The sequence below is a fragment of the Ruegeria denitrificans genome (genome assembly GCF_001458295.1).
In the GTDB taxonomy this organism is placed as follows: domain Bacteria; phylum Pseudomonadota; class Alphaproteobacteria; order Rhodobacterales; family Rhodobacteraceae; genus Ruegeria; species Ruegeria denitrificans.
In genome coordinates this window covers 166,647-221,483 of sequence record NZ_CYUD01000006.1, presented here as the reverse complement: position 1 = coordinate 221,483, position 54,837 = coordinate 166,647, and the positions used below count along the sequence as shown (strand labels likewise).

Annotated in this window: 58 protein-coding genes and 2 tRNA genes (2 of these 60 running past the window's edge); 25 read left to right on the top strand and 35 right to left on the bottom strand. The window is 57.7% G+C overall.

Going from position 1 to position 54,837, the window contains the following annotated elements:
* The 4 genes from RUE5091_RS11225 to RUE5091_RS22635 all read right to left on the bottom strand — a co-directional run.
* A protein-coding gene (locus RUE5091_RS11225) for a hypothetical protein (protein ID WP_058282004.1) crosses the window boundary here: on the bottom strand, nucleotides 1-683 show its 5' portion. The gene continues 376 nt to the left of window position 1, outside the view; only the first 683 of its 1,059 coding nucleotides appear in the window; the start codon lies at nucleotides 681-683; its stop codon lies beyond the left edge, outside the window.
* On the bottom strand, nucleotides 676-837 hold the full coding sequence (locus RUE5091_RS23260; RefSeq protein WP_165590767.1) for a hypothetical protein: 162 nt from the start codon (nucleotides 835-837) through the stop codon (nucleotides 676-678). Before RUE5091_RS23260 ends, RUE5091_RS11225 begins: the two co-directional genes overlap by 8 nt.
* 19 nt (nucleotides 838-856) lie before the next feature.
* Nucleotides 857-950: transfer RNA gene (locus RUE5091_RS23255), tRNA-OTHER, on the bottom strand.
* A gap of 415 nt (nucleotides 951-1,365) precedes the next feature.
* Complete coding sequence (locus RUE5091_RS22635) at nucleotides 1,366-1,623, bottom strand: helix-turn-helix domain-containing protein (RefSeq protein ID WP_082643623.1); 258 nt, start codon at nucleotides 1,621-1,623, stop codon at nucleotides 1,366-1,368.
* 118 nt (nucleotides 1,624-1,741) lie between these two features.
* On the opposite strand from RUE5091_RS22635, the gene RUE5091_RS11220 reads away from it, so the two are divergent.
* Nucleotides 1,742-2,041 (top strand): hypothetical protein, encoded by a 300-nt coding sequence (locus RUE5091_RS11220; protein ID WP_131726301.1) that lies wholly within the window; start codon nucleotides 1,742-1,744, stop codon nucleotides 2,039-2,041.
* A gap of 129 nt (nucleotides 2,042-2,170) precedes the next feature.
* Here RUE5091_RS11220 and RUE5091_RS11215 read toward each other — a convergent pair.
* The 3 genes from RUE5091_RS11215 to RUE5091_RS11205 form a co-directional block, all read right to left on the bottom strand.
* A tRNA-Arg gene (locus tag RUE5091_RS11215) sits at nucleotides 2,171-2,247 on the bottom strand.
* Between the two features lie 176 nt (nucleotides 2,248-2,423).
* On the bottom strand, nucleotides 2,424-2,900 hold the full coding sequence (locus tag RUE5091_RS11210; protein ID WP_058282002.1) for a GNAT family N-acetyltransferase: 477 nt from the start codon (nucleotides 2,898-2,900) through the stop codon (nucleotides 2,424-2,426).
* A 14-nt stretch (nucleotides 2,901-2,914) separates the two neighbouring features.
* The gene (locus tag RUE5091_RS11205; RefSeq protein ID WP_058282001.1) at nucleotides 2,915-3,226 is read right to left on the bottom strand and encodes an ETC complex I subunit; all 312 of its coding nucleotides are present in this window, start codon (nucleotides 3,224-3,226) and stop codon (nucleotides 2,915-2,917) included.
* 153 nt (nucleotides 3,227-3,379) lie between these two features.
* Here RUE5091_RS11205 and uvrB point away from each other — a divergent pair, with 153 nt between their 5' ends.
* Nucleotides 3,380-5,566 (top strand): excinuclease ABC subunit UvrB, encoded by a 2,187-nt coding sequence (gene uvrB, locus RUE5091_RS11200; protein ID WP_058282000.1) that lies wholly within the window; start codon nucleotides 3,380-3,382, stop codon nucleotides 5,564-5,566.
* Nucleotides 5,567-5,568: 2 nt separating this feature from the next.
* Here the strand turns inward: uvrB and RUE5091_RS11195 are convergent, their stop codons facing one another.
* Nucleotides 5,569-6,237, bottom strand: coding sequence for a DUF2971 domain-containing protein (locus RUE5091_RS11195; protein WP_058281999.1), 669 nt, complete (start codon nucleotides 6,235-6,237; stop codon nucleotides 5,569-5,571).
* A 172-nt stretch (nucleotides 6,238-6,409) separates the two neighbouring features.
* Here RUE5091_RS11195 and RUE5091_RS11190 point away from each other — a divergent pair, with 172 nt between their 5' ends.
* Entirely contained in the window at nucleotides 6,410-7,117 is a 708-nt protein-coding gene (locus tag RUE5091_RS11190) for an ORF6N domain-containing protein (protein ID WP_058281998.1), read from the top strand.
* On the opposite strand, the gene RUE5091_RS11185 is transcribed toward RUE5091_RS11190, so the two are convergent.
* The 3 genes from RUE5091_RS11185 to RUE5091_RS11175 all read right to left on the bottom strand — a co-directional run bounded on the left by RUE5091_RS11185 (nucleotide 7,114) and on the right by RUE5091_RS11175 (nucleotide 8,424).
* Nucleotides 7,114-7,467 (bottom strand): MmcQ/YjbR family DNA-binding protein, encoded by a 354-nt coding sequence (locus RUE5091_RS11185; protein ID WP_058281997.1) that lies wholly within the window; start codon nucleotides 7,465-7,467, stop codon nucleotides 7,114-7,116. The genes RUE5091_RS11190 and RUE5091_RS11185 overlap by 4 nt on opposite strands.
* 64 nt (nucleotides 7,468-7,531) lie before the next feature.
* A complete protein-coding gene (locus tag RUE5091_RS11180; RefSeq protein WP_058281996.1) occupies nucleotides 7,532-7,822 on the bottom strand; it encodes a hypothetical protein in 291 nt (96 codons plus the stop codon).
* 98 nt (nucleotides 7,823-7,920) lie between these two features.
* Nucleotides 7,921-8,424, bottom strand: coding sequence for an excalibur calcium-binding domain-containing protein (locus RUE5091_RS11175; RefSeq protein ID WP_243470764.1), 504 nt, complete (start codon nucleotides 8,422-8,424; stop codon nucleotides 7,921-7,923).
* Nucleotides 8,425-8,467: 43 nt separating this feature from the next.
* On the opposite strand from RUE5091_RS11175, the gene RUE5091_RS11170 reads away from it, so the two are divergent.
* Entirely contained in the window at nucleotides 8,468-8,971 is a 504-nt protein-coding gene (locus tag RUE5091_RS11170; RefSeq protein ID WP_058281995.1) for a HugZ family pyridoxamine 5'-phosphate oxidase, read from the top strand.
* Here the strand turns inward: RUE5091_RS11170 and RUE5091_RS11165 are convergent.
* Both RUE5091_RS11165 and RUE5091_RS11160 read right to left on the bottom strand, forming a co-directional pair.
* Nucleotides 8,956-9,363, bottom strand: a complete 408-nt coding sequence (locus RUE5091_RS11165) for a universal stress protein (RefSeq protein WP_058281994.1) — start codon at nucleotides 9,361-9,363, stop codon at nucleotides 8,956-8,958. The genes RUE5091_RS11170 and RUE5091_RS11165 overlap by 16 nt on opposite strands.
* A gap of 65 nt (nucleotides 9,364-9,428) precedes the next feature.
* A complete protein-coding gene (locus RUE5091_RS11160; protein ID WP_058281993.1) occupies nucleotides 9,429-9,755 on the bottom strand; it encodes an antibiotic biosynthesis monooxygenase family protein in 327 nt (108 codons plus the stop codon).
* Between the two features lie 209 nt (nucleotides 9,756-9,964).
* Between RUE5091_RS11160 and RUE5091_RS11155 the strand changes: the two genes are divergently transcribed.
* On the top strand, nucleotides 9,965-10,627 hold the full coding sequence (locus RUE5091_RS11155; protein WP_058282077.1) for a hypothetical protein: 663 nt from the start codon (nucleotides 9,965-9,967) through the stop codon (nucleotides 10,625-10,627).
* A gap of 45 nt (nucleotides 10,628-10,672) precedes the next feature.
* Here the strand turns inward: RUE5091_RS11155 and RUE5091_RS11150 are convergent, their stop codons facing one another.
* The 5 genes from RUE5091_RS11150 to phhA all read right to left on the bottom strand — a co-directional run bounded on the left by RUE5091_RS11150 (nucleotide 10,673) and on the right by phhA (nucleotide 16,414).
* Entirely contained in the window at nucleotides 10,673-12,961 is a 2,289-nt protein-coding gene (locus tag RUE5091_RS11150; protein WP_058281992.1) for a glycosyl hydrolase family 28-related protein, read from the bottom strand.
* A 142-nt stretch (nucleotides 12,962-13,103) separates the two neighbouring features.
* A complete protein-coding gene (locus tag RUE5091_RS11145; RefSeq protein ID WP_058281991.1) occupies nucleotides 13,104-13,505 on the bottom strand; it encodes a DUF4864 domain-containing protein in 402 nt (133 codons plus the stop codon).
* A 48-nt stretch (nucleotides 13,506-13,553) separates the two neighbouring features.
* Nucleotides 13,554-15,128: a lysine--tRNA ligase gene (locus RUE5091_RS11140; RefSeq protein WP_058281990.1), complete on the bottom strand. Its 1,575-nt coding sequence runs from the start codon at nucleotides 15,126-15,128 to the stop codon at nucleotides 13,554-13,556.
* A gap of 124 nt (nucleotides 15,129-15,252) precedes the next feature.
* A complete protein-coding gene (locus tag RUE5091_RS11135; protein ID WP_058281989.1) occupies nucleotides 15,253-15,606 on the bottom strand; it encodes a 4a-hydroxytetrahydrobiopterin dehydratase in 354 nt (117 codons plus the stop codon).
* Between the two features lie 7 nt (nucleotides 15,607-15,613).
* Complete coding sequence (phhA, locus tag RUE5091_RS11130; RefSeq protein ID WP_058281988.1) at nucleotides 15,614-16,414, bottom strand: phenylalanine 4-monooxygenase; 801 nt, start codon at nucleotides 16,412-16,414, stop codon at nucleotides 15,614-15,616.
* Between the two features lie 109 nt (nucleotides 16,415-16,523).
* On the opposite strand from phhA, the gene RUE5091_RS11125 reads away from it, so the two are divergent.
* Nucleotides 16,524-16,991: an Lrp/AsnC family transcriptional regulator gene (locus RUE5091_RS11125; RefSeq protein ID WP_243470763.1), complete on the top strand. Its 468-nt coding sequence runs from the start codon at nucleotides 16,524-16,526 to the stop codon at nucleotides 16,989-16,991.
* A gap of 83 nt (nucleotides 16,992-17,074) precedes the next feature.
* Nucleotides 17,075-17,497 carry a tellurite resistance TerB family protein gene (locus RUE5091_RS11120; RefSeq protein WP_058281987.1) on the top strand — a complete coding sequence of 141 codons (423 nt, stop codon included), beginning with the start codon at nucleotides 17,075-17,077 and terminating at the stop codon, nucleotides 17,495-17,497.
* 2 nt (nucleotides 17,498-17,499) lie between these two features.
* Here the strand turns inward: RUE5091_RS11120 and dacB are convergent, their stop codons facing one another.
* From dacB to RUE5091_RS11100, 4 genes are all read right to left on the bottom strand, one after another.
* Entirely contained in the window at nucleotides 17,500-18,978 is a 1,479-nt protein-coding gene (gene dacB, locus RUE5091_RS11115; protein ID WP_058281986.1) for a D-alanyl-D-alanine carboxypeptidase/D-alanyl-D-alanine endopeptidase, read from the bottom strand.
* A 66-nt stretch (nucleotides 18,979-19,044) separates the two neighbouring features.
* Nucleotides 19,045-19,665 carry a nicotinate-nucleotide adenylyltransferase gene (locus RUE5091_RS11110; RefSeq protein WP_058281985.1) on the bottom strand — a complete coding sequence of 207 codons (621 nt, stop codon included), beginning with the start codon at nucleotides 19,663-19,665 and terminating at the stop codon, nucleotides 19,045-19,047.
* A gap of 32 nt (nucleotides 19,666-19,697) precedes the next feature.
* Nucleotides 19,698-20,168, bottom strand: a complete 471-nt coding sequence (locus tag RUE5091_RS11105) for an MOSC domain-containing protein (protein ID WP_058281984.1) — start codon at nucleotides 20,166-20,168, stop codon at nucleotides 19,698-19,700.
* 39 nt (nucleotides 20,169-20,207) lie between these two features.
* Entirely contained in the window at nucleotides 20,208-20,513 is a 306-nt protein-coding gene (locus RUE5091_RS11100; protein ID WP_058281983.1) for a putative quinol monooxygenase, read from the bottom strand.
* An 85-nt stretch (nucleotides 20,514-20,598) separates the two neighbouring features.
* Between RUE5091_RS11100 and RUE5091_RS11095 the strand changes: the two genes are divergently transcribed.
* The 5 genes from RUE5091_RS11095 to RUE5091_RS11075 all read left to right on the top strand — a co-directional run bounded on the left by RUE5091_RS11095 (nucleotide 20,599) and on the right by RUE5091_RS11075 (nucleotide 24,817).
* Nucleotides 20,599-21,165: a TetR/AcrR family transcriptional regulator gene (locus RUE5091_RS11095; RefSeq protein ID WP_165590766.1), complete on the top strand. Its 567-nt coding sequence runs from the start codon at nucleotides 20,599-20,601 to the stop codon at nucleotides 21,163-21,165.
* 77 nt (nucleotides 21,166-21,242) lie between these two features.
* Nucleotides 21,243-22,910 carry an energy-dependent translational throttle protein EttA gene (ettA, locus tag RUE5091_RS11090; protein WP_058281981.1) on the top strand — a complete coding sequence of 556 codons (1,668 nt, stop codon included), beginning with the start codon at nucleotides 21,243-21,245 and terminating at the stop codon, nucleotides 22,908-22,910.
* The gene (locus RUE5091_RS11085; RefSeq protein WP_058281980.1) at nucleotides 22,907-23,653 is read left to right on the top strand and encodes a hypothetical protein; all 747 of its coding nucleotides are present in this window, start codon (nucleotides 22,907-22,909) and stop codon (nucleotides 23,651-23,653) included. The genes ettA and RUE5091_RS11085 overlap by 4 nt, the downstream gene beginning before the upstream one ends.
* 205 nt (nucleotides 23,654-23,858) lie before the next feature.
* Complete coding sequence (locus RUE5091_RS11080) at nucleotides 23,859-24,065, top strand: cold-shock protein (protein WP_058281979.1); 207 nt, start codon at nucleotides 23,859-23,861, stop codon at nucleotides 24,063-24,065.
* Between the two features lie 191 nt (nucleotides 24,066-24,256).
* A complete protein-coding gene (locus RUE5091_RS11075; RefSeq protein ID WP_058281978.1) occupies nucleotides 24,257-24,817 on the top strand; it encodes a L,D-transpeptidase in 561 nt (186 codons plus the stop codon).
* On the opposite strand, the gene RUE5091_RS11070 is transcribed toward RUE5091_RS11075, so the two are convergent.
* The gene (locus RUE5091_RS11070; RefSeq protein WP_207383730.1) at nucleotides 24,818-25,477 is read right to left on the bottom strand and encodes an arylesterase; all 660 of its coding nucleotides are present in this window, start codon (nucleotides 25,475-25,477) and stop codon (nucleotides 24,818-24,820) included.
* 26 nt (nucleotides 25,478-25,503) lie between these two features.
* On the opposite strand from RUE5091_RS11070, the gene RUE5091_RS11065 reads away from it, so the two are divergent.
* Nucleotides 25,504-26,199: an ABC transporter ATP-binding protein gene (locus RUE5091_RS11065; RefSeq protein ID WP_058281977.1), complete on the top strand. Its 696-nt coding sequence runs from the start codon at nucleotides 25,504-25,506 to the stop codon at nucleotides 26,197-26,199.
* Nucleotides 26,196-28,724: an ABC transporter permease gene (locus tag RUE5091_RS11060; RefSeq protein ID WP_058281976.1), complete on the top strand. Its 2,529-nt coding sequence runs from the start codon at nucleotides 26,196-26,198 to the stop codon at nucleotides 28,722-28,724. The genes RUE5091_RS11065 and RUE5091_RS11060 overlap by 4 nt, the downstream gene beginning before the upstream one ends.
* On the opposite strand, the gene RUE5091_RS11055 is transcribed toward RUE5091_RS11060, so the two are convergent.
* Nucleotides 28,721-29,167: an RrF2 family transcriptional regulator gene (locus tag RUE5091_RS11055; RefSeq protein ID WP_058281975.1), complete on the bottom strand. Its 447-nt coding sequence runs from the start codon at nucleotides 29,165-29,167 to the stop codon at nucleotides 28,721-28,723. The genes RUE5091_RS11060 and RUE5091_RS11055 overlap by 4 nt on opposite strands.
* A gap of 94 nt (nucleotides 29,168-29,261) precedes the next feature.
* Between RUE5091_RS11055 and RUE5091_RS11050 the strand changes: the two genes are divergently transcribed.
* The gene (locus RUE5091_RS11050; RefSeq protein ID WP_058281974.1) at nucleotides 29,262-29,831 is read left to right on the top strand and encodes a gamma-glutamylcyclotransferase family protein; all 570 of its coding nucleotides are present in this window, start codon (nucleotides 29,262-29,264) and stop codon (nucleotides 29,829-29,831) included.
* A gap of 52 nt (nucleotides 29,832-29,883) precedes the next feature.
* Here RUE5091_RS11050 and gltX read toward each other — a convergent pair whose 3' ends face one another.
* Together gltX and RUE5091_RS11040 are read right to left on the bottom strand one after the other, a co-directional pair.
* Complete coding sequence (gltX, locus tag RUE5091_RS11045) at nucleotides 29,884-31,209, bottom strand: glutamate--tRNA ligase (protein WP_058281973.1); 1,326 nt, start codon at nucleotides 31,207-31,209, stop codon at nucleotides 29,884-29,886.
* A gap of 60 nt (nucleotides 31,210-31,269) precedes the next feature.
* Complete coding sequence (locus RUE5091_RS11040; protein WP_058281972.1) at nucleotides 31,270-31,704, bottom strand: DUF1801 domain-containing protein; 435 nt, start codon at nucleotides 31,702-31,704, stop codon at nucleotides 31,270-31,272.
* Nucleotides 31,705-31,820: 116 nt separating this feature from the next.
* Here RUE5091_RS11040 and RUE5091_RS11035 point away from each other — a divergent pair, with 116 nt between their 5' ends.
* Entirely contained in the window at nucleotides 31,821-32,753 is a 933-nt protein-coding gene (locus RUE5091_RS11035) for an MBL fold metallo-hydrolase (protein WP_058281971.1), read from the top strand.
* A 3-nt stretch (nucleotides 32,754-32,756) separates the two neighbouring features.
* On the opposite strand, the gene RUE5091_RS11030 is transcribed toward RUE5091_RS11035, so the two are convergent.
* From RUE5091_RS11030 to RUE5091_RS11020, 3 genes are all read right to left on the bottom strand, one after another.
* Nucleotides 32,757-34,085 (bottom strand): NAD(P)/FAD-dependent oxidoreductase, encoded by a 1,329-nt coding sequence (locus RUE5091_RS11030; protein WP_058281970.1) that lies wholly within the window; start codon nucleotides 34,083-34,085, stop codon nucleotides 32,757-32,759.
* Between the two features lie 160 nt (nucleotides 34,086-34,245).
* On the bottom strand, nucleotides 34,246-34,479 hold the full coding sequence (locus RUE5091_RS11025) for a hypothetical protein (RefSeq protein ID WP_131726300.1): 234 nt from the start codon (nucleotides 34,477-34,479) through the stop codon (nucleotides 34,246-34,248).
* A gap of 311 nt (nucleotides 34,480-34,790) precedes the next feature.
* On the bottom strand, nucleotides 34,791-36,449 hold the full coding sequence (locus RUE5091_RS11020; RefSeq protein WP_058281968.1) for an NAD+ synthase: 1,659 nt from the start codon (nucleotides 36,447-36,449) through the stop codon (nucleotides 34,791-34,793).
* A 146-nt stretch (nucleotides 36,450-36,595) separates the two neighbouring features.
* Here RUE5091_RS11020 and RUE5091_RS11015 point away from each other — a divergent pair, with 146 nt between their 5' ends.
* Both RUE5091_RS11015 and RUE5091_RS11010 read left to right on the top strand, forming a co-directional pair.
* The gene (locus RUE5091_RS11015) at nucleotides 36,596-38,041 is read left to right on the top strand and encodes an MORN repeat-containing protein (protein WP_058282074.1); all 1,446 of its coding nucleotides are present in this window, start codon (nucleotides 36,596-36,598) and stop codon (nucleotides 38,039-38,041) included.
* Nucleotides 38,042-38,356: 315 nt separating this feature from the next.
* Nucleotides 38,357-39,925 (top strand): 2-isopropylmalate synthase, encoded by a 1,569-nt coding sequence (locus tag RUE5091_RS11010; RefSeq protein ID WP_058281967.1) that lies wholly within the window; start codon nucleotides 38,357-38,359, stop codon nucleotides 39,923-39,925.
* Between the two features lie 44 nt (nucleotides 39,926-39,969).
* Here RUE5091_RS11010 and RUE5091_RS11005 read toward each other — a convergent pair whose 3' ends face one another.
* Nucleotides 39,970-41,709 (bottom strand): adenylate/guanylate cyclase domain-containing protein, encoded by a 1,740-nt coding sequence (locus tag RUE5091_RS11005; RefSeq protein WP_058281966.1) that lies wholly within the window; start codon nucleotides 41,707-41,709, stop codon nucleotides 39,970-39,972.
* Nucleotides 41,710-41,821: 112 nt separating this feature from the next.
* A complete protein-coding gene (gene rlmJ / locus RUE5091_RS11000; protein ID WP_058281965.1) occupies nucleotides 41,822-42,616 on the bottom strand; it encodes a 23S rRNA (adenine(2030)-N(6))-methyltransferase RlmJ in 795 nt (264 codons plus the stop codon).
* A 155-nt stretch (nucleotides 42,617-42,771) separates the two neighbouring features.
* On the opposite strand from rlmJ, the gene RUE5091_RS10995 reads away from it, so the two are divergent.
* The 6 genes from RUE5091_RS10995 to RUE5091_RS10970 are packed head-to-tail and all read left to right on the top strand — an operon-like array spanning nucleotide 42,772 to nucleotide 49,336.
* A complete protein-coding gene (locus RUE5091_RS10995) occupies nucleotides 42,772-43,818 on the top strand; it encodes a rod shape-determining protein (RefSeq protein WP_008756832.1) in 1,047 nt (348 codons plus the stop codon).
* Between the two features lie 56 nt (nucleotides 43,819-43,874).
* The gene (gene mreC / locus RUE5091_RS10990) at nucleotides 43,875-44,777 is read left to right on the top strand and encodes a rod shape-determining protein MreC (protein ID WP_058281964.1); all 903 of its coding nucleotides are present in this window, start codon (nucleotides 43,875-43,877) and stop codon (nucleotides 44,775-44,777) included.
* A complete protein-coding gene (locus tag RUE5091_RS10985) occupies nucleotides 44,770-45,306 on the top strand; it encodes a rod shape-determining protein MreD (RefSeq protein WP_082643621.1) in 537 nt (178 codons plus the stop codon). Before mreC ends, RUE5091_RS10985 begins: the two co-directional genes overlap by 8 nt.
* Nucleotides 45,303-47,252, top strand: coding sequence for a penicillin-binding protein 2 (mrdA, locus tag RUE5091_RS10980; RefSeq protein ID WP_058281962.1), 1,950 nt, complete (start codon nucleotides 45,303-45,305; stop codon nucleotides 47,250-47,252). Before RUE5091_RS10985 ends, mrdA begins: the two co-directional genes overlap by 4 nt.
* Nucleotides 47,249-48,388, top strand: coding sequence for a rod shape-determining protein RodA (rodA, locus tag RUE5091_RS10975; protein WP_058281961.1), 1,140 nt, complete (start codon nucleotides 47,249-47,251; stop codon nucleotides 48,386-48,388). Before mrdA ends, rodA begins: the two co-directional genes overlap by 4 nt.
* 15 nt (nucleotides 48,389-48,403) lie before the next feature.
* Nucleotides 48,404-49,336 carry a 2-hydroxyacid dehydrogenase gene (locus tag RUE5091_RS10970; RefSeq protein WP_058281960.1) on the top strand — a complete coding sequence of 311 codons (933 nt, stop codon included), beginning with the start codon at nucleotides 48,404-48,406 and terminating at the stop codon, nucleotides 49,334-49,336.
* Here RUE5091_RS10970 and RUE5091_RS10965 read toward each other — a convergent pair.
* Nucleotides 49,333-51,348, bottom strand: coding sequence for a M3 family metallopeptidase (locus RUE5091_RS10965; protein ID WP_058281959.1), 2,016 nt, complete (start codon nucleotides 51,346-51,348; stop codon nucleotides 49,333-49,335). The two genes, RUE5091_RS10970 and RUE5091_RS10965, sit on opposite strands and share 4 nt — an antisense overlap.
* Before the next feature lie 133 nt (nucleotides 51,349-51,481).
* Between RUE5091_RS10965 and RUE5091_RS10960 the strand changes: the two genes are divergently transcribed.
* The gene (locus tag RUE5091_RS10960) at nucleotides 51,482-52,693 is read left to right on the top strand and encodes a trans-sulfuration enzyme family protein (RefSeq protein WP_058281958.1); all 1,212 of its coding nucleotides are present in this window, start codon (nucleotides 51,482-51,484) and stop codon (nucleotides 52,691-52,693) included.
* 81 nt (nucleotides 52,694-52,774) lie between these two features.
* On the opposite strand, the gene RUE5091_RS10955 is transcribed toward RUE5091_RS10960, so the two are convergent.
* The 3 genes in view from RUE5091_RS10955 to coaBC are tightly spaced (at most 15 nt apart) and all read right to left on the bottom strand, a layout consistent with a single transcriptional unit that may run on beyond the window.
* Nucleotides 52,775-53,824 (bottom strand): HesA/MoeB/ThiF family protein, encoded by a 1,050-nt coding sequence (locus RUE5091_RS10955; RefSeq protein ID WP_058281957.1) that lies wholly within the window; start codon nucleotides 53,822-53,824, stop codon nucleotides 52,775-52,777.
* Nucleotides 53,824-54,279: a dUTP diphosphatase gene (gene dut, locus RUE5091_RS10950; protein ID WP_058281956.1), complete on the bottom strand. Its 456-nt coding sequence runs from the start codon at nucleotides 54,277-54,279 to the stop codon at nucleotides 53,824-53,826. Before dut ends, RUE5091_RS10955 begins: the two co-directional genes overlap by 1 nt.
* Before the next feature lie 15 nt (nucleotides 54,280-54,294).
* On the bottom strand, nucleotides 54,295-54,837 hold the 3' portion of the coding sequence (coaBC, locus tag RUE5091_RS10945) for a bifunctional phosphopantothenoylcysteine decarboxylase/phosphopantothenate--cysteine ligase CoaBC (RefSeq protein ID WP_058281955.1). Its footprint extends 654 nt past the window's final position; 543 of the gene's 1,197 nt are visible here — the last part of the coding sequence; the start codon falls outside the window, past its right edge; it ends in the stop codon at nucleotides 54,295-54,297.

Genomic DNA, 54,837 nt, shown 5'->3' with positions numbered 1-54,837 from the left:
GATTGCGGCCAGGATGCTGGTGCGCAATCGTAACGACGACGCAGCTCTGCATTGTAGCACCAGCTGCACAGAGTCGTCACGAAGCCCTGAACATGCTGACGTTGGGCAGAATTAGAACAACCTTCACAAGTTTGCTCAATCTCATCGACACGCCATTGAATCTCTTCACTCGTAGCCTGGTTGCAGCCCGGGCCCTCATAGACGCGCAAGCCTCCCCATTTCTGTTTGATCTGAACGATGGACGGGCGTTCATCGCCAAACAGCTCGGGCTGCTCGTCGATCAACCTCTTCACTTTCTCAAGTGCAAGCGTAAGCTGCTCCGCCCACCCGGCACGATGCTCACCAAGCTGCTTGAAGACGCTTCCATGAATATCGTTCCAGTCGACAACACTGCTCATCACTGACCTCCGGGCCCGCGCCTCTTTGAGATCGTGTGAAACCTCCGCCATAGCAGTCATCACACGGTCGACCACTTCGCGGTCATCACACTCGACATGCAGACCCTCGGTCGACCATGTGACGTCAGAGACGTGCGGAGCTGGGTAGTTGTGCGCCATCACCAAACGCATCTCTTCGGCGTGCCAGGCGTCAAATGAGCGGAGATCATCTGGAGCTCCATGGTCCTCGATCACACCTCGAACCTTTTCCCGGAATTCCTTCCAGCTCTTTTCGACATCATCCATCAGTCACATTCTCCAGAACTTGGTCTTGTTGAGATGGAAGACCCCTCTCGAGATCTGGCAAGCCGGACCAGCCTTCGGGTGTGCGTCCGAGGTTCCTCTCGACCGATTGCTTGATATCGTTGAAATCAATTGCGTTCGTGACTTCGTCCGCCATGTCGGACACCTCCTGAGGATGGTAGGAGGCGTCGGAATCGAACCGACTCGTGCACTCTAATCTGGAGCAATTACAAGGATATAAGCCTCGCCCGCATACCAATGCTGCCTCCCACGGGTTTCGCGTGGGTTATCGACCTCAGGCCGATATTCGATGGCAGTGGATGCGTGTGTATGTCATGAGCCGAAACTGAACCAGTTCGTATCGCCATGTCAAGACGGAGTGTGCTGCACTTCGAGTTTCACCGCGTAGTTCCGGTCAAACAAAATAAGCCCTTACCGCAGAGGTTCGAATTTGCGACCAACTCACACGCTGGCGCAATCAGTTTGCTAGACCAGCTTCTCTTGATCAGCTGAATGCAATTCGGACCCTCGCCTTGGGATCCCCTAATTGTGATCCAGCCATCGCAGGGGTGGTATTGCTCTATCCTTTTTGATCGGAGGCTTTGTGTATTTTCAACCCAAAAAAACGCGTAACTAAACAACAAACACATAGTCGGGATTCGATCTAAGTTAGGCCAACAACGTCTCAATCGACATTAGATTTTTCAGCCTCATCTTCCACTTTTTTTAAAAAACTACTGACGCTTAGACCCAGCGCATCACTCAGGAGTTTCAACGTCTCTAAAGTCGGCTGATGTCGGTTGGTTTCTAAAAATGATACGTAGCGCACACTCTTGCCGGCCATTCGCGCCAATTCTTGCTGAGTAAGTCTCCTTGATCGCCGTTCGCGACGCAATACAGCAGCAAAGGCTTTTAAAAATATGTTGATACGCGATTGCTCCATAGTTGGGAGAGTTCGCGCAAGTCACACCTTTCGTCCACGAAGTATACTATGAATTTTTCTTTTTTTATCTTACAAGGAGATCATTGGAGCGATGCGGCAGAAAAGGCAGGAACAATCGATGGCGGGCGACAAGCAACTCTCGAGTGAGCAACTGAACCAGATTCTTGATGCTTTGGAGGCGCGTTTGAGAGATCGACCGGACGGCATAGAGCGAATTGCACCCTTGGTGCGAGGGTTTTTGGATCGCCAAAAACCTGAAGCCAAGAATGGTAGATCCCGCTCGCCATATACAGGCCAGCTTCACTTTAAGGTTTTGGAAGAAGATCAAATTTGGTTTCAACAAACGGCGCGTGCATACAGAGTTCAACAAGGACAGTTCTTTACTCACATGCGCAAATTATTCGAGACGTATCGATGAGGGTCTAGCTGTGTGTTGCTGTTGCAGTCCACAATACTCAAACTCCAATCTAGTTCGCCTCGTCTTTCCGAGAAGTTACCGTACTACGCAAGGGGAATCCAACAAGGGCGGCACTTTTGTTGAATGAAGTGGCGCCCACGGGAGGACTCGAACCCCCAACAGCCCGATTAGAAGTCGGATATTCTATCCAGTTGAATTACGTGGGCGCAGTTTAACCGTTATTGAACAATGCCGTCAGATAAGTCAACTTGGTATTCACTTGGTTTGCATACCAAAACTTTATCATTTAAAATCAAATAACTGGGGAATTTGGTGGAAAACAGGGGGTTTTTGTCGCTCTATCCAGTTGAGCTAAGGGACCGCTGCGCCCTTCTTGCGGTTTTTACGGGCGGGGTTCAAGACCCAAGCGCATGAAGGCGCTGTTCGGGTCGGCCTCGTAACCAAAAATTGGCCCGCAATAGGAATAGCCCAAAGCTTCATAGAGTTTACGCGCTGCGTCATATTCCGTCAGAAGCGCAGCCCCGGTTTCTAGAACCAAAGCCGAAACACCTTCGGATCGGGCCAAATTCGCCAGATGATCCATCATCGTGCGTGCCAAACCGCGGCCGCGGGCTTGCGGTAGGATATGCACCGATTTCACCTCGGCCGTACCATCGGGCAATGCCTTGAGAGCACCACATCCCAACGGTGCATCGTCCTCGTAAATCGCCCAGAATCGAATGCCAGGCTCGCGAAGCGCGTCAACGTCGAGCGTGTGGTTCGAAGTCTGTGGAGTCGCGTCCCAGCTATGGGCCAGATGTGCCTGAATGATCGGGCGCAAATCCTCTGCCCCTGGGTCAGCCTCTCGGATGTCGATCATTCAATGTATTCCGATCAATGCGTCCAGGGCCCGCGCCGATCTGTGGCAAAATTCTCACCATAGCCACGGGCGCGCAGATTGGCTTTGCGCTTGTGTGGTTCGCTCACCTGCGCATCAATCCCGTTATCCTTGGCGTAATCCAACGCCTCTTCCTTAGTGTCGAATTTCAGGCGCACCTGAGTCTGCGTGTCGTTGGACGAGGTCCAGCCCATTAGCGGATCGACCTCGCGCGCCGACGCGGGGGCGTATTCCAGAACCCACTTGCGGGTCTTGGCCATCCCCGAGGTCATCGCGTTTCGTGAAGGCTGGTAAATCCGTGCGCGCATGTCGCCTCTCCGTACTCACTTGGCTGGGAATGTTTATGCGTCAGGCGGGCGGCGTGGACAAGTCCGCAATTGTCGCAATTTTGGTATTTGGAAATGCCCCCTTGAACAAGAACAAAAACAGATCAAAATCAGGCGCGAAAGGAATCTCCCCCTATGGCCTATGCTCATTCCGACAAGACCCAGCTGACTGCCGAAGACGTCCGCGCGCGCCTGAAGCTGGAGGGCGGCAAGGAATTCGTCATGCATACTGAATTTGCGCCGGCAGGCGACCAGCCGACAGCAATCAAGGAACTGACCGGCGGTATCTTCGATGGTGAACGCGATCAGGTGCTTTTAGGTGCGACCGGGACGGGCAAGACCTTCACCATGGCCAAGGTGATCGAGGAAACCCAACGCCCTGCCATCATCCTTGCGCCCAACAAGACGCTCGCGGCGCAGTTGTATGGTGAGTTCAAAGGGTTCTTTCCTGAAAACTCGGTCGAGTACTTCGTGTCCTACTATGACTACTACCAGCCCGAGGCCTATGTCGCGCGGTCCGACACCTACATCGAAAAAGAAAGCCAGATCAACGAACAGATCGACCGCATGCGCCACTCGGCCACGCGGTCGCTGTTGGAGCGCGATGACGTGATCATCGTGGCCTCGGTGTCCTGCATCTACGGTATCGGTTCCGTCGAGACCTATGGGGCGATGACGCAGGACCTGAAGGTCGGCAGCGAATACGACCAGCGGCAGGTGATGGCCGATCTGGTGGCCCAGCAATACCGCCGCAACGATCAGGCGTTTCAGCGCGGGTCTTTCCGGGTGCGTGGCGATTCCCTGGAAATCTGGCCCGCCCACCTTGAGGACCGCGCCTGGAAATTCTCGTTTTTCGGCGAAGAGCTGGAAACCATCACCGAATTCGATCCGCTGACCGGTGAGCGCGCCGCAAATATGGAACAGGTGCGGGTCTATGCGAACTCGCACTACGTGACGCCGAAACCGACCATGCAGCAGGCGATCATCGGCATCAAAAAGGAACTCCGCACCCGGCTGGATCAACTGGTCGGCGAAGGCAAACTGCTGGAAGCGCAACGTTTGGAACAGCGCACCAACTTCGATCTGGAAATGCTTGAGGCCACCGGTGTCTGCAACGGGATCGAGAACTACTCGCGCTATTTGACCGGTCGCGCACCGGGTGAGCCGCCTCCAACCCTGTTCGAATTCATCCCCGACAACGCGATTGTTTTCGCCGACGAATCCCACGTCAGCGTGCCGCAGATCGGCGGCATGTACCGGGGCGACTACCGCCGCAAATTCACACTCGCCGAACACGGATTCCGCCTGCCGTCCTGCATGGACAACCGTCCGTTGAAGTTCGAGGAATGGGACGCCATGCGCCCGCAATCCGTTTTCGTCTCGGCCACCCCGGCGAAGTGGGAGATCGAGCAGACCGGCGGCGTCTTCACCGAACAGGTGATCCGCCCCACAGGCCTGCTGGACCCCGAGGTCGAAATCCGCCCGGTCTCCATGCAAGTCGACGATCTGCTGGATGAGGTGCGCAAGGTCGCCGCCGATGGCTATCGCACGCTGGTCACGACGCTCACCAAACGCATGGCCGAAGACCTGACCGAATACCTGCACGAACAGGGCATCAAGGTCCGCTATATGCACTCGGATATCGATACGCTTGAACGCATCGAAATCCTGCGCGACCTTCGCTTGGGAGCATTCGACGTGCTGATCGGCATCAACCTGCTGCGTGAAGGGCTCGACATCCCCGAATGCGGGCTGGTCGCCATTCTGGACGCGGACAAAGAGGGTTTCTTGCGGTCCGAGACTTCTCTGGTTCAAACCATCGGTCGCGCCGCGCGAAACGCCGATGGTCGGGTGATCATGTATGCCGACAAGGTCACCGGCAGCATGGAACGCGCGCTGAACGAGACCAACCGCCGCCGCGCCAAACAGCTCGCCTATAACGAGGAACACGGCATCACGCCTGAGACGGTGAAAAAGAACGTCGAGGACGTTCTGGCCGGTCTCTACGAGGGCGACGTCGACATGAACCGCGTCACCGCCACCATCGACAAACCGATGCACGGCGCCAATCTTGAGGCTCATCTGGACGGTTTGCGCGACCAGATGCGCAAAGCCGCCGAGAATCTGGAATTTGAAGAGGCCGCCAATATCCGCGATGAGATCAAACGTCTGGAAGCGGTCGATCTGGCCGTCGCCGACGACCCCATGGCGCGCCAATGGGCGGTCGAGAAAGCCTCGGAAGACGCAGTGAAATCGCGCGGACGTTCAACGGCAGGCAGGCCGGGGCAGAGGGGTGGGAATGTGAAGCGGCGGAAGAGGTGATTTCAACGTCTATCCGCTAGTGCCTTCCAATCTTTAAAGTCAGTCAGTGTCGACCTGTAGACCTCTAGGTCTCTGCAACCATCTATGCTCTTGAGCAGCTTCCTCATAGAGGAAACAAGTGGCTTGGAAAGCCACGGGCTGAGAGTAATACGTTTGACTGCGTCAAGATCAATATCGTAGCTGGGAAACTCAGTTTTAGCCCGTTTATCTGTAAACACTACTCGAGTTTCTTGTTCCGGTTTGTAGCGTGAGTGTTTTACAAACTTTAAGTCATCGTCTTCCAGTGGCACGCGTGAACGCGCTTCACGTATCGAAAGATATTCGACGTCTTGGTACTCAACGCGTGGGTCCCATTCGAAGCTCTCCTTCAATTTGTCTTCAAAAAAACTGATACACACACCATCAGGACCGCCAGCGAAAACACGCCAATGGTGGTAAGTCTGACCTGCCCTTGAAAGGCAAAGTGCATAAACGCTTTTTGCCGAAACTGCCTTTTTGTAACGATCTAAATAGTGGACATCATTTTTGTCGTCCCAAGTATTTGGGTCAAGCAGAGTTAACTTTCGTTCCGATAATAAATTTACAGCCGAAGCCAAAGATGTGTAACGATTAATTATGTTTGTGGCCAATTTTGTCTTTCCCGCTTTGATTGAGTCGAACTCAGGTATCATTCACTAAATTGTGCTACAATGCCCAACTCTCAGTAAATTCTCTTACCAGCAAGTGCATAATGAATCTTGTGGTGAACGCCGATGTGGCACCAATACCCTACACTTCAAACTTGCAGCCCTGCGCTCCTTCCCCCACGTTTGAAATCACAAATTGTGATTCCAAACGGTTGCCATGACGAACCCAAACACCTTGCCCAGCACGCATGAAGTCCAAAGCGCCATTCACCGGGTGCGCGGCACCCGCGTGGTGCTGGCCGAGGATCTGGCTCAGTTCTACGGAAAATCCGTCAGCGCCTTCAATCAGGCCGTCTCGCGCAACAAGGACCTGTTCGACGGCTACCGCTTTCAGCTGACCGATGCCGAGGTCGCCGATTTGCAATCACAGAATGTGATCACAAAACCCAAAGGCCGCGGCGGGCGGCGGGTCAATCCGTGGGTCTATACGGATTACGGCGTGGCCATCGCCTCGGCCCTGTTCAAGGATCCGCGCGCGATCAAGATCACACGGATGATTACTGAGGCCTTCGTCGACGGCGCAAATGCACTGGCCGAGACCCCGCGTAGCCTGCCGGAAATCCTGCCGCCCGAAGACGCCCCTGCCCCGCTGCTGCCCAATGGGGACCAACTGCGCAATCTGGCCGAAAACATCCTCGATTCCGGGCAGCAAAGCCTGGTCGATTACATCGCCAACCCCACCACCAAGCGGCAACAGGCCGTGGCGGTGATCATGAAAACGCTGGCTGAGACCGCAGGTGAAGAGGTGCGCACTCAGCACGAACGCCTGCGCCTGAACATTGCGCAGCGTCTGGCGACCGGCGACTACGCCGATGATGACGACCGCAAAAGGCTGCTGGAATTGCTGCACGCGATGAAGGGTTAAACCCCCAATTCGGCCCGCGCCTTCTTGGTCAGCTTGGCCACAACCAGATCATAAGACGTCACAATATGTTCGCGCAGGGAAGTATCGCTCATCCCGCGTTCTTCGTAGACCTGCAACCACTTCATCCCCCGCGAGGCCAGATAAGGCGCTGGGCGGATACCGGGCTCATCATCAAGAACCTCAAAGGCCAGATCGGTGGCCTTGAAGGTGAACGCATCTTTGCCATCGTTCCAGCCGCAGATCGCAAAGACCTTGCCACCCACCTTCCACACATCCGCATTACCCCATTGCACCACATGGGTGGTGGCTTTGAGATTGGCGCAAAATGCGTTGAATTCGTCTCGGGTCATGGCCCGATCTTGGCGTTCAATCCTGACAAGGGCAACCTGTTACGGTTGCCCAAACCTCAAGACCTTATCCCGCGTGCCAATGTGCAACCACGTCATACCCCACGGGCGTTGGTGGGCCCTCCAGATATTCTGCAAACTGCCCCCAAATCTCTGCCACTTTGGGCGCGTTTGCATTCGAGGTTTCTTCGTTTTCAACCACAGAGACCACAAAGCCACTGCCATCCTCGTTCATCACATTGGTAAAGCAATGCATGCCCGGCATGCCCATAATCTCGGCTTTCAGGTCATTCAGCTTTGCCGTCGCTTCGTCGCGCGTGCCAGTCTTCATTTTATATTGGGTAATGCGTGCAAACATGATTTTCCTCGCTATCTGGGCGATGCCCCCCCATGGACGGCCAAAACGGCACGTCGGGCGCAGTGTATCACAAAGACAAGGATTCTCTTAGAAACGGGTCAGGGCCGCACGAATTTGGCGTTTCCGACGCTTCGTGATCTAGGAGTTTCGGCCGTTTGTGACACCGCGCTTTGTCCGGCCGCAGGCCTTCGGATATCGCAGGCCACGCCATCCCCATCGGGGTCGTTACGCGGATGGTATCCTGGCCGACCCTCAATGAAAGGTCCCGATACAATGGTTTCAACTGCGCCGCACCCTGCGAGGGCAATCAAGTGCACCAAAGCCTCTTCGTGTTTGAATTCAGACGTTCGCAAATAGACCCCGACGGCGATAGCCATTGTCGTCAACGGCAGCATGAGGACCATGAGGATGATCCGCACCGGCGACAGCGCGCGCTTGCGCAGCGCGTCGGCCCGTTTCTGACGTCGCGAAACCTTCGGGGCCGAGGGTTCAATTTCAAGCGTGGGTTTTTCTGGCAACATGGCCCCTGTTACCCTGAGTTTGTGGCTAATCCGAGACCGGAATTGGTCCCAAATCAAGCCCTCGCGCAGGGATGAAGACAAGACTATCTTCTGTATATGCGAAGCAGACGGAATCTAGCACAACATGAGCCAGCACACCCCTTTTCGTCCAGTCGACAAAACGGCTCGAACTCTGGCGCGTGACTTGATCGAAGGCGCCTCCAGTGGCGCGCTGGCGACCTTGCGGCCAGATCTTGAGTTGCCTTCGGTTTCACGGGTCGCCCTGGCCACCGACGGGAGTGGCATGCCTGTGACACTGATTTCGGCATTGGCGGATCATACGGCGGCCTTGGGTGCAAATCCGAACTGCGCGCTGTTGATCGGAGAACCCGGCGACACCGGCGACCCGCTATCCCATCCCCGGTTGACATTACATGTCACGGCCATGTTCGTATCACGTGACAGCGCCGAACATACCACTTTGCGTTCGCGGTATCTTGCCTTGCGACCCAAAGCAAAACTCTATGTGGATTTCACCGATTTCAGATTTGTCCGCTTCGCCGTTTCAGAGGCCGTACTGAATGGTGGGTTCGGCAAGGCGTGGCGCCTTGCCCCGGCCGATCTGTGGCCCGATCAACGCACCACGTGAACCGCACAGGCGGCATGACGGACGACATGGTTTGCGGTGGAGCCCAGCAAAAGATCCTGCATACCCGGACGATGCGATGCCATGATGATCAGGTCAGGTTTATTGCTTTCCGTCCAATCCAGAATCGTGCGCCCGGAATGTCCTTCGACCACCACACCCTTGGCGTTGGGCAATTTGGCCGCCAAGTCATCCAGCTCGCTCTGAATCGCCTTGCGGGCCTCGGTCAGATATCCCGGCGGCATATATGAGATCGCAAAATCCGGAATATGTTCCACCACATGCAACAATGTCACCTGAGCGTCCGGCGTTGCCAGCATTTCAGCCAGCTTCATCGGACCGGATATGTCCCGTTCAGCATCGAATGAGATAGGAACTAGAATATTGTGATACACAATGCGCGCCTCCTTTTTCCTTCAGCTATATTCTCCATTTTTACCCATTAAGGTTTTGATCTGTGTCAGGAACCGCCAAAAGTTTCGGCCACGTCATACATCACCGGCTCAAAGCTCTTGCACATCTCATTTATTTTGCGATTGCGATCGCGCATTTCCGGGGTTCTCAGCATCGCCAGAAAATCCTCGCGACGGTCCCATTGCGAATAGTTGGCAATCCGTGTCTGCGCATCGTTCACATGCAACCCGGCTGAAATGAACCCCGGCTGTTTCGAGATAAACTCAGCATAGGCATCAGTCAGCGCGTCAAGCAGATCGTGGCAGGTACCCGGTGTCATTTCAAAAGTGGTGATAACTGTCTGGACGCTCGCGTTCTTGGAAATCTTCGGCATCAGGATTCTCCCTTTTCTTTTACCAGCTTAACACAGGTTTCCGAAACGTCCCGTGTTTCCTTTTGTGGCGCTTTGGCTCCTTATATGTTTCCTTTTGGGGCGCATTTCACCCGCCATGTTTCCATTAAAGACACGATGGATCGCACTGGTTTCCGCGAAGTAAACAAATCACTAACCAACCGTTAACCATGCTGGCGGAAACTGCGCGCATGTTCCGGGTTCTTGTTTTTCTGTCACTACTGCTTTCCGCAGCCCCAGCCTGGCCAGGTGCCTGGCTGCGCGAGCAGGGGACGGCCTTTACCGCAGCGTCGATCACCGCGTTCAAAGACCCCGACGGCAGCTATGACTACAATACAGCGCTCTACGCGGAATATGGATATAGGCCAAACCTGACAATCGGCTTGGATTTTGATGAAAGTCGCGATTACTACGGCCACGCACTTTTGTTCGCGCGGATTCCTGTGGCTGATTTCGACAAATGGGGTCGTTTTGCCGTCGAGTTTGGGGCCGGCGCCCACCATCGGCAACTGCAGGCCTGGGCGATGTATAAATTAACGCTGTCCTATGGCAAAGGCTTCCAGACCAGCTGGGGTAACGGCTGGATTGCACTCGACACAGCGCTGGAATACCGCACACACGACGCAGTGTTCCGCAAGCTGGATTTCACAGCGGGCCTTTCTTCGGATCGGCTATTGAACCCTTTAGTACAGATCGAAACAGCTTATGCCCCTGACCGCTCACTACATTGGAGAGCACGGCCTTCGGTCATGATCCGCGCCCGAGACAGTAAAACCACCTGGGTCGTGGGCCTTGAACGCAAGGATGCCCGCAGCGATACCGGTCTGAAAATCGCACTTTGGAACGAATTTTAAGGTCCGAGAAATGGCCGCCCTGGAAAAGGGCGACCATTCGACTCGTTAGCTTTCCATTCGAATGAGGGTCGAGACTTCTCCGCGCACCGCTGAGGGCCACCGTAAGGTGATCTCGTTTTTTGACGCGCCTTGCTCTAACTGCACATATGGGGTGGCATAGGTCACGGCACCAAAGGTATTCCTTAAAGGTCCCAGAGCAGTGACCGCATCGCAACTGCGGGCAAACCCCCCAAAGGGCAACTCTCCTGCAGTCTGGACAGACCAGGCTTGGGCCGCGGACCCCTGCGTATGTGTAACCCTAAGTGGGTTCGCAACTTTTTGATCCACGCCGTGAAACGTATTATTTTCAAACTTCACATTCCGGTGGGCAAAATTATTCATGCTGGCAAAAGACGTATCTACGCGTTCCGCCCGCGTGATACCGCCGCTTGTCGAGCGGAACTTATTCCCAGTTACGATCACCCCGTTCAGAAAGTGCCCGGCGCCATAAGGGCGAATAGTGAGATAGGTGAACCAGGGTGCTGGCTCACTTGAATAAAAGATATTGTCGGTTATAGCCATCGAACTGAAGGAGAAGCCGCTCGTGTAGACCGGATTTGCATCCCGTTCGTTAGTCCACAGGATCGAGCAGTTGTCGACATAATTCCCCGAGATGGTCGAGCTGTTATAGGTTCCGATCATGACCAAGCCGGCGCTGCGAACACCTTGCGGAATGCCGTCACCCTGAAAAAAGTGATTGCCAAGGATCATGTTGTTGGTTCCACCCAGAACCGCAAAATGGCGAAAGCGCACGGCCCGATTGTGGCGCAGTTTCACGTCGTTGGCCGTCGCGTTCAGCGCGATTGACGAGCGATCCGGAACGTTGAAGGATTCTTCGGTGGACTGGAACTGGCAGGTGTCGATCAGCATGCCTTGACAGCCGGTTCCAATCGATGTGATCCCGCGATCCTTGGGACGGCTGACGAAACAGTTCGCCAAGGCGAAGGTACTACCTGATGGGGCCAGACGGATGGCACTGCTGCGACCGTTGCACTGAAATTCGATCTGTTCCATCCCGAACTTGCGCAACGTGCTAAATCCGCTGAAATCCAGCAGGTACTTGAAAGACACGAACGTGAAAGTCTGTGTACCTGCAGCATCATAAAGTGGTGCGTTCAGCGTGATTTCACCCGCGCCTTCGTTTTTCGAACGCACATAGATTTCGCGCCCAACCCCACTGCCCTGTACCAGCGAACCAACCGGAATATTGGCCACGTTCGCCACATTCACCAGACGTGTGGGATCGTTCGTGTTGTAGGTCGCAACCGACGTAAAGGTCTCGGTATCCCAAGCCGAGCTACTTTTGACGTCAAACTGTCCATTCCGAATGATACGGCGGGTCGAAAACCCTGTTTGTCGATTCGGAACTGCGGCAGCCATATCTATAGGCTCTGTGACCGATACCTTGCGCCCGCCCATGTCCAGCGATTCATGGTCAGAATTGTTCAGCAAAGCCTGAAATGCCTTTTTAAAGGCCAGCATTTCATCGCCGAGCGCGTTGATATATGTCGGCAAGTCGAAATTCTTGGTCAGCAACAACATCTTGTCATCGGGCATCGTAACGGTGCCTTCGAAATCAATCTCGGATGCAATCGACGTGTTCTGTGCCAGTAAATAGGTCCCCTCGGGCACGAAAATACAACGTCCGTTAGCTGCTTGATCCGCCGCCTCAAACGCGGCCGAGTCATCCGTCACGCCATCCCCGATTGCTCCGAAATCACGCACATCGACCAAACTGATCAGATTGCGCAAAAACACGCTTGTGACATCCGTGATCTTGATGTCATCAACACGGATCACCGATCCGTTCGCGCCGTCGATATCCAGACCAAAATGCCCATACAGCGCTTGAACGCCCCATGGCATATCCACGCCAGGCCGCTGGCCTGTGCCGACAATGGCGGTGATCTCATGCACTGTCCCATAATCTGAAAGCTGCGTGGCGGGGCCTTGCTCGACCACACCGGTAACCTGCACGTCTCCGCCCCCCCCGGCCCATCCGGCGATACGCACCGTGGGCAACGGACCGCTGATGGCTTTAACCCGCGCTTTGATCTGCAGGTAGCAGCCCGGCAACAGCGGCGTCTGCCCCATATAGCGCAATCGCTGCGTGGTGCTGACTTTTAGAATCTCCAGACAACCGGCAAAATCCGCATCGGCCGGAACAAACGCACCGGTGCCCGAACCGGCATAGGTTGGCGTACCGGGTGTTCCGTCGCCACTGGACCACACGTTCAGACCATTCGCGAAAGCAGGTGGCATGAACACGATGCCGTCGGTGATTGCCTTGTTCATAGAAATCCCTTTCCCAATCGCGCTGACGGCAACCCGTCCCGCGCATAAACCCAGTGCCCGGAGACACGCGCCCCGAACGCAAAACTCTGAGTACCGAAAAGGGATTAACCGCCGCTCATGTCACCGTGACGGTGGTGTTGCGTCAAGCCGCCGGATCAGAATTTCCCAGCAGCTGTACGCCATTGATCTTCCATCCGTTTTCCATCTGCACCATCTGATAGTCCAATATGTGGACCCGACCCGCGCCATCGATGATCATGACTTTCTGCCACAACGCTCCGGCCACTTCGCGAAGCTCCAGAAACTGAACCTCCGCCGGTCGCCAAACCATCGGATAGCCGCGTTTGACCATGACACCGAAGTTCTCAGGCGTCTGGAACAGACGCTGGATGTTGGGACTGGCAAAGGTAAAGGCGGTGGCAAAATCATCCGCCTCAAACGCCTTTATTTGCGCCGCGATATTTGCCTCGATCTCATCGCTCTGGGCAAACGCACCCGAGGCCAGACCGGCGCTGAGAGATAAAGCAAGCAGTAAATGACGCATGGGGCCACCTCCTGTTGAAAGAGTAGCCCCACGCGGTATCAGGTCAAATCAGACCAGCTCTCCGGCCAGCGCCTTTTCGATCAGAGCGATCGTCTCGGGCACGCCGTACAACGCGATAAAGCCGCCAAAACGCGGGCCCTGCGAAGCGCCCAGCAGCACCTCATAGAGCGCGGTGAACCAACCGCGCATCGGATCAAACCGCTCGCGCCCGATGGAATAGACCACCGATTGCAGCGCCTCGTCCTCAATGGGGCCGTCATAGGCTTCCAATGCAGTTTTCAGTGCCTCTAGCGCTTCGCGTTCCTGATCCGTCGGGGCGCGGTGCTGACGGGTTGGTTTGACGAAATCGTTGAAGTAGCGCACGGCAAATCCAGCAGCCAGATCCAGATCCGGATGCGTCTCGGCGGTCGCCTCTGGCGCATAGCGTCGGATAAAGCCCCACAGCGCCTCTTTGTCCTCGGCCCCCGATACGGACGCCAGGTTCAACAGCATCGCAAACGGCACCATCAGCGTGGATGCGGGAACGTTACCGCCGTGGATATGCCAGACGGGGTTGTTCAACTGCGCCTTCAGCTCTTGCCCCGGATAGGCCCGCAATTGCTGGTGATACTCATCCACTGCTTTCGGAATAACGTCAAAGTACAGACGTTTGGCCGTCTTGGGCTTTTGATACATGAAGTAGGACAGACTCTCGGGCGCGGCATAGGTCAGCCACTCTTCCATCGACAGGCCGTTGCCTTTCGATTTGGAAATCTTCTGCCCGTCCTCATCATTGAACAACTCATAGCTCAGCGCCTCGGGCGGCTGCTTGCCCAGCGCCCGGCAGATTTTCGACGATTGCGTGACCGAGTCGATCAGGTCCTTGCCCGACATCTCGTAATCGACGCCCAGCGCGGCCCAGCGCATTGCCCAGTCCGGCTTCCACTGCATCTTAACGTTGCCGCCGGTGACCGGGATTTCGACCTTCTCGCCATCGGGCTCCTGATAAACGATCGTGCCCTTGGCCAGGTTGCGTTCCAGTGTTGGTACTTGCAGCACGTGGCCGGTCTTCGGGCTGATCGGCAGGAAGCAAGAATAGGTCTCACGTCGTTCCGGCCCGAGGGTCGGCAGCATTATCTCTTGAATCTTGTCGAACCGCTCCAGCGCGATCAGCAGCATCTCATCGAACTTGCCACTGGTGTAGTAATCAGTGGCCGAGGCGAATTCGTACTCGAACCCGAAACTGTCCAAGAAATCGCACAGCATAGCGTTGTTATGCTGGGCAAATCCGGCATGAGTGCCAAAAGGATCACGCACTTTGGTCAGCGGCAGATGCAGGTCTTCTTTCAGTTCTTCCTGCATCGGCACATTCGTCGGCACCTTTCGAAAACCGTCCATATCGTCCGAGAAACAGATCAACTTGGTCGGGATGTCACTAATCTGCTCAAAGGCATGGCGCACCATCGACGTCCGCGCGACCTCACCAAACGTCCCGATATGCGGCAGACCCGAGGGGCCATAGCCAGTTTGAAACAGCACGTAACCCTTTTCCGGAGCCGCTTTCTGATAGCGTTTGAGTACCCGGCGCGCCTCTTCGAAAGGCCAGGCCTTAGACGCAATCGCGGTTTCACGCAGTTCAGACATTTTTTGACAAGCTCCATCGGGAAAATCAGCGCCGGTCACCCCATGCAACCGACCGGACCCTCCTATTGTGCCGGTGCAGCATGAGTCAATAAAGCGCTGGGTTTTTCCTGTATGGAAGGCTGATCTATACGGTCAACTGGTCCAATTTGGCCGCCCAGATAAAATCATTCTCGCTTAGACCACCAATTTCATGTGTGGTCAGTCTGACATCCACATAACCCCAACCAAAACTGACATCCGGGTGGTGTCCTTGCTGGTCGGCGAGCCACGCGCACAGATTGGCCAGGTAGGTCGCCTTGGCAAACCCTTTGAACTGGTAGTGACGGCACAGTTCTTTCGCATCCGCGTCCAGTTTCCAATCAGACGAAAGCTCAGCCATGTGAGTGTTCGCCTCATCCCGCGTCAAAGCTGGCACACCGCCGGAACAGGGCACACAGGTTTTGTCCGATAAGCTGCAAGTTTCTCCTGATAGTGTCATGATCCGTTCACTCCGCTGCGGTTGCTTTTTCCGGGAACTTGTTTGGCAACAAACCGAGAGTTTGCGCCTGATGAACATCTGCCAGCAGGTCGCGGTCGGCGGCAGCAAATAGTTCCTCGGGTGAGTTTAACACGAAATATCCCATCTGGTGCATGTCGATCCGATAGGGCGTGCGCAGGATTGTCAGCACATCAAACGGATCGCGGTCGGGAATGTCGCTTTCCACGGCATAGACCAGTTCCGTCGGCGAGGACGCCAGCCCCGACCCCAAAGCCTTGATCTCACCATCCTGACGACGCAGACCAAATTCGATCGAGAACCAGTACAGCCGGATCAGCCAGGCATAATCCTTGTCACTGGCCTGCACCCCCGCCTTGCCAATGGCATGGCTAAACGCTGCAAAGCGCGGATCACTCAGCAACGGGGTATGGCCGAAAATTTCATGAAAGATGTCGGGTTCTTCGATGTAATCGAAATCCTCGCGCGACCGGATAAAGGATGCGGCAGGAAACACCCGGTCCGCCAGCATGCCAAAGAAGGTCTTGAACCCGATCAACGCTGGCACGGGCTGAACCCGCCAGCCGGTCATGTCCAAAAGCCGTTCCGAGATATCGGCGCAGGAGGGTACGCGGGTTTTCGGCAGTTCCAGCCTTTTCAACCCTTCAAGATAGTCTTGCGCCATATAGCGCTGCACATTCTCTTCTTGCGCGGCATAGAGATCGCCCCAAACGGCGTCCTCTTCTTCCGTATAAGCGACATGGCCGCGTTCATCGGCCACCTTGGCGATGTATTTGGTCGACTTTGGCATCTGCGTTCCCTCCGCAGGAAAAGTATAGCCATGTGAACTGAAGGTTTTGATTTGGATAACTCGTAAATTTTTAGTATTTTGGTAAATATCTATCGAAAGGTCATATTTTTTGAAACAAATCCTCCAAACGGCTGATATCGCCATCCTACAAGAGCTACAGACCAACGGCCGCCTGTCGATGCAAGAGCTTGCTGATCGCACCGGCCTTTCTGCCTCGCAATGCTGGCGGCGTGTGCGTGATCTGGAGGCATCAGATGTAGTGTCCGGCTACATTGCACAAGTGCGGGCCAAGTCGGTCGGGCTGGACGCCATCGCCTATGTCCACGTCGCGTTGCGCGATCATCAAGAGGACAGCATCACCTCATTCCTGCGACTGGTTGAAACCGAGTCGCAAATCGTCGAATGCGCCTCGATCACCGGGGACCACGACTTTATCTTGAAGGTCTATGCCAAGACGCCCGAGGATCTTGAACATTTCATCATGCAGCGGCTACTGAAATCCGGCCTTGTCCGCGACACGCGCAGCAATTTTGTGCTGCGTCAGACCAAAACACGCGGCCCCCTGCCCATTCTCTGATCAGGTCAGGATCAAAATCCGTTGAACCTGCCTGCCAGCCCTCCTATCGTGCAAGCGCAGAATTGCCCAATCAGGACGACACCATGACCGAACAAGTACCCCACCCGATGTCCCCACAGGATTGCCTGGTTGCGATCATGGTCGCGATCTCTGCATCGGATGAAACCATTCGTACGGCCGAACTGGTCAAGATCGAAACAGCCGTGAACATGCTGCCCGTCTTTGCAGAATACGATATCGACCGCACACGCCGGGTTTCACAGATCGTGTTCGACCTGTTCGAACAAGAGGATGGGCTGGATGCCCTGTTCGGCCTGATTCGCGAAAACCTGCCCGAACGACTGAATGAAACTGCTTATGCGCTGGCTTGCGATGTGGCTGCCGCAGACGGGTCGTTGGCGGAAACTGAACTGCGCCTGCTGGAGGAAATCCGCTACGAGCTGAATATCGACCGCCTGCACGCCGCCGCAATCGAGCGCGGCGCACGGGCGCGCCACACAACCTGATCCTAGCTACCCTGTAACATTCCCCAGCGTTCGATCAAGGCGCGTTGCAGTTTGCGTGACCTGCTGTTCCAACTGCGCGCACCATCCGGCCGTTCGCGCAGCGCGCGGGGAATGGTCGCACGGTGGTCTACATCGGCGGTAAAGATGGCAAAGGCCAGTTCTGACCCATCTGGCGCGGTCATGAAACCGCCCAACCCCGACACAAAATTCAACGTCCCGGTCTTGGCGTCCACCCTAATCGGGTGATCCTTGACCGGTCGCCCTTGTCGGTCCAGCAGGGTAAACTTCTTGAGCAGAGGCCGCAGCGCCCCATCTTTACGCGCAGCCACCAGCGCGGTGACAAAATCCGCGGGAGCTACGCGCGATGCATCGCCCAGCCCCGAATGATCCACCATCGCAATTCCGGTCACGCCATAGGTCTCAGCCGCCCAGCGGTTCATCTCCGCAGCGGAATCGGCGAGGCTCTGAATATCTGCCCCACGTGCTTTCGAAGCCTTCATGCCGACCATTTCAGCCGTTATGTTGGTCGAGTATTTTAACATACCGCGAAGGATACTCTGCAACGGGTCACTCTGATGCACCACCAGAACGTTGCCTTTCAGTGCCTGCCGTGTGATCTGTACGCGCCCCAGCACGATGCCATTGGCCCGCGCCAAGGTGCGAAACACATCTCCCGCATAGAGCGCTGGTTTGCGTACGGGCAGCCAACGCGCGCCCTCACTGCCCAGCGCGCCCCGGGCAACGGTCCAGCGATCCTGCCGCGCACTCGGCTGATAGGTGTAGATCGGTAGGCTGCGCTTTTCCACCCGCATCGATGCCATATCCACAGATGGGGTGTACCGGGCTGTGCGCGCATCCATGCTTACATCATATTTGGCACCGGCGCGTTTCCACTCGAAATGCACACGATTGAAATTGAGTGAGATTCCGCTAATAGCCGGGCTGTAACCCAGATGATCCGGCTGTCCGGGATCAATACTGAAAACATAGGGCAACGCCCCGTCATAGACCTTGAAGACCCCGCGCACCTCGGTGATCCCGGCCTCGCGCAGGTTGGCGGCCATCGTGGCCAGATCATCGGTGTCCAGCAAAGGGTCACCGCTCCCGACAAGGATCAGGTCGCCGTTCAATACACCATTCTCAATCGGCCCATCCGCCATCAAGGTTGTTTCGAACCGATAATCCGCGCCCAGAACATCCAGCGCATAAAGCGCAGTCAGTGCTTTGGCGACACTGGCGGGCGGCAGACCCTGATCGCCGCCAAATGCCTCAACCGGCACACCGGTCTCTGCATCAGCAACCGCGAACACAACCTCTCCGCGCAACCCGGCGGACTGGATAAGGCGCTCAGCCCCGCTGGGCAGGTCTCCCCGCAACTGAGGTCGCAAGGATTGAACAGGAGCATCCGCCAGCGCTGAGCCCGATGCAATCGAGGCCCCTAGGCCCGCAAGAAACAAACGACGCGAAAAACGATCAACCATGGGTCAATTAAAATCCCAGAGATCACAGGCAAACAACCACTGAATGCGATTATGCCCGCATGGGGGCTATTCAGGCAACACCTCGCCATCCCAGCCGCCGCGTGTGCGGATTTCGGTCGAGCTGACATCGACCATCGGTACGTTCACAAAACACCACGCCGGTGCCTGCGCCCGTCCCAGCAAATGCCGCGCCTGACCGTCGATCCGATACCGAGCATAAATCTGCGCCGCAGGCGACATTCGCGCCGATATCCGATCCCCCGGCCGTGCCACCACGCCCACCGGCACGCTATCCATGATCAGTCGCCAATCCTTCCAGCGATGAAACTGCGCAAGGTTATCCGCGCCCATCAGCCAGACGAACCGAACCTGCGGGTAAAGCTTTTGCAAGGCCGCCAGCGTATCCGCCGTCGCCCGCGTCCCGGTCAGCGCCTCGATATCCGTCACCTCGACCTTGGGGTGTTGCATGACCTCTCGCGCGGCCATGATCCGCCGCTTTAGCGGGGCAGGGCCACGCGCCTTTAACGGATTGCCCGGAGACACCAGCCACCAAACCCGATCCAGCCCAAACGCCTTCATCGCCTCAAGCGAGACATGCACATGCCCCTGATGCGGTGGATCAAAAGACCCACCGAACAACCCAACGACCTGTCCAGGTCTTGCATATGGAATGGTACTTCGCTGCATCTATTGCTGATGTTCAGAACTGAGGGGCGTTGTCAATCAACAGGTTGCACCGCATCACCCAGCCGAACCCGCCCGGGCCGCACCACCTCGGCGCACCAACCTCCATGCCCGCGCACGGCGGAGTAGCCGCCCTTGCCCAGCGCCTCCTCCATCCGGCTGCAGGGCGCGCAGATCACGCTAAAGCGCAGAATGGCCTGCCCCACCTGCACTTCGCGCCCTTTAAGCGCCGCCAGATTTATCCCCGACACCACCAAATTGCGGCGCAGAGTTTCGGACGCAACCAAACGGCGCCCCAGATAAGACCCAATCGCCGCCAGATGCTCCTGCTGGATCAGAGTTACCGCCCGTTTGCCTGCACGGCTGCGGTCACCTTCCAACCCATCGGCAGAGATCAATACTTCATCCACAACGGTCATCTCTCCCCGCCGCTCGACCCGCAGACCAATCCATTCGACCCGTCCGGGCTGTGCCCATCCCGCGATTAACTCAGTCAAAACCGACACAAGAAACTCCCTGCAACCTGAACCGGCATTTAGGGCAAATCAGTTGGGGAATGGCAACTCTCGGCTAATTTCATAAACCTTCGCCTGCATCGAACTTGCCTCAACACTCGCAAATACCTTCTGGAATTCGGTCATGTGCGGGGTCTTAAAATGCAACGTCAAGGCATCCATCGACTCCCATTCCTCGTAAATTCGGATAATGCGCGGATCATGAACATCGGCAGACGAAACGTACTTGATGCATCCCGCTTCTTCGGCGGACGCTTTATCCATCGCTAGAAAAGCGCTGCGCAACTCCTCTATCACATCTTCCTTGAGAACCACTTCGACAGTCACGACAAACATACTCTGACCCCTTTTTCACAACGACATATTTTGTCCTTTTGTCCATTTATTGACAATGAAGCATTTTTTGTCAATACGTCGCCTCATGAGTACATCTTCCGAGAATATTCTTGGTGCGGCGATCCGTTGCTTTATGCGGTTCGGGGTTCGCCGAACCACCATGAACGATATCGCGCATGAGGCCGGGCTGGTGCGCCAAACCCTCTACAATGTCTACTCGAGCAAAACTGATATCCTCTGTGCCGCCATAAAATTTCAGTCAGACAAGGGCCTGAACCAAATTCGCGAACAGTGGTCGCTTACGGATGATCTGGGAAAGAAACTCGACGCATATTTTGAACACGCAATCGTCGCATCCTACGACATCATTCGTGCATCCGCCGAAGCGGCAGACATGATCTCAGGGCATAACTCTGAAGGTCGCGCGCAGTTGGAACGTGTTCAGGCAGAAAAAATCATAGCGCTCACAGAGATTCTGGAACCATATTCGACTGCCATAGCCACCGCCGGTCTGACGGCGGGCGGTCTGGCCGATTATCTCAACTCTGCTGCCCTTGGCCTGCGCGATATGGCACGCAGCAAACAACATCTGATTTCCCTGCTTGGAACGCTTCGCCAGCACATCTTGATGGTTGCTGAACCCGATCAGTGATGAACCAGCATTGCCCCACCCGGCAACCTTCGCTATCACACCGCCCAACCCGATTTCCCCGACCCAAAGGACGCGACATGGCCGCCTATCAATATGTCTACCACATGCAGGGTGTCTCAAAGACCTATCCCGGTGGCAAGAAATGCTTTGAAAACATCCACCTGAGCTTTCTGCCCGGCGTGAAAATCGGTGTCGTCGGCGTCAACGGCGCGGGTAAATCGACGCTGATGAAGATCATGGCGGGCCTCGACACAGATTTCTCGGGTGAGGCATGGGCCGCCGAGGGCGCCAAGGTCGGCTATCTGCCGCAGGAGCCGCAGCTGGATGAATCGCTGTCTGTCCGCGAGAATGTCATGCTGGGCGTCGCCGCGAAAAAGGCCAAGGTCGACCGGTTCAACGAAATTGCCATGGAGATCGCCGAGAATTATTCGGACGAGCTGATGGAGGAAATGACCACCCTGCAGGACGCCATCGACGCGGAAAACCTGTGGGACCTCGACAGCCAGATCGACGTCTCGATGGAAGCGCTGCGCTGCCCGCCGGACGACGCCAACATCGCCAACCTCTCGGGGGGTGAGAAACGCCGCGTAGCGCTCTGCAAACTGCTGCTGGAAGCACCAGACATGCTGCTGCTCGACGAACCGACCAACCACCTGGACGCCGAGACCATTGCCTGGCTGCAACAGCACTTGATCGACTACAAGGGCACCATCCTGATCGTCACCCACGACCGGTACTTTCTGGACAGCATTACCGGCTGGATCCTCGAACTCGACCGCGGCCGCGGCATTCCTTACGAGGGCAACTACTCCGCGTGGCTGGAACAAAAAGCCAAACGTCTGGAGCAGGAAGCACGCGAGGACAAGTCCAAGCAGAAGACCCTGCAGCGCGAACTGGAATGGATGCGTCAGGGTCAGAAGGCCCGTCAGGCCAAATCCAAGGCCCGGATCAACGCCTATAACGAGCTAGCAGACCAGTCCGAGCGCGAAAAGCTGACCCGCGCCCAGATCGTCATACCCAACGGCCAGCGCCTTGGCGGCAAGGTGATCGAGGTCGAAGGTCTGGCCAAACACATGGGCGACAAGCAACTGATCGAAAAGCTCGACTTTGCCTTACCCCCTGGCGGCATCGTCGGCGTCATCGGCCCCAACGGTGCTGGTAAATCGACCCTATTCAAGATGCTGACCGGTCAGGAACAGCCTGACAGCGGCACTATCACGCTAGGCGACACAGTCGAGCTGTCCTATGTCGACCAGTCCCGCGACGACCTCAAGGACAACGAAACCGTGTGGGAGGCGATCACCGGCGGCGCTGAGATCATCCAGCTGGGCGACGCGCAGGTCAATTCTCGCGCCTATTGCTCGTCCTTCAACTTCAAGGGTGGAGATCAGCAGAAAAAGGTCTCATTGCTCTCGGGTGGTGAACGCAACCGCGTCCACATGGCCCGCCTGCTGAAAGAGGGCGGTAACGTCCTGTTGCTCGACGAACCGACCAACGATCTGGACGTCGAAACACTGCGCGCCCTGGAAGATGCGCTGGTCGATTTCGCCGGCTGCGCCGTCGTAATCAGCCACGACCGTTTCTTCCTTGACCGGATTTGCACGCATATCCTGGCCTTTGAGGGCGACGCCCATGTAGAGTGGTTTGAGGGCAACTTCGAGGACTATGAAGAAGACAAGAAGCGCCGTCTGGGACCGGATGCATTGGAGCCCAAACGGCTAAAACATAAAAAGTTTGCGCGATGATTGATGTGTGGAAGACCCGTGCAAAAAAATGGCGGCGCAGCGTACGTAAAGCGCTGGCGCCATTGCGCGCGCGTCTCATACCACAGAGCCAGCCGGAAACCTGCATAATCGTCGCCAGTAACGGCCGGTCCGGCAGTACGCTGACCTTTACGACATTGATCGAGGCGATGGAGGGTACTGTTCCAAAGGCCAGGAAAAAAGCTACATTTTTTGCACGAATGAAGGATGCCACGTTTCAGGCCCCGTGTGTCTATAAGACACATGACTTCCCTCAGACCTTGTCCTCGTGGCCTGAAAATACCCGAGTCATCTTCTGTTTTGGATCCACCAAGGACTCGGCCTTGTCCGTTTATACCGCCAAGGAAAAATATGGCGACGAGTGGATTGATCTGCACTTTCATCACCTGCACGCCACCGGCACTTATGACGAACTGTTCGAACGGGATGTCCTGCAGCAGGCCCGACAGGTAAAGGAATGGGCAACTTTCGAGGATGTCCCGGTGCTGTGTGTGCACTACGATGCGATTTGGGACCATAAAGAGACGATCTCGCGGTTCACCGGATGGAAATTCAACCCGCCTGAACGGCGCGAACGTGCACCCAAGAATATTCCGGCTGACCTCATGGCGGCGGCAGATCGGGTTTATGGTCCGATCGACGCCGTGATCGACCAATTGCCAAAGTGTTTTATTGCATCCAGACAATTCAGAAGAACCGTGGAAGACCTGCCGATTACCGACTAAACACCGCTGAGCAGGCTTTTACCCACTGAAAGATAACACCCGCAGCCTTCTCTTGCCCTGCGCTTGTTCAAATGCCATATCTGGCGGGCACACGTTTTTCTATTTCGACCTACTGTCTCCTTCTACGGCGCTCAGTCTATCGATACAGACAACGACGCCGGGCTGCCGCAACTCCGTGGGCAGCACTAAACAGGAGACAACGGATATGCCCGCAGGCACCGTAAAATGGTTCAATACCACCAAAGGCTACGGCTTCATTGCACCCGAGGATGGTGGCAAAGACATCTTCGTACATATCTCGGCCGTTGAGCGTTCGGGTCTGACCGGCCTGGCCGACAACCAGAAAGTCACGTTCGAGCTGCGCTCGGGTCGTGACGGCCGCGAAAGCGCCGACAACATCGAACTGGCGTAAGCCGCTGAAAGGGCAGAGCATTCCTCTGCCCTTTCCCTTGCCGGGCTACACCCCCTGCAATTAATTGCGATCCGCAGGTGTGTCCCGGCGATTACATCACAATCAGGTTACTTCTCTGCGACGATTGACCAGATCGGTTATCATTCCGACATTAGGGTCAAGATTTTTCTGTTTTGTTGATGAGAATAACCATGTTCACACGCCGTACTTTCCTGACAGCATCTGCCGCCGCCGGCCTTGTGCCCGGTGCTGCACTGACAAAGCAAAAAGCTGTCGAATACGATCCCACACCGCAATTCGTGCGGATCAAGAAAGAGTTCCTTCCGGGCCAATTGCTTGTCGTTCCCCGGTCCTTCTATCTCTATTACGTCACCGAACCGCGCAAGGCGATCCGCTATGGGTGTGGGGTGGGCAAAGCCGGGCTGGAATTCACCGGCACCGCCACGATCGACGTCAAGAAAGTGTGGCCAACCTGGCGCCCAACCGACGAGATGATCGAACGCGAACCCGTCACCTATGCCAAATTCAAGGACAATGACTATGTTCAGCCCGGTGGAGACGATAACCCGCTGGGTGCGCGGGCGCTTTACTTGTTCCAGAACGGCATCGACACCTATTTCCGCATTCATGGCACCACCCAGCCGCAAACCATCGGGCGGGCGGCGTCGAATGGCTGTATCCGAATGCTGAATTCACATGTAGTCGACCTGTATGAGCGGGTGCCCATCGGCACCGTGGTCACTGTCGTCTGATCACTGACGTGTGGCGTTCACAAGCTCCAGCACGTAAGGCCCCAGATTTTCAACGATCAGTGCCACCCCTTCGGCGTTCGGGTGAATGCCATCTGATTGCATGTAACGGCGGGCAGCATCCGGATCGCCCCCGGCGGTCAGTCCGGCGAAGAAACTGGGCGCATAGCCCGTTTCATGCGCAGTCGCCAGGTCGGGATAGATTGCATCAAACGCCTTTTTGTAATCTGCCCCGTAGTTCCCCGGCGCTTGCATCCCAACCAGCAAAACATCGACCTCCGAACCATCAGCCGCTTTGACGATTGCCTCAAGATTGGCGCGTGACACTGCCGGGTCAATCCCCCGCAGCAGATCGTTGCCGCCCAGCGCCACGATCATGCCGTCCACCTCCGGCGTCAGCGTCCAGTCCACACGCGCGGCGCCTCCGGCTGTGGTATCGCCAGACACGCCCGCATTGATCAGGCGTACATCGACGCCCTGCGCCTGCAACCACCGGTCCAATTGCGGCACAAACCCGTCCTGCTCCGGCAACCCATAGCCTTGGGTCAGGGAATCACCTAAGGCTGCGATCACCACCTGTTCGGCTGTGGCAGCAAAGCCGCAGCAGATAAACAGCACCGACATCAAAGCCTTGCGCAACATCAGAACCGCTCCATATCCCATTTGACCGCCCACGTTTGGAAAACTCTATGACGACACCTGTTCTTTCGCTTCAAGATGCCGCTTTGTCACTGGATGGCAATGCCGGACGGGTGAATATCTTGCACGACATAACCCTGACAGTGACAAAAGGTGAGACATTGGGGCTGGTGGGACCGTCCGGGTCGGGCAAATCCTCGTTGTTGATGCTGATGGGTGGGCTGGAACTGGCGACGTCTGGCAAGATCACGGCCTTTGGCAACGATCTGACGGACATGGACGAAGACGCTTTGGCTCGTTTCCGGTGTGACACGATGGGGGTGGTGTTCCAGAATTTTCACCTGATCCCAACTATGACGGCGCTGGAAAACGTGGCCACGCCGCTGGAACTGGCCGGGCACAGGGATGCGTTCGACCGCGCCGAGGCCGAACTGGAGGCGGTCGGTCTGTCGCATCGGCGCGATCACTACCCGGCGCAATTGTCAGGGGGCGAGCAACAACGCGTGGCTTTGGCCCGGGCGTCGGCCCCGCGGCCTCAGATTCTGTTGGCCGATGAACCTACGGGAAATCTGGACGATGCGACCGGCGCGGCCATTGTCGATCTGCTGTTTGGACTGCGAGATAAACACGGTGCAACGCTGGTTCTGGTCACCCACAGCCACAGTCTGGCACGCAAATGCGACCGGGTTGTGCGGTTGCGGGACGGAACGATTGCCGAAGACATTCAGCAAGAGGCCGCGGAATGAGTCTGCGCCTGGCTGGTCGTCTGGCGCGGCGCGAACTGCGCGGAGGCGTGCGCGGGTTTCGTGTGTTTCTGGCCTGTCTAGCACTGGGTGTCGCCGCCATCGCCGCCGTCGGATCCGTGCGTCAAGCCATCCAGACTGGGTTAACTCAGGAAGGTGCCGCGTTGCTGGGGGGCGATGCCCAATTGGAATTCACCTATCGCTTCGCCAATGAGGCTGAGCGTGCCTGGATGGAGCAGACCGCGACAGCTGTGTCCGAGGTGGTCGATTTCCGCTCGATGGCCTTGGTCCAGCAAGGCGAGGATACCCAGCGTGCGCTGACGCAGGTGAAATCAGTGGATGCAACCTATCCATTGGTGGGCACACCCGTGCTGGACCCAGACCAATCCCTGCCCACCGCTCTGGATGGTGCTCAGGACCTGCCCGGGGCAGTCATGGACCCGGTGCTGATGGATCGACTGGGCCTATCTGTCGGTGACCGATTCGCCCTTGGCACGCAAAAGTTTGTCCTGACCGCCGCCCTGATCCATGAACCGGACGGGGCCGCCGACGGGTTCGGGTTGGGGCCACGCACTCTGGTACGGACCGAAGATTTACAGGCGTCGGGCTTGTTGGCACCGGGGACATTGTTTTCCACCAAATATCGGCTGACTTTGCCACCCGGCACCGACCTTGCCACTGTTTCCGACACAGCGGGACAAAATTTCGATGGCAACGGCATGCGTTGGACTGACGCGCGTAATGGCGCTCCGGGGATTGCGGAATTTGTCGCCCGCCTCAGTGCTTTTCTGGTTCTTGTTGGACTGTCCGGTCTTGCGGTCGGCGGGATTGGTGTGTCTGCCGCCGTCCGGGCTTATCTGGGGCAAAAAACCGAAACCATCGCAACCCTGCGCACATTGGGTGCGGATCGCGCGACGATCTTTCAAACCTACATGATCCAGATCGGCATTTTGTCCGGCATCGGCATTCTTTTGGGCATTGTATTGGGCGGTTTACTCCCTCTTCTGCTGACCCCGTTGATCGAGGCCCGCCTGCCTGTCCCGGCCGTCTTCTCGCTTTATACCCACCCACTGGCCGAAGCCGCGCTATACGGGGTTCTGACAGCATTCCTATTCACACTCTGGCCCCTTGCCCGTACCGAAGAGGTGCGCGCCGCAACATTGTTCCGCGACGCGTTGTCTTCAGCCCGCGCCCTCCCCCGCGTGGGTTTCATTCTGGCAACCGGTATCGGACTGGCACTGCTGGTTGCATCCGCATCCTGGTTTAGTGGTTCGGCGCGCCTGACCCTCTGGACCGCCGCAGGGCTGGTCGGTGCGCTGCTTCTGCTGTCTCTGTCGGCGCTTGCAATCCGCAAACTGGCCCGCATCGGCACCGCCCCTGCGCGTGGCCGCCCGACCCTACGATGGGCCTTGTCGGCCATTTCGGACCCGCGCGAAGGGGCGGCATCAGTTGTGCTGTCTCTTGGGCTAGGGCTTTCGGTACTGGCCGCCGTTGGCCAGATTGACGGGACTCTGCGCAACGCAATCGCGGGCAACCTGCCGGATGTGGCGCCATCTTATTTCTTCGTCGACATTCAAAAAGACCAGATGCCCGGTTTTACTGAACGGCTGGAATCCGATCCCGCCGTTACTCGGATTGAAAGTGCACCGATGCTGCGGGGGATCATCACGCAGATCAATGGCCGCCCCGCCCGCGAAGTAGCCGGTGACCACTGGGTGCTGGACGGCGACAGGGGCGTGACCTATTCTGCCGCTCCGCCGCAAAACACCCGTGTCACGGCAGGTGAGTGGTGGCCCGAGAGCTATTCCGGGACACCGCAGGTAAGTTTCGCTGCGGAAGAAGCCGAGGAAATGGGCCTGTCCCTGGGCGACGAAGTAACCGTGAACATCCTTGGCCGGGATATCACCGCCGAAATCACCTCGTTCCGCGAGGTCGACTTTTCAACCGCTGGCATAGGCTTCATCATGGCGATGAACCCTTCGGCGCTGGCCGGAGCCCCGCACAGTTTTATTGCCACCGTCTATGCCGAAGAACAGGCTGAGGCCGCCATTTTGCGCGATCTGGCCGGGCAGTACCCTAACATCACCGCGATCCGGGTACGTGATGCGATTGATCGTGTCTCGGGCTTGTTGGCCGGGTTGGCGGCAGCGACATCTTATGGCGCGGGTGTGTCCCTGCTGACCGGCTTTCTGGTTCTGATCGGAGCCGCCGCTGCGGGCGAAACCGCACGCCGCTACGAATCCGCAATCCTCAAGACGTTGGGCGCGAACCGGCGGCGTATCCTGTTCAGCTTTGCACTGCGTTCTATCTTGTTAGGGGCCGCAGCCGGAGTCGTCGCTCTGCTGACCGGAATTCTCGGAGGCTGGGCCGTGGCCACCTATATCTTTGACACCGGGTTCACGGTCATCTGGACCTCGGCCCTGGGAATCGTGCTGGCCGGAATCCTCGTGACGCTGGGCGCGGGCCTTGTCTTTGCCCTGCGCCCTTTGGCGGTACGCCCGGCCCGTATCCTGCGAGCCACCGACTAACGAGTGCAAGCCACAGGTTGCAGGATCTGCAATAGCCGATCATTGTCACAGACCAATGCGTCCAGTGTAATATCATCCAGCGAGGCATAAAACGCTTCGGCCGCGTCCTGCAGAGCCACCCGCAACCGGCAGGCATCGGTTAGTGGGCATGTGTTGTCGGCATCGGCAAAGCACTCGGCAATCGGTACATTGCCCTCGACATGACGAAAAACCGACCCGATGCGAATTTCATCTGCCGGGTGTGCCAGCGCCATACCGCCATTGCGGCCGCGCTGGGTGCTCAGGTAATTTAATTGGCTCAATTGGTTGATCACCTGCGCCAGATGGTTTTCCGAGATGTTGCACACTTCTGCAATCTCGGCCTTTGTCACCAATCGATCCTGATGCGCCGCACAATACATCAAAACACGCACTGCAATATTTGTCCGTTTGGTAATCCTCATGTTGGCCTCCCAAATTTCAAGGTGGGACCTTATTGCATGTCTGGCCAAAAAGCGGTTTGACATACATCAATCGCTCAAAAGGACATGACGGCGCATGGCAGACCCCTATTTCTTTGGCTATGGCAGCCTTGTGAACCTTTCGACCCACGATTTTCCCGATCCGCACCCGGCCCGGTTAAAAGGATGGCGGCGCGCCTGGCGGCATACCGACCTGCGCCCGGTGGCCTTTCTGACCGCAATACCGGACCCGGATTGCGAAATCGAAGGAATGATTGCCCATGTCCCCAAAGACGACTGGGCAGCACTGGATGAACGGGAATGGGCCTATGATCGGGTTCCTGCCACGCAGGCGGTAACACACCTGCTGACCCATGACGTCGAAATCGCCGTTTATGCAGTGCCACACGGCTGTCACACCGAACCCAGCAACCGCCACCCGTTGCTGCTCAGCTATATCGACGTGGTTGTGCAGGGCTATCTGCGTGCCTTCGGAGAGGACGGTGCGGATCGGTTCTTTGCCACAACCGACGGATGGGACGCCCCGATCCTGAACGACCGAGCCGAGCCGCGATACCCCCGCCATCAGCAACTGAAGTTGGCCGAAACCGCGTTTGTGGACGACCGCCTCAATCGCCTGTCCGCGCCAATCATCCAAACCGCATAGAAAAAAGCGGGGGCCGCAGACCCCGCCTTTAGCAAATCCAGTTTTGCCGCGATCAGCCGCGCGCGCGGATTACCTGCAGCAGAGGCAGCAGGGTTGCCATTTCCGGCCCACGCTCCATGCCGGTCAGCGCCTTGCGCAGCGGCATGAACAGGCCTTTGCCTTTGCGGCCCGTGGCCTCTTTCACAGTTTTGGTCCAGGCGCCCCATGTTTCACCATCGAACGGCCCCTCAGGCAGCAACGCGACCGCCTCGGCGATGAACTCACGATCCTCATCCGCGATCAGAGGTTCAGCGCCATCGCGGCACAGCTCCCACCAGCCTTTCAGATCGGCCAGCGTGGTGATGTTTTCACGCGCCATTGTCCAGAACGGCTCGGCGAGGTCCGCCGGAACGCCTGCTTCAGCAACGGCGTCTGCAACATCCGCCAGCGGCAGAGATTGCAGGTGCTTCGCCGTCAGTGGGAAAAGGTCCTGCACGTCGAATTTGGTTGGTGCAGCTCCGAACCGGTTCACATCAAAGCCTTCGATCAGCTCAGCCATGTCCGAACGCAGTTCCACCGGATCAGACGATCCCAGACGCGCCATCAGACTCAGCAAAGCCATCGGTTGCACGCCCTGTTCACGCAGATCGCGCAGGGCCAGCGTGCCTAGACGCTTGGACAAAGCCTCACCTTGCGGACCGGTTAGCAGTGAGTGGTGCGCAAAGCGCGGGCAATTTCCGCCCAACGCCTCGATGATCTGAATCTGTGTCGCCGTGTTGGTCACGTGGTCCGAGCCGCGCACCACATCGGTGACGCCCATCTCAGTATCGTCCACCACCGACGCAATCGTATAGAGAACCTGACCATCACCGCGGATCAACACCGGATCGGATACCGAGGCCGCATCGATTGAGATGTCGCCCAGAATACCGTCCGTCCACTCGATCCGCTCATGATCCAGTTTGAACCGCCAGACGCCATTGCCACGTTCAGCCCGCAGCGCCTCTTTCTCGGCTTCCGAAAGGTTCAGCGCAGCGCGGTCATAGACCGGCGGCTTGCCCATGTTCAGCTGTTTCTTGCGCTTTAGGTCCAGCTCGGTCGGCGTTTCGAACGCCTCATAGAAACGGTCCATTTCACGCAGTTTGTCGGCGGCCTCGGCATAGCGATCCAGCCGGTCGGACTGACGCTCGACCCGGTCCCAATGCAGGCCCAGCCATTCCAGATCCTGCTTGATGGCGTCGACATATTCTTCCTTCGACCGCTCAGGATCGGTGTCGTCAATGCGCAAGATAAACGTGCCGCCCGCCTTACGAGCAATCAGATAGTTCATCAGGGCGGTGCGCAGGTTACCCACATGGATATAACCGGTGGGCGACGGGGCAAAACGGGTGGTGGTCATGGAGTTCTCCTGTTGGCGCGGCTCATGTCACAGGATGGCCCATTTGTCCAGCAAAGGCGTTCAGGTCGGCTGCACCGGCCAGTGCTGATCAAGGTCTGCCAACCCAGCCCGGATCAGCTCGGCCAGAACGTCCAGATCAATATCCGCCAGCTTGTTCAAATAAAGACAGGATTTACCCAGCTTGTGCTTGCCTAGCCGCGACAGGATATCCCCGAAATCCGCGTAACCGGGCATGATGTAGATCGACAGAGCGGACTTTCGTGGAGAAAAGCCGGTGGCCAGAAAGTCACCCTCGCGCCCGGATTTATAGCGATAGTGATAGCGGCCATAACCCACGATCGACGGCCCCCACATGACCGGATTAAATCCCGTGGTTTTGCGGAAAACTGCATCCAATTCCCGCACGTCATTAGCTTTCCGCACCGGCTGTACCGTCGACAGGAAACTTTCTACGCTTTGGTCGGTGGGGGCGGTTTTGTTTTCAGATCGCGCCATGAACAAAAATTAACACGTAATGTTCATCCGCGCAGCCCATGTCTTGGGTGTATAGAGTGGCCACAGGTCCTCACCGCCCTACCTAAAAACCTGATATTCTGACAGGGAGATCGAAAATGACCATAAAATTGACCCGCCGAGCGGCCCTCGGCGCCGCAGCAGCACTGCCATTTGCGTCCGCAGCCGCCCCCGTTCTAGCCGCCGGATCCACGGCCAACGCCAATTCGACTGTCGCCAAATCATTCCAACTTGGGGATTTCACAGTCACAACGCTGCTGGACGGTACCGCCGCGCGCGACGACGCCCGAGAGATTTTCGGCGGCGATGCACCGGAAGAGGAATTCCTGAAGGTTTCCGAAGAAAACTTTATTTCTCCAGACAAGACGCAATTCTACTTTACCCCGACGCTGATCAATACTGGATCGGAACTGGTTCTGTTTGATACCGGGCTGGGACAGGGTGGCATTCAGGCAGCACTGGCAGATGCGGGCGTAACACCGGATCAGATTGATGTCGTTGTCATCACACATATGCATCCTGACCATATTGGCGGCATGACAACCAATGACGCGCCCACCTTTCCGAATGCGCGTTATATCACCGCAGCGGCCGAGTACGATTTCTGGGCTGCGCAGGATGCGGGCAACCGTGTAGGTGATTTGGTGGCTGCAAAAGTCACCCCGTTGGTCGAGAAGATGACCTTTGTTAAAGACGGTGGCGAGGTGGCTTCGGGCATCACTGCCATGGCTGCCTATGGTCACACGCCGGGTCACACCGTTTATCATCTGGAAAGCAACGGACAGCGGCTTATTCTAACAGCGGATCTGGCCAATCACTATGTCTGGTCCTTCGCACACCCCGAATGGGCCATTCGGTTCGACATGGACAAAGCGGCTGCAACGGATTCCCGCCGCAACGTGCTGGGCCTGCTGGCCGCTGATAAGGTGCCGATGATCGGCTATCATATGCCATTCCCAGCCGCTGGCTTTGTTGAAAACCGCGGCGAAGGGTTTCGGTTTGTCCCTGTCAGCTATCAGATGATGGGCTAAGCCTTAGTATCCAGGGTCCGGCCGTACTTTTGAGCCATCCGTGAAACGAGACAGGCGAAAGGCGGTCGGATCGACACAAGGCGTGGTTTCGGCGACCAGATCAGCTATCAGGCGGCCTGCCGCCGGGCCGATACCGAATCCATGGCCGGAAAATCCGGTCGCGATGTACATCCCCGGCATCTCATCCACCCCTGAAATCACTGGCACCGCGTCCGGCGTAACGTCGATCATGCCTGCCCAGCTTTGTACGATCTCTGCCTGTTGCAACGCGGGAAACGCTTTGCGTGCTTTGGCCCACGCCTGTCGCAAAACTTTTGAGGACGGCTCGGGGTCCAACATGCGGCACTTTTCGAATGGCGTCACATCGGTTGGCACCCAAGTCTGATCCTGCTGGGCCTCGGTGCGCCAACGGCTTGATAGCCGAAAGCGCAAAGACCGCCATTCCTGTGCAAAGGCAGGCAAGAACTGTCGGGCCAAACGGAAACTGTCGGGCACGATATCGACTGTATTCTCGTGGCCGGACGCAATCGTATAGCCCCCATCAGCACGCTTACGCATAGCAAATTCATCCGCCCAAAGCGCCGTTTCAGGCCCCGCAACCGGCGACGTGCGAAGAACCGTGTTCAACACCTTGAGCTGAGGCAGCTGAATTCCCGCATTCCCGGCAAACAGACGTGACCAAGCACCACCGGCCAAAACCACATAGCCGCATGCCACCCGACCACGTTCCGTAAAGACGCCCGCGATACGGCCACCCCTAAGATCGACACTGCGCACGGCGCAATTGGTCATCAGCACCGCCCCCCGGTCCCGCGCTGCCTCAGCGATGGCAGGCGCGGCCCATTGCGGTTCAGCGCGGCCATCTTGTGGCATATAAAGGGCACAATCGAATTCTGTCTCATTGCCGGGCAGTAGCGCATTCAACTCGGCGCCGGTCACCAGTTTCGCACCGGTTTGCAAACCTTCGACATGGCGTAACCAGCGTTCCAGATTTCCGTTGCCGCGCTTGCCCGAAGCGCCGAACAAGATGCCCGAACGGGTGTAACCGGTCTTGCGACCCGTTCGTTGATCCATCCCCTTCCACAGGTGTAGCGCCTCGACCATCAGCGGAATTTCACGTGGGTCGCGCATGCCCAGACGCACCCAACCCCAGTTACGAGAGCTTTGTTCGCCCGCGATCGGCCCCTTGTCGCACAGCAGAACCGACGCGCCGCGTTCAGACAATTCCAGTGCGGTCGACGCGCCAATTATGCCGCCGCCAATGACAACGACATCCACGGATTTGGGAAGGTGCAGATCAGGTTCAACAGGGGTTGGCTTTGGGCCGGGCATAAACCGCTCTTACTTCATGGCTTGGACCGCCATGAAGGCGTGGCGCGGGCATTCAGGCAACCTATCTTGTGCCGCAGCCGTGATGATTTTCTAATGCTGTGGCGAACACGCCAACAGACGTGAAAATGCGCACGCAAATCTCCTGGGATTTAGGTGGAGATCAAGCTGCCCCACGCAGCTCTGCCAGCTTCTGAAGCAAGCTTGCCCCTAACCCGCCGTCTTTGGTGCTGACTTCTTCATCCATCTCAGCCTGTTGTGGAAGTTCAGGCAAGACGGTCGGCGCTTTTGTGGATTTCACTTCGGGCTCGGGTTCCTCGGGCTCGTCATCACGAAGCAAATCCGCGATTGCCGAATCCAATTTGGCCTCGTCCAGAACCCGCGCCTCAGATTCCATGGCTTTGTACCTTAAAGGCGGGTGAAGCGGTTTGTCATATCCCTCATACATAATAACACCAAATCGTTAACTCAGATATCCAACACCAGATGCGACACAATTCAATTTTTTTGAATTAAGGTCACACCGCCCCAGTTGGGGCATGAATTAAGCTAAAATGTGTCAAAAAAATGTCTCAATTTCAAGCCGTCCGTTCCGTGACTGGCTAAAAAACAAGATGTTACCTGGATTCTCGAAACAATATCCGACCCACCAGCCACACTGACGCCGATGAGGAAACATCAAGTCGACCAGAGCGGCTCTGGATCAGTTTAACCCTGATCCCGCCAGCGATTCACAATCGGATAGCGACGGTCCAACCAAAAGGCCCGATGCGTCAGGCGGGTTCCGGGGGCGGACTGAAAGCGTTTGTATTCGCTGATATAGATCAGATGCTCGACCCGTCGCGCGTCGGCCTCCTCAAATCCGGCAGCGACACAATCGGCGATCGACCCGTCGCGGTCGATCAGTATGTCCAAAATGGCGTCTAGAACCGGATAGTCGGGCAGGCTGTCGCTGTCCTTCTGGTCTTCGCGCAGTTCAGCGCTGGGGGGTTTGTCGATGACCGAGGGGCGAATTACCTCCCCCAAAGGCCCCATCATCCAATCGCGGTGATTTGCATTGCGCCAGCGACAGGTCTCGAACACACGAGTTTTGTACAGATCCTTGATTGGGTTATAGCCCCCATTCATGTCGCCATAGATGGTGGCGTACCCCACCGCGACCTCGGATTTGTTGCCGGTGGTTAGTAGCATCTCGCCAAATTTGTTTGAGATCGCCATCAACAACAGCCCACGCAGGCGGGACTGGATGTTCTCCTCGGTCAAGTCCGCCTCGCGCCCCGTGAACAGCGGGGCCAGAGCTTCGGTCATTGCCGCACGGCTGTCAGAAATCGGCACATAGTCATAGTGGACGCCCAGCGCCTTGGCGACCGCCTCGGCATCATCCAGCGATGCCTGGCTGGTGTATTCCGATGGCAGCATCACGCAACGCACATTCTCGGCCCCGATGGCATCTACTGCAATCGCCGCGACCAAAGCGGAATCGACACCGCCAGACAGACCCAGCAGTGCCTTTTTGAAGCCGGTCTTGCCCACATAGTCGCGCAGGGATTGCACCATGGCGCGATAGTCTTGCTCCCATTCCTCGGGTTGCGGCACGATCTCGGCAGGTACGATGCGCCAGCCATCGTCGCCGCGTTCCAGATCGATGTGCGTCACTGCCTCATCAAATACAGGCATCCGAAACGCCAGCTCTCCGCCCGGATTCAGACCAAAGGTCGCCCCGTCGAACACCTGATCGTCCTGACCGCCAACCATATTCAGATAGATCAGCGGCAGGCCGGTCTCGACCACGCGCGCCACCATATGGTTCAGGCGCACGTCGTATTTATTGCGGAAATAAGGTGAGCCGTTAGGGATCAGCAGGAACTCGGCCCCGGTTTCTTCAAGCGTTTCCGCCACGTCGGGATGCCAGCTGTCCTCACAAATCGGGCTGCCGATACGCGTGTTGCCAACCGCATAGGGGCCGCCCAAAGGCCCGGCATCATACAAACGCACCTCGTCGAACACGGTTTCATTGGGCAGGTGATGCTTCAGCGATTTGCTGCTTATCCGCCCGCCCTTAAGGATTAGATAGGCGTTGAAAAGATTACCGTCTTCCGCCCAGGGCCCGCCAATCGCCATGGCGGGGCCATCGGCGCATTGTTTGGCCAGTTCCTCGACCGCTGCCATCGCGGCGCGGTAGAATGCAGGCTTCATCACCAGATCCTGCGTGTTGTATCCGGTAATGAACATCTCGGGGAATGCCACCAGATCGGCCCCGGCCTCGCGTGCCTGCTGCCATGCAGCCAACGCCTTGGCCGCGTTGCCGTCGATATCCCCCACAGTGGGGTTGAGTTGCGCCAGAGTGATGCGGAAACGGTCGGCCATGGTGCCCTCTTGCCCTCGTCAGTCTTAAAGCCATTTAGCAGATCATCGCGCAAGTGAAAGCCAAATGCGGCAAAACCCGTTGCCCTGCCCTCACGGGTACCTTAGTTTTGCGCAACAGGATGAATACCGGGCACGCAGGATCGATCATGAACGCTTTTCGCATTACCATTGCCGCATCTGCAATCGCCCTGATCGCAGCAGGCGCCGCTGCGCAGGACGGTCAGGTAATCACCAAGGACGACGAGGTCGGCGGAGTTTACGAAGGCACATTCCAGAACGGTCTGCGCCACGGAACCGGCACGTATCGTCTGCCGAACGGCTTCGAATACAGCGGTGAATGGGCCGAGGGAGAGATCCAGGGCAAGGGGATTGCCCGCTATGTCAACGGTTCGATCTACGAAGGGACGTTCGCCAAGGGTAAACCCGAGGGGCGCGGCAAGATCATCTATGCTGACGGCGGCAGCTACGATGGTGAATGGGTTGACGGGGCGATCACTGGCGCGGGTATGGCGGTTTATGCCAACGGTGCGCGCTACGAAGGCGATTTCAATAACGGCCGCTACCATGGCAAGGGCGTGCTGACCGATCCCAGCGGGTACAGCTATGACGGGGATTGGGTTGACGACGTCATACAGGGTAAAGGCAAGATCACCTATGCCGAGGGCGGCGTCTATGAGGGTGACGTCAATGGTGGTCAGCGCCACGGACAAGGCAGCCTGACCCTGCCCGATGGGATGACCTATGTCGGTGACTGGGTCGAGGATCGCATCACCGGAACCGGACGACTGTCCTACGTCAACGGGGACGTCTACGAAGGCACGCTGGGCGACGGTCGCCGCCAGGGCCAGGGCAAAGTGACTTACGCCAACGGCGATGTTTACGAGGGCAACTATGCCGATGACCTTCGCCATGGTCAGGGGACCTATACCGGAACCGATGGCTATATTTACACCGGCGAATGGACCGGTGGCCTGATCGAAGGTCTGGGCGAAGTGACCTATCCCGACGGATCCGTCTATGTCGGTGATTTCAGGGCAGATCTCGCCGAAGGCAAAGGCCGCATCACCTATACGGACGGCTCGACCTATGATGGCGACTGGATCGCTGGCGTGATCGAAGGCCAGGGGGTTTCGACCTATCCAAATGGCACGGTCTATCGGGGCCAATTCAAAAACGCCACGAACCATGGCAAAGGCATCCTGACCTCAGCCGACGGCTACAGCTATGACGGAGACTGGGTTGAAGGCCTGCGTCAGGGAAAAGGCCTGGCAACCTACCCTGATGGTACCACCTATTCCGGCGATTTTGACGCAGGCAAGCGCCATGGGCAGGGCGAGATCGTCATGGCCAACGGGTTCAGCTATTCGGGCCAGTGGACCGACGGCAAGATCACCGGTGACGGGATCGCCACATATCCAAGCGGCGACGTTTACGAAGGCAGCTTTGTCGACGCCAAACGTCAGGGCAACGGCACTATGCGTTATGCCAACGGTGAAGAGGAAACCGGTGTTTGGGAAGATGGCGAATTGGCGACAACGGACGGCGCAACGCCCCAAGCTGAATCCTCGGACGCCACTGACACGGACGGTTGAAACCTCAACTATTTTTATCTCGTCGCAGCTTTAAATGCACTTCATCCGACGGGGTGCATTATGCAGTGCGCAAAAAGAAACCTTCGCAATAGTCTTTGACCCGCAAATGGGTCTTTTCATTCCGTACGGGCTCTGTATAAATTCCGTTCATGATCAACCGCGCAGATATCCCTTTTGCCGACACCGCCATTCGCGGTGCGTCGCTGCGTGGCCTACTGATCCTAATCCGCCTCTGAGCGTGCCATCCGGCGCGCCTGCTCAGAGGAGGACGCCCGCGCGCCATAGGCTTTAGGACAGAAGAAGAAAGAGAATTCCATGACTAACGTGACCGACCAAGACCGCGTCTTGATCTTTGACACCACTTTGCGCGACGGCGAACAAAGCCCCGGCGCCACCATGACCCATGAAGAAAAGCTGGAAATTGCCGAGCTGCTCGACGACATGGGTGTCGACATCATCGAAGCCGGATTTCCCATCGCCTCGGAAGGCGATTTCAAAGCGGTTTCAGAGATCGCCCAACGATCAAAAAACAGCCGCATCTGCGGTCTGGCCCGCGCCAACTTCGCCGATATCGACCGCTGCTGGGAGGCGATCAAACACGCCGAGAAAAGCCGGATTCACACCTTCATCGGCACCTCACCTTTGCACCGCGCCATTCCAAACCTGACGCAGGACGAAATGGCCGAGAAAATCCACGAGACGGTTAGCCACGCGCGTAATCTGTGCGAAAACGTGCAATGGTCGCCGATGGATGCCACCCGAACTGAATGGGACTACCTGTGCCGCGTGATCGAAATTGCGATCAAAGCCGGGGCGACGACGATCAACATCCCTGACACCGTGGGCTATACCGCGCCATTGGAATCCGCCGACCTGATCAAGCGTTTGATCGAAACTGTTCCGGGCGCGGATGAGGTCGTCTTCGCCACCCACTGCCACAACGATTTGGGCATGGCGACGGCAAACTCGCTGGCCGCTGTGATCGGCGGTGCGCGCCAGATCGAATGTACGATCAATGGTCTGGGTGAACGGGCCGGCAACACGGCGCTGGAAGAGGTTGTGATGGCAATGCGCACCCGCAATGACATCATGCCGTACCACACTGGCATCGACACCACCAAGATTATGCATATCTCGCGCCGGGTTGCCACGGTTTCGGGCTTTAACGTGCAGTTCAACAAAGCCATCGTTGGCAAGAACGCGTTTGCCCATGAAAGCGGCATCCACCAGGATGGCATGCTGAAAAACCGGGACAATTTCGAGATCATGCGCCCTGAAGATGTGGGTTTGTCCGGCACATCATTGCCGTTGGGCAAACACTCGGGCCGCGCGGCGTTGCGCGACAAGCTGGAAACGCTGGGATATGAGATTGGCGACAACCAGCTCAAGGACATTTTCGTGCGGTTCAAGGATTTGGCCGACCGCAAGAAAGAGGTATTTGACGACGATCTGATCGCACTGATGACGCTCGATGACGCTGACGATCATCTGCAACTGGTGTCGATGAAAGTGACCTGTGGCACCGGCGGTCAAGCGGAATCAACTGTTGAGCTGGAAGTGGACGGGCAGGATACCATCGCCACCGAATACGGCGACGGCCCGGTGGATGCGACCTTCAAAGCCATCCGCGCGATCTATCCGAACAAGGCCCATCTGCAGCTGTATCAGGTGCACGCCGTGACTGCGGGCACCGATGCGCAAGCAACGGTTTCGGTACGGTTGGAAGAGGACGGCATGATCGCCACCGGTCAGTCCGCCAACACGGACACCGTAGTGGCTTCTGCCAAGGCCTATATCCACGCCCTGAACCGCCTGATCGTGCGCCGGGAAAAAACCGGGCCGGGCGCAGATGCGCGTGAGATCAGCTATAAAGATCTGACCTGACATAAAAACGGCCCGCAATTGCGGGCCGTTTTCCGCTTAGTGGATCAGGAAAACCCGGCTTTTTTTACCCCATCCACGAAATGTTGCAGATCTTCGTCCCGTGCGTAATGCAGCGTCGCGACCAGGTCTTCGATCTTTGCATCGGGCTGTGCGGCATAAATAGCATCCACATGTTTTCGGGCCTTGGCTTCATCCCCCAGCCACGCGTTGCACGCCGCGACATAGGCATTTTGCACAGGGTCCATTGTCGGCAAATGGGCAAAATCGTCAATTGCCTGATCATAGTGTTTTCCACCAAACCGCGCCTTTCCCAGATGGCTCCAGAAACGAGCAGGATGATGCGGATTCAGGCGCATGGCTTTCTGAATCCACTCCGCCCCTTCGTCGGGGCGACCTGACCAGGTCAGCAACTCTCCCATTTGGACGACAACCAGATCGTAGTTCGGGTTCAGCGACAACGCCCGTTCCTGATGGTAACGCGCGCGGCCCAGATTGTTCCGCAAAATCTCGACCGCTCCCATCAAACGATGAACATCCGCATCGTTGTCATCCATCGAGGCCGCCTTAAGGATTGCCTCTTCGCAGGACGCCAGCATGGCATCGCGGTCATCGCACCAGCCGTAACCCCAGGCTTGCCCCCGGATGCAACCGCTCCAGGCGTGGGCGTGAGCGTAATCGGGGTCAAGTTCTATGGCGCGGTCGATCAGCTTGGTCGCTTCGGCATTATCTTCGCACGTGCTGCGGTGATGCAGGACCTTGGCGGCCAGAACACATTCGTAAGCGGCGAAACTCGATGGTTTTTTGCGCGTCAGCCCTTCTTGCTGCGACGCTTCGATCCGCCCCGGCAGTGTCGCAACCACGGCTGAAATCACCTCGTCCTGAATGGTGAAAATATCATCCAGGTCACGGTCATATTTCTCGGCCCAGATATGGCCGTCGCTTTCACTGTCGATCAGCTGAACCGTCACGCGCACGCGGTTTCCCGCCTTGCGCACGCTCCCTTCGACTATGTAGCGCGCACCCAGCTTATCACCCACATCGCGGACATTCACCGCCTGCCCTTTGTAGACAAAACAGGAATTGCGCGAGATCACGAACAGTTCATGCCTGCGGCTCAGCTCGGTCAGAAGATCTTCGGTCAGACCGTCGGCAAAGAATTCCTGCTCTGAATCACCACTCATGTTTTCAAAAGGAAGAACCGCGATCGAGGGTTTCACGACTCTTGTCGCCTCTTGCCCGATCATGTTCTGCTCGGCCTCACCGGCCGGCGTATCCAACCCGACCCTGTACGCGTGAACGGGTTGTGACAGGTTCTTGAGCGACAGGTCCCCTAAATCGTGAAACTGCAGCTCTAACCGACTGGACACCTGTTCGTGGACAGCACCGGAAATCAGCACATCCCCTGCCTGTGCTGATTGTTCCAACCGGGCAGCAATGTTGACACCACTGCCAAAGATGTCCCCGTCTTCAAAGATGATTTCGTCAAGATTGATGCCCATGCGAAACTGAATGCGCTGGTCTTGCGGAACATCCGCATTCCTACGAAACATTCGATTTTGAACTTCGACGGCACAGGTCACGGCGTCGCTGGCGCTGGGGAATTCGACAAGCATCCCGTCGCCGGTGGTCTTGATGATCGTGCCGCGGTTTTTCTCGATCGAAGGGTCGATAAGCTCGATCCGGTGCGTGCGCAGCCGTGCCAGCGTGCCTTGCTCGTCAATTTCCATCAATCGGCTATAACCTACCATATCGGCGGCCAAAACCGTAGCAAGTCGGCGATTCATGGCACCCCTCCCTGCTGCAAGTCTAGGGCCGGGGGTCCTGTTCGAACAAGAAATTTTGCGGACACAGCCAGGGCGTGTAGCCGAACACCCTCAATGCGCCCGGAACATGTGTTTACCCGTGACCCAGCCCCGCAAATATCGCATCCAACCTGCGGGTCTCTTCGGCAAACCCAAACGGAGCGTTCACGACAAACATGCCAGACCCGATCATACGATGACCTTCACGCGCAGCAGGAAACCGCACCTCATGGCATTCTGACTTGGGCAGGTTTTGTTTTTTCAGCGCGGTGATCATCGGTTCATGCCGCCGATCGATCAGGATCGGGTACCACAAGGCAAGCACGCCGACGTTCCATTTGCGGTGCAATTTGGCAATTACTCCGGGAAGACGGTCGTATTCCGATTTGACCTCATAGCTCGGATCAATCAACAACATCCCGCGCCGGGGCGTCGGCGGCAATAAGGAATGCGCCAACTCATACCCGTCCTGCTTGTAAGTTTTTGCGCCGAAAGGCGACATGGTCATGGACAGGGCCGCATGCTCCTGCGGATGCAATTCGGCAAAATGCATGCTGTCCTGATCGCGCAACAGACTGGCGGCGATCATTGGTGATCCGGCATAGGTGTGCCCACCATACCGCGTCCGCACTGCCTCTAGCGCCTGTGACAACGGATGGTCCGCAGGGAACCATTTTTCGCGCAAAGCGCGCTCAATACCTGCAGCGGCTTCTCCGGTACGTACCGCCTCGACCGCATCCAGTTGATACAGGCCACGGCCCGAATGTGTTTCTAGAAAGGTCAGCGGCTTGTCTTTGCGGGTCAGATAATCCAGCACCCACGCCAACAAAGCGTGCTTTTGCACATCAGCCAGATTCCCAGCGTGGTAAATATGTTGATATGAGAGCATATTGCCTTCTAAAGTCCCTCTGAATAAGGCGGAAAGGTGCTGATTGTCGCGGAATCAGCCCTTTTACCGGGCGAGTTGGCACCCTATAAGTCATCCGTCCCGGAACCGTCGAGTCGCGGGCAGTAGAAATTCTGACGAACGGGATCAGTGAAAACATGGGAATCTTTGGCAATCTGGGCGGTTTGTTCACAGCGGACATGGCCATCGACCTTGGGACAGCGAACACGCTGGTTTATGTCAAAGGGCGCGGCGTGATCCTGTCTGAACCATCCGTGGTGGCCTACCACGTGAAAGACGGTGTGAAAAAAGTGCTGGCCGTTGGCGAGGATGCCAAGCTGATGCTGGGCCGGACCCCCGGTTCGATCGAAGCCATCCGGCCGATGCGCGAAGGTGTGATTGCCGATTTCGACACCGCCGAGGAAATGATCAAGCATTTCATTCGCAAAGTGCATAAACGCTCGACCTTTTCGAAGCCCAAAATCATCGTCTGCGTGCCGCATGGCGCAACGCCGGTTGAAAAACGTGCAATCCGTCAGTCGGTTCTGTCCGCAGGTGCCCGGCGTGCCGGATTGATTGCTGAACCCATTGCCGCCGCAATCGGTGCCGGTATGCCGATCACCGATCCGACCGGCAACATGGTCGTCGATATCGGCGGCGGCACCACCGAGGTGGCCGTGCTGTCGCTGGGTGACATCGTCTATGCCCGCTCGGTCCGTGTGGGTGGCGACCGGATGGACGAGGCCATCATCTCGTACCTGCGCCGTCAGCAAAACCTGCTGGTGGGTGAATCGACCGCCGAGCGGATCAAAACCACTATCGGCACCGCCCGTATGCCCGATGACGGCCGTGGCCAATCGATGCATATCCGTGGCCGCGACCTGCTGAACGGCGTGCCCAAGGAAATCGAAATCAGCCAGGCACAAGTGGCCGAGGCATTGTCGGAACCTGTTCAGGCGATTTGCGAAGCCGTCATGACCGCGCTGGAAACCACGCCGCCCGATCTGGCGGCCGACATCGTAGACCGGGGCGTGATGCTAACTGGCGGCGGCGCGCTGCTGGGCGATCTGGATTTGGCCTTGCGCGAACAGACCGGGCTGGCCGTGTCGATTGCCGATGAAAGCCTGAATTGTGTGGCTTTGGGCACCGGCAAGGCACTGGAATATGAAAAACAGCTGCGCCACGCGATTGACTACGAAAGCTAAGGCGCGCACCCTTTAAGGGACAACACTCGGGCACGAGCAGCACGGGAAGGTAACCTGTGGCAAAGGACCGATCACAGCGCGACGAATACACCACCCCCCTCCGCCGTCTGCTGTTGGGGATTGTGGTGCTGTGCCTGCTGGCAATCTTTCTGGTCTGGCGGATCGACAGCCCACGCGTGGAACGGTTCCGCGCGCAGGTCGTGGACCGGGTGGTGCCCTCGATGGAATGGGCCATGGTTCCCGTCACCGCCGTGGTCAATCTGGCACGCGATTTCCAAAGCTACCAGCGCCTGAGCGAACAGAACCAGGAACTGCGCAGCGAACTGCGCCTGATGCGCGCCTGGAAAGAGGCGGCGCTGCAGCTGGAACAGGAAAACGCCCGGCTGCTAGATCTGAACAACGTGCGCCTTGATCCGCGTCTGACTTATATCACTGGGGTGGTGATGGCCGACAGCGGGTCCCCGTTCCGGCAGTCGGTTCTGCTGAATGTGGGCGAACGGGACGGCATCACCGATGGCTGGGCAACGATGGACGGGATCGGTGTGGTCGGGCGTATTTCCGGCGTGGGGCCGGATACGGCGCGGGTGATCCTGATGACCGATGCCTCCAGCGCGATTCCAGCCACGATCCAGCCCTCGGGCCAGACCGCCCTGATCACCGGCGACAACACCTCCGCTCCAGCGGTCGAGTTTTTGGAGAACCGGGAGCTGGTCCGACCCGGCGACCGGGTCGTAACCTCAGGTGATGGCGGCGTGTTTCCCGGCGGTTTGCTGATCGGTCAGATCACTGCCGATCCCGGCGGCCGCTTGCGGGTGCGTCTGTCGGCGGATTTCGAACGGCTCGAATTTTTGCGGGTGCTGCGCTATCAGTCGGCGCCTCAGATTCGCGATCCGGGTGATATCGTCGGCCCGCGAAACCCCGAAACCGCCCTGACCCCGTCGGAGGTCGGTGATGGATAGCGCCACCTCCCAGCTTTGGTCCAAGCGCGGGCTGTATCTGTTTCTGGCCGCCCTTGTGCTGTTTCTACATCTGTTGCCACTGGACACGCAGCCGGACCGCTGGCCTTTTCCGGACATGCTGATTGCACTGACCTTTGCCTGGGTGCTGCGACGGCCCGAGTATGTGCCGACCCTGCTGATCGCCTTTGTCATGCTGATGGCCGATCTGTTGCTGCAACGCCCACCCGGCCTGCTGGCGGCGCTGGTGGTGTTGGGCGCGGCCTACCTGCACTCGGCCGCGTTTGGTATGCGGGATTCGGGATTTGTCAGCGAATGGACGACCGTCGCGGTGGTAATCACGGTTGTTTTCATGCTGAACCGCATCATTCTTGCTATTGTATCTGTACAACAAGCGGCATTGGGGCCCGTGGTGATACAATTGGTTCTGACAATTGCGGTTTATCCCCTGATCGTTCTGCTTAGCCAGAACGCCCTTGGGGTGCGGCGTGCATCCGTGGCCAATACCAATGCAATAGGGGCAAGGGGATGAAACAGCGCAAACCCAAGCCACAAGGCCTTGCCTATAAACGCCTTCCCCGCAGGGCCTTGATTCTGGGCGGGTTGCAGGCGGTCTTTATTGGGGGGCTTGCCGCCCGAATGCGCTATATGCAGGTTGATCAGGCCGATGAATACCGCCTGCTGGCCGAGGAAAACCGGATCAACATTCGCCTGATCCCGCCGACTCGCGGCCGGATTTACGACCGGAACGGAGAGATCATCGGCCAGAACTCGCCCTCATACCGCATCGTCATGGTGCGCGAAGATGCAGGCGACGTCGATCAGGTTATCGCCAAGCTTTCAGAGCTGATCCCCCTTACAACGGATGAGATTGAACGCGCCAAGACTGAAATGCGCCGCTCGGCCCCGTTCCTGCCGGTCACGCTGGCCGATCAGGTCACGTGGGAGGATATCTCGAAAGTGGCCGTCAACGCACCCGCCCTGCCCGGCGTAATCCCCGAGGTGGGGCAGACCCGGCAGTATCCGCGCTACGAAGATTTCGCCCATGTGGTCGGTTATGTTGGCCCGGTCAGTGATTACGACCTGAGCCAGATCGAAGACCCCGAACCGGTTCTGCGCATCCCGCGGTTCCAGATCGGCAAGGTGGGTTTGGAGGCCAAGCAAGAGATTGCCCTGCGTGGCAAAGCCGGAGCCAAACGGGTCGAGGTCAACGCCACCGGCCGCGTGATGCGCGAACTCGACCGGCAGGAAGGTGAGACTGGGGCAGACCTCCAGCTTTCGGTCGATGCTGATCTACAGCAATACGCGCAAGCACGTCTGGCCGGGGAAAGTGCCGCCGCCGTGGTGATCGATTGCGAGACCGGCGACATTCGCGCCATCAGCTCGGCCCCCAGCTTTGACCCGAACCTGTTTGTGCGCGGCATCTCGGTTGCCGATTACCGGGCGCTGACGCAGGACAATTACCGCCCGCTGGCTAACAAGACGGTGCAGGGCACCTATCCGCCAGGTTCAACCTTTAAAATGATCACCGCCATGGCCGCGCTTGAGGCCGGGGTGATTGGGCCATCGAACACGGTATATTGTCCTGGCCACCTGAAGGTGGGCAGTCGCCGCTTTCACTGCTGGAAACGCGGTGGGCATGGCACGGTTGATCTGGAAACCTCGCTAAAGCGCAGCTGCGACGTTTATTACTATGACGTGGCCTTGCGCACCGGTATCGACAATATCTCGGACATGGCGCGCACCTTCGGGCTGGGCGTCAAGCATGACATTCCGATGTCTGCTGTGGCCGCCGGGCTGGCACCGAACCAAGCCTGGAAGCAGCGCGTGCATGGCGAGGAATGGCTGGTCGGTGACACGGCAAATGCCTCAATCGGTCAGGGTTTCATGCTGGCCTCACCACTGCAACTTGCCGTCATGACGGCTCGTTTCGCAACGGGGCGAGCTGTGAAGCCACGACTGGTGCGGTCGGTAAATGGGATTGAACAGCCATCCGGCGCTGGGGAACCGCTGGCGGTGAACCGCAATAATCTGGAACAAGTGCGTCACGCCATGTTCACGGTCTCGAACAACCGGCGCGGCACCGCCTATCGCAGCCGTATCATCGCGGACGAGTTCCGCATGGCGGGCAAAACCGGCACCAGTCAGGTACGCAACATCACCAAGGCGGAACGCGCCGCCGGTGTAATCCGCAACGAAGACCTGCCATGGGAGCGCCGCGACCACGCACTGTTCGTCAGTTTTGCGCCCTATGACAACCCCAAATACGCCGTGGCCGTTGTGGTGGAACATGGTGGCGGTGGCTCCAAGGCAGCGGCCCCGGTCGCGCGGGACATCATGTTGCAGGCGCTGTACAACGGCACACCGCCGCTTGAGGCCTACCCGGCGGGCGATCGCGACCGCATCAAGGAACAGCAAAAACGGCTTGAGGGCGATCGTCGCCCCAAAGCGCGTCCGTCCGAGAAGGACCGCGCATGAGCTATTTAGAATACGCCGTCAAATCCACGCCATCGGGGTTCCGCAAGTTCCTGTATATGAACTGGCCTCTGACTCTGTTGTTGGTCAGCACGGCAAGCGCCGGTTTTCTGATGCTGTTTTCGGTTGCAGGCGGATCATGGATGCCTTGGGCCGAACCTCAGATGGAACGCTTTGGGCTGGGCTTGACGGCCATGTTCATCATCGCCCTGGTGCCGATCTGGTTCTGGCGCAACATGTCCGTTGTGGCCTATCTGGGATCAATAGTTCTTCTTGTTTTTGTTGAACTTTTTGGAACCATAGGTATGGGTGCTCAGCGCTGGATCGACCTGGGATTCATGCGATTGCAACCGTCCGAGGTTATGAAGGTTGCACTGGTCATGGTTCTGGCCGCTTATTACGATTGGCTGCCCTCGCATAAGACCTCGCGTCCGCTTTGGGTGCTGATCCCAGTGGCCCTGATCCTGATTCCGACATTCATGGTTCTGAAACAGCCCGATCTGGGCACATCAATCCTGCTGTTGGCAGCAGGCGGTGGGCTGATGTTTCTTGCTGGCGTCCATTGGGCCTATTTCGCCGCCGTCATCGCCGCTGTGGTGGGCCTGATTGCCACCGTGTTCAACAGCCGTGGGACCGAATGGCAGTTGCTCAAGGATTACCAATTCCGCCGGATTGACACCTTTCTGGATCCATCGACCGACCCGCTGGGCGCGGGGTATCACATCACCCAGTCCAAGATTGCTCTGGGATCGGGCGGCTGGAACGGGCGTGGGTTCATGCAAGGAACTCAATCGCGCCTGAACTTTTTGCCCGAAAAACATACCGATTTTATTTTCACCACGCTGGCCGAAGAGTTCGGCTTTGTCGGCGGTATCACTCTGCTGACCCTCTATGGCCTGATCCTGGTGTTCTGTCTGGTCACGGCGCTGTCGACCAAAGATCGCTTCTCGTCGCTGGTGACGCTGGGAATCGCGCTGAACTTCTTTCTGTTCTTCGCGGTCAACATGTCGATGGTCATGGGCCTTGCCCCGGTCGTGGGCGTACCGTTGCCGATGGTCAGCTATGGCGGCTCAGCCATGCTGGTTCTGATGGCCGCCTTCGGGATCGTCCAAAGCGCCCATATTCACCGCCCTCGCTGATCTGAAAGGCCCCTCATGCCCGTGAACGTCCTGTTTTCCGCGCGCCCTGCCCTGTGGTCGATCTACGAACCGCTGCTGACCAAAGGTCTGACCGAGGCCGGGTTGGACTTTCGACTTAGCACAGAATGCGAACCGGATCAGGTGGATTACGTCGTTTACGCCCCGAACGGAGGGCTGTTGGATTTCATCCCCTTCACGCGGCTGAAAGCCGTGCTCAGCCTGTGGGCCGGGGTCGAAAAGATCGCGGGCAATGAGACCCTGACCGTACCGCTGGCACGGATGGTGGATCATGGCCTGACGCAGGGCATGACCGAATGGGTGGTGGGCCACGTGCTGCGCTATCACCTTGGCATGGATCGGCATATCACCGTGCAGGACGGTATCTGGGCTCCTGACCCGCCCCCTCTGGCCACCGGGCGTCAGGTCTGCATTCTCGGCCTTGGCGAGTTGGGTGAAGCGGCGGCGCGCGCATTGGCAGCTTTGAATTTCGACGTCACCGGTTGGAGCCGTACAGCCAAGGATATTCCCGGCATTACCTGTCTGCACGGGCCGGACGGGCTGGGTACCGCTCTGTCACAGGCCGAGATCGTGGTTCTGCTGCTGCCCGACACCCCCGCCACCGAGAATATTCTGAACGTCGAAACACTGGCCATGCTGCCCAAGGGAGCCTGCATCATTAACCCCGGACGCGGTCCGCTGATCGACGACGACGCCCTGCTTGCCGCGCTGAACTCAGGTCAGGTCGGCCATGCGACGCTAGACGTATTCCGGGTCGAACCGTTGGCTGCAGATCATCCTTATTGGGCGCATCCGAATGTAACGGTGACCCCACATATCGCCTCGGAAACCCGCCCGGAAACGGCGGCACAGGTGATCTGCGAAAACATCCGCCGAGGCGAGGAAGGAAAGCCCTTCCTGCACCTCGTTGACCGGTCTCTGGGGTATTAGGCCGCGATCAGCCCGCGCCCTTTCAGCAAGGCCTCAACCCCCGGCAGACGCCCGCGGAAAGCAAGGTACAGCTCTTCGGCTTCACGTGAACCGCCGGTGGACAGGATGTTGTCCTCTAACGCTTGGGCGCGTTCCGGATCAAAGGCCCCTCCGGCCTCTTCAAACGCGGCAAAGGCGTCGGCATCCATGACCTCGGACCACATATAACTGTAATAGCCCGAGCTATAACCGTCGCCCGCAAAGACATGTGCGAAATGCGGGGTAGCGTGGCGCATCCCGATGGCCTGCGGCATACCGATCTTAGACAGAACCTCAGCCTGTTTCGCCATCGGATCTGCCGGGGCCGCGCCATCGTGGAACGCCAGATCGACCAGCGCCGAGGCAACATATTCCACCGTCTGAAACCCCTGGTCGAAATTGGCGGCCTTGAGCACTTTCTCAAGCATCTCCTGCGGCATCGCTTCGCCGGTTTCGGCGTGGGTGGCAAACTCGGCCAGAACCTCGGGCACTTCCAACCAGTGTTCGTAAAGCTGGCTGGGCAGTTCCACAAAGTCCCGCGCGACACTGGTGCCCGAGATGCTTTCATAGGTCACGTCGGACAGCATCTGATGCAGCGCGTGACCGAATTCATGGAACAGAGTCCGGGCATCGTCATACGACAGCAACGCAGGATCGCCCTTGGCAAAGTTACAGACATTGATCACGACCGGAGCCTGCACCTTGGGGAACTTGGCCTGTGACCGCATCGCACTGCACCACGCCCCCGACCTTTTAGATCCTCGCGCGAAGTAATCGCCGATGAACACAGCGAAGTGCTGCCCGTTACGCGTGACCTCCCACGCGCGGCAATCGGGATGATAAAGCGGCACGTCCAGCGGTGCAAATTCCAACCCGAACAGACGATTGGCGCAGGCAAAGGCAGCCTCGATCATCCTGTCCAATTGCAGATAGGGCTTCAATGTTGCCTCATCTAGGTCATGCTCGGCCTTGCGGCGTTTCTCGGCATAGTAGCGCCAATCCCATGCTTCCAGGGGGCCGTTGACGCCGTCCTCCTGCATCATCTGTGTCAGGATTTCAGCATCCGCATCGGCCCGCGATTTGGCGGGTGCCCAAACCTGCATCAACAGGTCGCGCACCTTGTCCGGTGTGCGGGCCATTTCGGTTTCCAGTTTGAAGTCAGCAAAGCTGTCATAGCCCAGCAATTTGGCGCGTTCCTCACGCAATTGCAGAGTTTCTGCTGCAATTTCGCAGTTGTCAGTTTCGCCCCCATTGGCTCCGCGCGCCGTCCAGGCCCGATAAGCCTTTTCCCGCAGGTCGCGACGGGGTGAGAATTGCAGGAACGGCACAATCAGCGAGCGTGACAAGGTCACGACCGGACCCCCTGCCCCTTTTTCCTGTCCTGCGGCGCGGGCAGTATCCACGACGAACTCTGGCAGGCCCTCCAGATCGTCCTCGGACAGGTCCATGTACCAATCGCGCTCATCGGCCAGAATATTCTGGGTAAAGGACGTTCCCAACGAGGCCAGCCGGGCCTTGATGTCTTGCATCCGGGCGTCCTGATCACCTTCCAGCGCGGCACCTGCGCGAACAAAACCGCGATGGGTCAGCATCAGCACGCGGGCCTGTTCGTCGGTCAGACCCAGTTCATTTCGACGCGCCCACAGTTCGGCCACCCGCTGAAACAGCGCCTTGTTCGAGGAAATGCCCGAGAAATGTGCTGCCAGCTTGGGTGAAAAGTCGCGCTGCAATTCTTCCCGCGCCGGGTTGCTGTCGGCACCCGCGACGGTGAAGAATACGGATAGAACCTTGTCCAACTGCTCGCCCGCAGCCTCAAGCGCTTCGATCGTGTTGGCAAAGGTAGGCGTATCTGGGTTGCCAGCAATCGCGTCAATCTGAGTGTTGTGGACCCGCATGGCCTGATCCAGCGCGGGTGAAAAATCGTCATCCGAAATTGCGTTGAAGGGGGCAATTTCAAAGGGCGTGGTCCAGTCGGACAGGATCGGGTTGGTCATACAGCTCTCCTTTGCTGGTCAAGCTAGGGAGGCAGGTTGGAATGGTCCAGAGTTGGCGCGTCAATTTCTGTCACTATTCTTCTTGCTCAATCCATGCGCCGCACGCAGGGTCGTCAGCAAAGGGAGACAGGACATGAGCAAACCCAACCGACCCGCCGGAATCATGACAACAGCCATACATGCGGGCGATCCTCCGGATGCCTCGACCAATGCGTCGGCACCACCGATCCACATGAGCTCAACCTATGTGACCGAAGACCTTGCTGGATTTTCCGCTCATGATCTGACCCCAGACAGCCCTTATGTCTATTCCCGCTGGGCCAATCCGACTGTGGCAGGGTTGGAAGCCAAAATTGCCGCGTTGCAAGGAACCGAGGCCTGCCTGGCCACCGCATCCGGAATGGCGGCTGCATCGGCGATCTTTTTCACATTTCTTTCAGCGGGTGATCACCTGATCGTGTCGGATGTGTCCTATGCCGGCGTTGCTGAACTGGCGCGTGAAACCCTTCCCCGAATGGGGGTTGATGTATCGGCGGTCAACATGTCTGATTTGGCAGCCGTGGCGGCGGCGATCCGACCCAATACAAGGCTGATCCACACGGAAACCCCGGTCAATCCGATCAACCGCCTGACTGACTTGGCCGAGGTTTCCAGGCTGGCCAAACAGGCAGGCGCACTGCTGAGCTGCGATGCAACTTTTGCCTCACCTTTGGGAATGGACACGGCGGCGCTGGGTGTCGACCTGACCATGCACTCGATCACGAAATACATTGGCGGGCACGGGGATGCGATCGGTGGCGCAGTGGCAGGATCAACTGAATTGGTGGCAAGAATGCGCGCCGAGGCCGCTATCCATCATGGCGCGATACTATCGCCGTTCAACGCCTGGCTGATTGCACGCGGCGCTTCGACCCTGCCGCTGCGTATGAAAGCGCATGAGGCCGGGGCATCAGCAATTGCCGAATGGCTTGAAGCTGACTCACGGGTGAGCCGGGTGATATACCCGGGACTTGCCTCGCACCCTCAGTCTGACTTGGCCCAACGACAAATGTCGAACATGTCCGGGATGATTTCTTTTCAGGTCGGCAGTGCTGCGGACGGAGAGAGCATTGCCCGGCTGATGATCGAAAGACTGAACGTCATTCACTATGCAGTATCGCTGGGACATCATCGCAGCCTGATCTTCTGGATGGGAACGGATGGGTTGATGGAAACGTCGTTCCGCTTGCAGGGTGCGCAGCTTGAGGACTATCGCCACTATGCAGGTGATGGGATATTCAGGTTGTCCGTTGGATTGGAAGATGCCGAAGACCTTATAGCCGATCTGGACGGTGCGTTGGGTTAGAGGCTCCCGCCCCCGCGGTGCGCATCAAAGATGCACCCTGGCGGGGTTGGGCCGGGCCACGCATGCGCGCGGCGGGTGCGCTTAATGTTGGGACGACGCGCAAATTGGGCAGTCAGTGCGGCGTGACAAGGTGATCTTGCGGCTTTCACCGTAGAGCGCGTCATAGATCAGCATCTCGCCCTGCAGAGCCTGCCCAGCGCCGGTAATCACCTTGATCGCCTCAACCGCCATCATCGAACCCACCACGCCCGGCAGCGGGCCGATCACACCAGCCTCGGCGCAGGACGGGGCCAGACCGGGGGCCGGAGCTTCGGGGAAAATACATTGATAGCAGGGTGCGCCCTTGGCCGGGTCAAAGACGCTGAGTTGGCCTTCCCATTGTGACAGCGCGCCCGAGATCAGCGGCTTGCCCAGCGCCACAGCCGTGCGGTTGGCCAGATAGCGGGTGTCGAAATTATCGGTGCCATCTAGGACAAGGTCGAAATCGGCAAACAGGTCTGCGGCGATCTCTTCCGTCAGACGGCGGTGATAGGGCAGGACGACCACATTGGGGTTTTGCGCCTGCATTGCCTGTTGCGCCGAAAACACCTTGGGCATGCCGATGTCCGCATCGCGGTGGATGACCTGCCGTTGTAGGTTGGCGTTTTCGACCTCGTCATCGTCGATTACGCCAATAGTCCCGACCCCGGCGGCAGCCAGGTATTGCAGCGCGGGTGCCCCAAGTCCGCCAGCGCCGATGACCAGAACCCGCGCCTGTTTCATCTTTTTCTGCCCGGGCCCGCCCAATTCACGCAGGACGATGTGGCGAGCATAGCGTTCAAGCTCGGTCTCGGTGAATTGGTCGGATGGCATCGTGGGCTCCTGAGCTGAGACTGGCGCGGCGCGATTTCGCAACGCTTTCAACACGCGTCCGTAAACCAGTACCAGCAGCACAGTACCCGCCAGTATCAGCCACATCGCCGCAGAGCCGCCAGTTGCCTGTCGCAAAGGGTGCCCATCAGGCAAAACCAGTTGCGCCGTAATCACACCCAGAAGCAGCACCGCAACCGAAGTCATGCGCGCCGTGCGGGAAACCCCGGCCAGATAGCCAATGCCCCACAGGCCGGCCGCAAGAATCCCGACCAGAAGCATCAGCCGCGCCCGGTCGAGCCGAAGCCACCCGCCCCACGTGCCGTATCGCTGAGCGTATCGGCCGCTTCAAACGCGGCTTGTACAACTGGGGCCACGACAAGTTGCGCTATGCGTTCGCCATGGGTGATTTCGAACACCTCCTGACCCGCATTCAGGACGATCACTCCTAGCGGACCGCGATAATCGCTGTCGATCGTACCGGGCGCATTGGGCAGAGTGATCCCGTGTTTCAGAGCCAGACCCGAGCGCGGGCGCACCTGAACTTCAAACCCCTGCGGAATTTCGATCCGCAAACCTGTAGGCACCAGCGCGCGCTGACCCGGTTCAAGTGTGATTGACGCGCCCCCGGGCAGGTTTGCCCGCACATCCGCGCCAGCAGCCCCGGTGGTTTCATAAGACGGCAAGGGAACTGACGGGTCAGCGCCCTCTTCGCGGATCACACGAATTGCAACCATCACTGTTCCTCTTGTCTAGCTGGTCAACGCGTCGGCGATCCTGGCCGCCAGACGCTCGGCCACTGCATCTTTGCCCATGCGAGGCCATTCTTCGGCGCCCGAGTCCGAGATCAGGATCACCGCATTCTCGGACCCGCCCATGATCCCGGTTGCCGGGCTGACATCATTGGCCACGATCCAGTCGCACCCTTTGCGACCCCGTTTTGCGGTGGCATGTTCGACCACATTGTCCGTCTCGGCGGCAAACCCGACAACCAGCGCAGGGCGTCCGGTCTCCATATGCGATACGCGTTTAAGGATGTCCGGGTTTTCGGCAAACTCCAGTGCTGGCATCCCATCGCGGCTTTTCTTCAGCTTTTTGTCCGACGCTCTGGCGACCCGCCAATCCGCGACGGCCGCCGCGAACACGCCCGCATCCACTGGCAGCGCGGCATCCACGGCGTCCGACATTTGCTGCGCGGTTTCAACCTTCACGACCTGCATCCCTAGGGGCGGCGGAACATCCGCCGGGCCGGTGACAAAGATCACCTCGGCACCCAGCGCAGCCAGCGCCCGGGC

Coding starts and splice junctions, on each gene's coding strand:
- RUE5091_RS11185 (WP_058281997.1), bottom strand. CDS start 7,467: ATGACCCGAGACGAATTCAACGCATTTTGCGCCAATCTCAAAGCCACC.
- RUE5091_RS11035 (WP_058281971.1), top strand. CDS start 31,821: ATGACCATAAAATTGACCCGCCGAGCGGCCCTCGGCGCCGCAGCAGCA.
- RUE5091_RS11135 (WP_058281989.1), bottom strand. CDS start 15,606: ATGACACTATCAGGAGAAACTTGCAGCTTATCGGACAAAACCTGTGTG.
- RUE5091_RS10960 (WP_058281958.1), top strand. CDS start 51,482: ATGAGCAAACCCAACCGACCCGCCGGAATCATGACAACAGCCATACAT.
- RUE5091_RS11070 (WP_207383730.1), bottom strand. CDS start 25,477: ATGGGATATGGAGCGGTTCTGATGTTGCGCAAGGCTTTGATGTCGGTG.
- RUE5091_RS11060 (WP_058281976.1), top strand. CDS start 26,196: ATGAGTCTGCGCCTGGCTGGTCGTCTGGCGCGGCGCGAACTGCGCGGA.
- ettA (WP_058281981.1), top strand. CDS start 21,243: ATGGCCGCCTATCAATATGTCTACCACATGCAGGGTGTCTCAAAGACC.
- RUE5091_RS11100 (WP_058281983.1), bottom strand. CDS start 20,513: ATGTTTGTCGTGACTGTCGAAGTGGTTCTCAAGGAAGATGTGATAGAG.
- RUE5091_RS11205 (WP_058282001.1), bottom strand. CDS start 3,226: ATGCGCGCACGGATTTACCAGCCTTCACGAAACGCGATGACCTCGGGG.
- RUE5091_RS11085 (WP_058281980.1), top strand. CDS start 22,907: ATGATTGATGTGTGGAAGACCCGTGCAAAAAAATGGCGGCGCAGCGTA.
- RUE5091_RS10985 (WP_082643621.1), top strand. CDS start 44,770: ATGGATAGCGCCACCTCCCAGCTTTGGTCCAAGCGCGGGCTGTATCTG.
- RUE5091_RS11080 (WP_058281979.1), top strand. CDS start 23,859: ATGCCCGCAGGCACCGTAAAATGGTTCAATACCACCAAAGGCTACGGC.
- RUE5091_RS11050 (WP_058281974.1), top strand. CDS start 29,262: ATGGCAGACCCCTATTTCTTTGGCTATGGCAGCCTTGTGAACCTTTCG.
- dut (WP_058281956.1), bottom strand. CDS start 54,279: ATGGTTGCAATTCGTGTGATCCGCGAAGAGGGCGCTGACCCGTCAGTT.
- mrdA (WP_058281962.1), top strand. CDS start 45,303: ATGAAACAGCGCAAACCCAAGCCACAAGGCCTTGCCTATAAACGCCTT.
- RUE5091_RS11015 (WP_058282074.1), top strand. CDS start 36,596: ATGAACGCTTTTCGCATTACCATTGCCGCATCTGCAATCGCCCTGATC.
- RUE5091_RS11075 (WP_058281978.1), top strand. CDS start 24,257: ATGTTCACACGCCGTACTTTCCTGACAGCATCTGCCGCCGCCGGCCTT.
- RUE5091_RS11020 (WP_058281968.1), bottom strand. CDS start 36,449: ATGGCCGACCGTTTCCGCATCACTCTGGCGCAACTCAACCCCACTGTG.
- RUE5091_RS11170 (WP_058281995.1), top strand. CDS start 8,468: ATGAGCCAGCACACCCCTTTTCGTCCAGTCGACAAAACGGCTCGAACT.
- RUE5091_RS11160 (WP_058281993.1), bottom strand. CDS start 9,755: ATGCCGAAGATTTCCAAGAACGCGAGCGTCCAGACAGTTATCACCACT.
- RUE5091_RS11180 (WP_058281996.1), bottom strand. CDS start 7,822: ATGTTTGCACGCATTACCCAATATAAAATGAAGACTGGCACGCGCGAC.
- phhA (WP_058281988.1), bottom strand. CDS start 16,414: ATGCCAAAGTCGACCAAATACATCGCCAAGGTGGCCGATGAACGCGGC.
- RUE5091_RS10965 (WP_058281959.1), bottom strand. CDS start 51,348: ATGACCAACCCGATCCTGTCCGACTGGACCACGCCCTTTGAAATTGCC.
- RUE5091_RS11040 (WP_058281972.1), bottom strand. CDS start 31,704: ATGGCGCGATCTGAAAACAAAACCGCCCCCACCGACCAAAGCGTAGAA.
- RUE5091_RS11145 (WP_058281991.1), bottom strand. CDS start 13,505: ATGCGTCATTTACTGCTTGCTTTATCTCTCAGCGCCGGTCTGGCCTCG.
- RUE5091_RS11195 (WP_058281999.1), bottom strand. CDS start 6,237: ATGATACCTGAGTTCGACTCAATCAAAGCGGGAAAGACAAAATTGGCC.
- RUE5091_RS23260 (WP_165590767.1), bottom strand. CDS start 837: ATGGCGGACGAAGTCACGAACGCAATTGATTTCAACGATATCAAGCAA.
- gltX (WP_058281973.1), bottom strand. CDS start 31,209: ATGACCACCACCCGTTTTGCCCCGTCGCCCACCGGTTATATCCATGTG.
- RUE5091_RS11030 (WP_058281970.1), bottom strand. CDS start 34,085: ATGCCCGGCCCAAAGCCAACCCCTGTTGAACCTGATCTGCACCTTCCC.
- RUE5091_RS22635 (WP_082643623.1), bottom strand. CDS start 1,623: ATGGAGCAATCGCGTATCAACATATTTTTAAAAGCCTTTGCTGCTGTA.
- rodA (WP_058281961.1), top strand. CDS start 47,249: ATGAGCTATTTAGAATACGCCGTCAAATCCACGCCATCGGGGTTCCGC.
- RUE5091_RS11110 (WP_058281985.1), bottom strand. CDS start 19,665: ATGCAGCGAAGTACCATTCCATATGCAAGACCTGGACAGGTCGTTGGG.
- RUE5091_RS11210 (WP_058282002.1), bottom strand. CDS start 2,900: ATGATCGACATCCGAGAGGCTGACCCAGGGGCAGAGGATTTGCGCCCG.
- RUE5091_RS11005 (WP_058281966.1), bottom strand. CDS start 41,709: ATGAATCGCCGACTTGCTACGGTTTTGGCCGCCGATATGGTAGGTTAT.
- RUE5091_RS11190 (WP_058281998.1), top strand. CDS start 6,410: ATGACGAACCCAAACACCTTGCCCAGCACGCATGAAGTCCAAAGCGCC.
- RUE5091_RS11095 (WP_165590766.1), top strand. CDS start 20,599: ATGAGTACATCTTCCGAGAATATTCTTGGTGCGGCGATCCGTTGCTTT.
- rlmJ (WP_058281965.1), bottom strand. CDS start 42,616: ATGCTCTCATATCAACATATTTACCACGCTGGGAATCTGGCTGATGTG.
- RUE5091_RS11065 (WP_058281977.1), top strand. CDS start 25,504: ATGACGACACCTGTTCTTTCGCTTCAAGATGCCGCTTTGTCACTGGAT.
- RUE5091_RS10995 (WP_008756832.1), top strand. CDS start 42,772: ATGGGAATCTTTGGCAATCTGGGCGGTTTGTTCACAGCGGACATGGCC.
- uvrB (WP_058282000.1), top strand. CDS start 3,380: ATGGCCTATGCTCATTCCGACAAGACCCAGCTGACTGCCGAAGACGTC.
- RUE5091_RS11055 (WP_058281975.1), bottom strand. CDS start 29,167: ATGAGGATTACCAAACGGACAAATATTGCAGTGCGTGTTTTGATGTAT.
- RUE5091_RS11120 (WP_058281987.1), top strand. CDS start 17,075: ATGACCGAACAAGTACCCCACCCGATGTCCCCACAGGATTGCCTGGTT.
- RUE5091_RS10955 (WP_058281957.1), bottom strand. CDS start 53,824: ATGCTTCTGGTCGGGATTCTTGCGGCCGGCCTGTGGGGCATTGGCTAT.
- RUE5091_RS11010 (WP_058281967.1), top strand. CDS start 38,357: ATGACTAACGTGACCGACCAAGACCGCGTCTTGATCTTTGACACCACT.
- RUE5091_RS11155 (WP_058282077.1), top strand. CDS start 9,965: ATGTTCCGGGTTCTTGTTTTTCTGTCACTACTGCTTTCCGCAGCCCCA.
- RUE5091_RS11220 (WP_131726301.1), top strand. CDS start 1,742: ATGGCGGGCGACAAGCAACTCTCGAGTGAGCAACTGAACCAGATTCTT.
- RUE5091_RS11140 (WP_058281990.1), bottom strand. CDS start 15,128: ATGTCTGAACTGCGTGAAACCGCGATTGCGTCTAAGGCCTGGCCTTTC.
- RUE5091_RS10970 (WP_058281960.1), top strand. CDS start 48,404: ATGCCCGTGAACGTCCTGTTTTCCGCGCGCCCTGCCCTGTGGTCGATC.
- RUE5091_RS11025 (WP_131726300.1), bottom strand. CDS start 34,479: ATGGAATCTGAGGCGCGGGTTCTGGACGAGGCCAAATTGGATTCGGCA.
- RUE5091_RS11150 (WP_058281992.1), bottom strand. CDS start 12,961: ATGAACAAGGCAATCACCGACGGCATCGTGTTCATGCCACCTGCTTTC.
- dacB (WP_058281986.1), bottom strand. CDS start 18,978: ATGGTTGATCGTTTTTCGCGTCGTTTGTTTCTTGCGGGCCTAGGGGCC.